54 protein-coding genes (1 of these 54 cut by a window edge) are annotated in these 49,962 nt (G+C 56.8%); 21 read left to right on the top strand and 33 right to left on the bottom strand.

Annotated elements, in window-relative coordinates; translation table 11 throughout:
- Positions 1-55: 55 nt before the first annotated feature.
- Both CMO10_RS06755 and CMO10_RS06750 read right to left on the bottom strand, forming a co-directional pair.
- The gene (locus CMO10_RS06755) at positions 56-994 is read right to left on the bottom strand and encodes a UDP-glucose 4-epimerase family protein (RefSeq protein WP_297019991.1); all 939 of its coding nucleotides are present in this window, start codon (positions 992-994) and stop codon (positions 56-58) included.
- A 153-nt stretch (positions 995-1,147) separates the two neighbouring features.
- Complete coding sequence (locus CMO10_RS06750) at positions 1,148-1,732, bottom strand: exopolysaccharide biosynthesis protein (protein WP_297019988.1); 585 nt, start codon at positions 1,730-1,732, stop codon at positions 1,148-1,150.
- Positions 1,733-1,858: 126 nt separating this feature from the next.
- Between CMO10_RS06750 and CMO10_RS06745 the strand changes: the two genes are divergently transcribed.
- The 3 genes from CMO10_RS06745 (at position 1,859) to CMO10_RS06735 (ending at position 2,780) form a co-directional block, all read left to right on the top strand.
- Positions 1,859-2,095 carry a DUF1413 domain-containing protein gene (locus CMO10_RS06745; protein WP_297019986.1) on the top strand — a complete coding sequence of 79 codons (237 nt, stop codon included), beginning with the start codon at positions 1,859-1,861 and terminating at the stop codon, positions 2,093-2,095.
- A gap of 76 nt (positions 2,096-2,171) precedes the next feature.
- The gene (locus CMO10_RS06740; RefSeq protein ID WP_297019984.1) at positions 2,172-2,450 is read left to right on the top strand and encodes a type II toxin-antitoxin system Phd/YefM family antitoxin; all 279 of its coding nucleotides are present in this window, start codon (positions 2,172-2,174) and stop codon (positions 2,448-2,450) included.
- A 6-nt stretch (positions 2,451-2,456) separates the two neighbouring features.
- On the top strand, positions 2,457-2,780 hold the full coding sequence (locus CMO10_RS06735; RefSeq protein ID WP_297019982.1) for a type II toxin-antitoxin system RelE/ParE family toxin: 324 nt from the start codon (positions 2,457-2,459) through the stop codon (positions 2,778-2,780).
- A gap of 15 nt (positions 2,781-2,795) precedes the next feature.
- Here the strand turns inward: CMO10_RS06735 and CMO10_RS06730 are convergent, their stop codons facing one another.
- On the bottom strand, positions 2,796-3,155 hold the full coding sequence (locus CMO10_RS06730) for a DUF952 domain-containing protein (protein WP_297019979.1): 360 nt from the start codon (positions 3,153-3,155) through the stop codon (positions 2,796-2,798).
- Between the two features lie 37 nt (positions 3,156-3,192).
- Positions 3,193-4,110 (bottom strand): LysR family transcriptional regulator, encoded by a 918-nt coding sequence (locus CMO10_RS06725; protein WP_297019976.1) that lies wholly within the window; start codon positions 4,108-4,110, stop codon positions 3,193-3,195.
- A gap of 73 nt (positions 4,111-4,183) precedes the next feature.
- Between CMO10_RS06725 and CMO10_RS06720 the strand changes: the two genes are divergently transcribed.
- The 3 genes from CMO10_RS06720 (at position 4,184) to CMO10_RS06710 (ending at position 6,328) form a co-directional block, all read left to right on the top strand.
- Positions 4,184-5,104, top strand: a complete 921-nt coding sequence (locus CMO10_RS06720) for a PhzF family phenazine biosynthesis protein (RefSeq protein ID WP_297019974.1) — start codon at positions 4,184-4,186, stop codon at positions 5,102-5,104.
- Positions 5,105-5,204: 100 nt separating this feature from the next.
- Positions 5,205-5,600 carry a hypothetical protein gene (locus tag CMO10_RS06715; RefSeq protein WP_297019971.1) on the top strand — a complete coding sequence of 132 codons (396 nt, stop codon included), beginning with the start codon at positions 5,205-5,207 and terminating at the stop codon, positions 5,598-5,600.
- Complete coding sequence (locus CMO10_RS06710) at positions 5,597-6,328, top strand: hypothetical protein (protein ID WP_297019968.1); 732 nt, start codon at positions 5,597-5,599, stop codon at positions 6,326-6,328. The genes CMO10_RS06715 and CMO10_RS06710 overlap by 4 nt, the downstream gene beginning before the upstream one ends.
- Here CMO10_RS06710 and CMO10_RS06705 read toward each other — a convergent pair.
- From CMO10_RS06705 to CMO10_RS06630, 16 genes are all read right to left on the bottom strand, one after another.
- Positions 6,325-6,813 carry a 3TM-type holin gene (locus CMO10_RS06705; protein WP_297019965.1) on the bottom strand — a complete coding sequence of 163 codons (489 nt, stop codon included), beginning with the start codon at positions 6,811-6,813 and terminating at the stop codon, positions 6,325-6,327. The two genes, CMO10_RS06710 and CMO10_RS06705, sit on opposite strands and share 4 nt — an antisense overlap.
- 11 nt (positions 6,814-6,824) lie before the next feature.
- The gene (locus CMO10_RS06700; RefSeq protein WP_297019963.1) at positions 6,825-7,286 is read right to left on the bottom strand and encodes a cell wall hydrolase; all 462 of its coding nucleotides are present in this window, start codon (positions 7,284-7,286) and stop codon (positions 6,825-6,827) included.
- Positions 7,283-7,606 (bottom strand): hypothetical protein, encoded by a 324-nt coding sequence (locus CMO10_RS06695; RefSeq protein ID WP_297019959.1) that lies wholly within the window; start codon positions 7,604-7,606, stop codon positions 7,283-7,285. Before CMO10_RS06695 ends, CMO10_RS06700 begins: the two co-directional genes overlap by 4 nt.
- 278 nt (positions 7,607-7,884) lie before the next feature.
- Entirely contained in the window at positions 7,885-8,190 is a 306-nt protein-coding gene (locus CMO10_RS06690; RefSeq protein ID WP_044829400.1) for a hypothetical protein, read from the bottom strand.
- A gap of 305 nt (positions 8,191-8,495) precedes the next feature.
- Entirely contained in the window at positions 8,496-9,989 is a 1,494-nt protein-coding gene (gene terL, locus CMO10_RS06685; RefSeq protein WP_297019955.1) for a phage terminase large subunit, read from the bottom strand.
- 21 nt (positions 9,990-10,010) lie between these two features.
- A complete protein-coding gene (locus CMO10_RS06680) occupies positions 10,011-10,331 on the bottom strand; it encodes a hypothetical protein (RefSeq protein ID WP_297019952.1) in 321 nt (106 codons plus the stop codon).
- 9 nt (positions 10,332-10,340) lie between these two features.
- Positions 10,341-11,447 carry a phage head spike fiber domain-containing protein gene (locus CMO10_RS06675; protein WP_297019950.1) on the bottom strand — a complete coding sequence of 369 codons (1,107 nt, stop codon included), beginning with the start codon at positions 11,445-11,447 and terminating at the stop codon, positions 10,341-10,343.
- 45 nt (positions 11,448-11,492) lie between these two features.
- A complete protein-coding gene (locus CMO10_RS06670) occupies positions 11,493-12,896 on the bottom strand; it encodes a hypothetical protein (RefSeq protein ID WP_297019947.1) in 1,404 nt (467 codons plus the stop codon).
- Positions 12,897-12,918: 22 nt separating this feature from the next.
- Positions 12,919-13,365 (bottom strand): hypothetical protein, encoded by a 447-nt coding sequence (locus CMO10_RS06665; RefSeq protein WP_297019944.1) that lies wholly within the window; start codon positions 13,363-13,365, stop codon positions 12,919-12,921.
- Entirely contained in the window at positions 13,365-15,293 is a 1,929-nt protein-coding gene (locus CMO10_RS06660) for a phage tail protein (RefSeq protein WP_297019941.1), read from the bottom strand. Before CMO10_RS06660 ends, CMO10_RS06665 begins: the two co-directional genes overlap by 1 nt.
- A gap of 131 nt (positions 15,294-15,424) precedes the next feature.
- On the bottom strand, positions 15,425-16,003 hold the full coding sequence (locus tag CMO10_RS06655) for a phage connector family protein (RefSeq protein ID WP_297019938.1): 579 nt from the start codon (positions 16,001-16,003) through the stop codon (positions 15,425-15,427).
- Between the two features lie 67 nt (positions 16,004-16,070).
- On the bottom strand, positions 16,071-16,598 hold the full coding sequence (locus tag CMO10_RS06650) for a phage tail protein (RefSeq protein ID WP_297019936.1): 528 nt from the start codon (positions 16,596-16,598) through the stop codon (positions 16,071-16,073).
- A gap of 86 nt (positions 16,599-16,684) precedes the next feature.
- Positions 16,685-17,341 (bottom strand): phage tail protein, encoded by a 657-nt coding sequence (locus tag CMO10_RS06645; protein WP_297019934.1) that lies wholly within the window; start codon positions 17,339-17,341, stop codon positions 16,685-16,687.
- A gap of 64 nt (positions 17,342-17,405) precedes the next feature.
- Entirely contained in the window at positions 17,406-18,017 is a 612-nt protein-coding gene (locus CMO10_RS06640; RefSeq protein WP_297019931.1) for a hypothetical protein, read from the bottom strand.
- A 99-nt stretch (positions 18,018-18,116) separates the two neighbouring features.
- Positions 18,117-18,392: a hypothetical protein gene (locus CMO10_RS06635; RefSeq protein ID WP_297019928.1), complete on the bottom strand. Its 276-nt coding sequence runs from the start codon at positions 18,390-18,392 to the stop codon at positions 18,117-18,119.
- A gap of 50 nt (positions 18,393-18,442) precedes the next feature.
- Positions 18,443-19,258: a phage capsid protein gene (locus CMO10_RS06630; RefSeq protein ID WP_297019926.1), complete on the bottom strand. Its 816-nt coding sequence runs from the start codon at positions 19,256-19,258 to the stop codon at positions 18,443-18,445.
- 226 nt (positions 19,259-19,484) lie between these two features.
- On the opposite strand from CMO10_RS06630, the gene CMO10_RS06625 reads away from it, so the two are divergent.
- Positions 19,485-19,613 (top strand): hypothetical protein, encoded by a 129-nt coding sequence (locus tag CMO10_RS06625; protein WP_297019923.1) that lies wholly within the window; start codon positions 19,485-19,487, stop codon positions 19,611-19,613.
- On the opposite strand, the gene CMO10_RS06620 is transcribed toward CMO10_RS06625, so the two are convergent.
- From CMO10_RS06620 to CMO10_RS06590, 7 genes are all read right to left on the bottom strand, one after another.
- A complete protein-coding gene (locus CMO10_RS06620) occupies positions 19,610-20,263 on the bottom strand; it encodes a capsid assembly protein (RefSeq protein ID WP_297019922.1) in 654 nt (217 codons plus the stop codon). The genes CMO10_RS06625 and CMO10_RS06620 overlap by 4 nt on opposite strands.
- Positions 20,264-20,387: 124 nt before the next feature.
- Positions 20,388-20,633, bottom strand: coding sequence for a Bbp19 family protein (locus tag CMO10_RS06615; RefSeq protein ID WP_297019919.1), 246 nt, complete (start codon positions 20,631-20,633; stop codon positions 20,388-20,390).
- Complete coding sequence (locus tag CMO10_RS06610) at positions 20,633-22,153, bottom strand: portal protein (RefSeq protein WP_297019917.1); 1,521 nt, start codon at positions 22,151-22,153, stop codon at positions 20,633-20,635. The genes CMO10_RS06615 and CMO10_RS06610 overlap by 1 nt, the downstream gene beginning before the upstream one ends.
- 2 nt (positions 22,154-22,155) lie before the next feature.
- Positions 22,156-22,392: a hypothetical protein gene (locus tag CMO10_RS06605; protein WP_297019914.1), complete on the bottom strand. Its 237-nt coding sequence runs from the start codon at positions 22,390-22,392 to the stop codon at positions 22,156-22,158.
- 240 nt (positions 22,393-22,632) lie between these two features.
- On the bottom strand, positions 22,633-23,157 hold the full coding sequence (locus tag CMO10_RS06600) for a hypothetical protein (protein WP_297019911.1): 525 nt from the start codon (positions 23,155-23,157) through the stop codon (positions 22,633-22,635).
- The gene (locus tag CMO10_RS06595; RefSeq protein ID WP_297019909.1) at positions 23,145-23,585 is read right to left on the bottom strand and encodes a hypothetical protein; all 441 of its coding nucleotides are present in this window, start codon (positions 23,583-23,585) and stop codon (positions 23,145-23,147) included. The genes CMO10_RS06600 and CMO10_RS06595 overlap by 13 nt, the downstream gene beginning before the upstream one ends.
- A gap of 328 nt (positions 23,586-23,913) precedes the next feature.
- Positions 23,914-24,843: a LysR family transcriptional regulator gene (locus CMO10_RS06590; RefSeq protein ID WP_297019906.1), complete on the bottom strand. Its 930-nt coding sequence runs from the start codon at positions 24,841-24,843 to the stop codon at positions 23,914-23,916.
- A gap of 122 nt (positions 24,844-24,965) precedes the next feature.
- On the opposite strand from CMO10_RS06590, the gene CMO10_RS06585 reads away from it, so the two are divergent.
- Entirely contained in the window at positions 24,966-25,742 is a 777-nt protein-coding gene (locus CMO10_RS06585) for an SDR family NAD(P)-dependent oxidoreductase (RefSeq protein WP_297019902.1), read from the top strand.
- Between the two features lie 16 nt (positions 25,743-25,758).
- On the opposite strand, the gene CMO10_RS06580 is transcribed toward CMO10_RS06585, so the two are convergent.
- Entirely contained in the window at positions 25,759-26,793 is a 1,035-nt protein-coding gene (locus tag CMO10_RS06580) for a LacI family DNA-binding transcriptional regulator (protein WP_297019899.1), read from the bottom strand.
- Positions 26,794-26,940: 147 nt separating this feature from the next.
- On the opposite strand from CMO10_RS06580, the gene CMO10_RS06575 reads away from it, so the two are divergent.
- The 8 genes from CMO10_RS06575 to CMO10_RS06540 all read left to right on the top strand — a co-directional run bounded on the left by CMO10_RS06575 (position 26,941) and on the right by CMO10_RS06540 (position 37,084).
- Positions 26,941-27,951, top strand: coding sequence for a TRAP transporter substrate-binding protein (locus tag CMO10_RS06575; protein ID WP_297019897.1), 1,011 nt, complete (start codon positions 26,941-26,943; stop codon positions 27,949-27,951).
- Positions 27,952-28,128: 177 nt separating this feature from the next.
- Complete coding sequence (locus CMO10_RS06570; protein WP_297019894.1) at positions 28,129-28,620, top strand: TRAP transporter small permease; 492 nt, start codon at positions 28,129-28,131, stop codon at positions 28,618-28,620.
- Positions 28,620-29,894, top strand: a complete 1,275-nt coding sequence (locus CMO10_RS06565; protein WP_297019891.1) for a TRAP transporter large permease — start codon at positions 28,620-28,622, stop codon at positions 29,892-29,894. The genes CMO10_RS06570 and CMO10_RS06565 overlap by 1 nt, the downstream gene beginning before the upstream one ends.
- Before the next feature lie 10 nt (positions 29,895-29,904).
- Positions 29,905-30,444, top strand: a complete 540-nt coding sequence (locus CMO10_RS06560; RefSeq protein ID WP_297019888.1) for a VOC family protein — start codon at positions 29,905-29,907, stop codon at positions 30,442-30,444.
- A 3-nt stretch (positions 30,445-30,447) separates the two neighbouring features.
- Positions 30,448-31,719 carry a ribulose-bisphosphate carboxylase large subunit family protein gene (locus tag CMO10_RS06555; protein WP_297019886.1) on the top strand — a complete coding sequence of 424 codons (1,272 nt, stop codon included), beginning with the start codon at positions 30,448-30,450 and terminating at the stop codon, positions 31,717-31,719.
- 2 nt (positions 31,720-31,721) lie between these two features.
- Positions 31,722-33,035 (top strand): four-carbon acid sugar kinase family protein, encoded by a 1,314-nt coding sequence (locus tag CMO10_RS06550; RefSeq protein ID WP_297019885.1) that lies wholly within the window; start codon positions 31,722-31,724, stop codon positions 33,033-33,035.
- A 62-nt stretch (positions 33,036-33,097) separates the two neighbouring features.
- Complete coding sequence (locus CMO10_RS06545) at positions 33,098-33,718, top strand: S24 family peptidase (protein WP_044829421.1); 621 nt, start codon at positions 33,098-33,100, stop codon at positions 33,716-33,718.
- A 135-nt stretch (positions 33,719-33,853) separates the two neighbouring features.
- Positions 33,854-37,084 carry a CHASE domain-containing protein gene (locus CMO10_RS06540; protein WP_297019882.1) on the top strand — a complete coding sequence of 1,077 codons (3,231 nt, stop codon included), beginning with the start codon at positions 33,854-33,856 and terminating at the stop codon, positions 37,082-37,084.
- A gap of 26 nt (positions 37,085-37,110) precedes the next feature.
- On the opposite strand, the gene CMO10_RS06535 is transcribed toward CMO10_RS06540, so the two are convergent.
- Entirely contained in the window at positions 37,111-37,920 is an 810-nt protein-coding gene (locus CMO10_RS06535) for an inositol monophosphatase family protein (protein WP_297019881.1), read from the bottom strand.
- A gap of 238 nt (positions 37,921-38,158) precedes the next feature.
- Here CMO10_RS06535 and CMO10_RS06530 point away from each other — a divergent pair, with 238 nt between their 5' ends.
- Complete coding sequence (locus tag CMO10_RS06530) at positions 38,159-39,034, top strand: branched-chain amino acid aminotransferase (protein WP_297019880.1); 876 nt, start codon at positions 38,159-38,161, stop codon at positions 39,032-39,034.
- 69 nt (positions 39,035-39,103) lie between these two features.
- Here the strand turns inward: CMO10_RS06530 and CMO10_RS06525 are convergent, their stop codons facing one another.
- The 3 genes from CMO10_RS06525 to CMO10_RS06515 form a co-directional block, all read right to left on the bottom strand.
- Positions 39,104-39,703, bottom strand: a complete 600-nt coding sequence (locus tag CMO10_RS06525) for a DUF4136 domain-containing protein (protein WP_297019879.1) — start codon at positions 39,701-39,703, stop codon at positions 39,104-39,106.
- A 137-nt stretch (positions 39,704-39,840) separates the two neighbouring features.
- Positions 39,841-40,572: an HD domain-containing protein gene (locus tag CMO10_RS06520; RefSeq protein ID WP_297019878.1), complete on the bottom strand. Its 732-nt coding sequence runs from the start codon at positions 40,570-40,572 to the stop codon at positions 39,841-39,843.
- Between the two features lie 54 nt (positions 40,573-40,626).
- Positions 40,627-41,217 carry a TetR/AcrR family transcriptional regulator gene (locus CMO10_RS06515; RefSeq protein WP_297019877.1) on the bottom strand — a complete coding sequence of 197 codons (591 nt, stop codon included), beginning with the start codon at positions 41,215-41,217 and terminating at the stop codon, positions 40,627-40,629.
- 193 nt (positions 41,218-41,410) lie between these two features.
- On the opposite strand from CMO10_RS06515, the gene CMO10_RS06510 reads away from it, so the two are divergent.
- Entirely contained in the window at positions 41,411-42,466 is a 1,056-nt protein-coding gene (locus CMO10_RS06510) for a hypothetical protein (protein WP_297019876.1), read from the top strand.
- Between the two features lie 61 nt (positions 42,467-42,527).
- On the opposite strand, the gene CMO10_RS06505 is transcribed toward CMO10_RS06510, so the two are convergent.
- Positions 42,528-44,120 carry a lysine--tRNA ligase gene (locus CMO10_RS06505; RefSeq protein WP_297019875.1) on the bottom strand — a complete coding sequence of 531 codons (1,593 nt, stop codon included), beginning with the start codon at positions 44,118-44,120 and terminating at the stop codon, positions 42,528-42,530.
- 433 nt (positions 44,121-44,553) lie between these two features.
- On the opposite strand from CMO10_RS06505, the gene CMO10_RS06500 reads away from it, so the two are divergent.
- From CMO10_RS06500 to CMO10_RS06490, 3 genes are all read left to right on the top strand, one after another.
- Positions 44,554-45,612, top strand: a complete 1,059-nt coding sequence (locus CMO10_RS06500) for a sensor histidine kinase (RefSeq protein WP_297019873.1) — start codon at positions 44,554-44,556, stop codon at positions 45,610-45,612.
- Positions 45,613-45,617: 5 nt separating this feature from the next.
- Positions 45,618-48,056 (top strand): two-component system response regulator, encoded by a 2,439-nt coding sequence (locus CMO10_RS06495; RefSeq protein WP_297019871.1) that lies wholly within the window; start codon positions 45,618-45,620, stop codon positions 48,054-48,056.
- 165 nt (positions 48,057-48,221) lie between these two features.
- Positions 48,222-49,962 carry the 5' portion of a methyl-accepting chemotaxis protein gene (locus CMO10_RS06490; RefSeq protein WP_297019869.1) on the top strand. The gene runs 335 nt beyond the window's last position, so the window shows 1,741 of its 2,076 coding nt (coding positions 1-1,741); it begins with the start codon at positions 48,222-48,224; its stop codon lies beyond the right edge, outside the window.

The raw sequence follows: 49,962 nt of genomic DNA, 5'->3' as shown, positions 1-49,962 counted from the left end.
TGTTGTGCCACGCAAAAACAGCCCGCCTCTTTCCCCGGCGGGCTGTTTCCTTTATTCACTTGGGTTCGAAACATCTCGAAAGGCCTTCGCGTACTGTCAAAGGCGGCTGCCACCCCAAAAGATCCTGGGCTTTGGAAATATCGACCTGAAGCGATCCCAGAACCCTTTGGGCGACAGCTTCTTTGCCGAGAAGTTTCGCCCCGAACATTAGCCAGGACTCTGGCACAGGCACCAACCGGGCTGATTTCCCCATAGTTGAAGCCAACTCACGCAACAGCGTCGTTGTCGAGACATCCGCGCCGTCGCTGGCCAGGAAAACCTGATTTTTCGCTTTGGGGTGATCCGCGCAGGTCATGATCAAATCAATCAGATTATCCAATGCGACCAGCGAACGTTGATTGTGAATGGCCCCGAACGGCAGCGGAAAACCCTTATCAAGCAGCGTGATCAGTTTGGCAAAGTTGCCTTTAACCGACGGCCCGTAAACCAGGGTCGGACGTATGACAACGAACTCCATCCCGGTTTCAGAAGCAATTTGCGCAAGCCCCTGCTCTGCCTCCCATTTGGAGATGCCGTAATCGTCTTGCGGGTCCGGAATGCTATCAGCTGAGAATGGATGCCCTTTTGGGGTCTCTTCCCCGTTTACTTTGATCGAGCTGATAAAGACAAAGCGCTTAACGCCCGCTTCTGCTGCCTGACGCGCCAGATTAAGGGTACCGTCAACATTGATGCGCCGGTATTCGGCCAGCGGATCCGGCGCGCTATCCTTCATGACATGGGCACGGGCTGCTGCATGGATGACGATTTGCTGTCCACTTAAGACGGCACGCCAGTCCGTATCACCGTCCAGCGCATCAACTTTAGCACTTCGCCCGGGAAGCCCTGCAACGGAACGGCGCACCGCTGCCGTCAAGTCAACATCCACGCAGTTCACCAGAACATTGGCCAGACGACTTCCCAAAAATCCGGTCGCACCGGTCAGCAATATCTTCATCAAAATCCAGTCACCAAAACAAAATCACCACAGCGCACAAAGGCGACAGCCCCCTGCCGAAAGCTAAAGCTTCCAAAACATGCAAGAAAGCACTTTTTAGCGATGGGCGAACCAAAAGACGGAAGTTTTGCCTGACCATTTGCCCTTTGAGCTTCAAATAATTTGGATCAGGAAAATCATCGTGCCCGCTGTCAGACCAAGAGCGGCCAGAATCAAAAGCCCGTCGCTGACCAGGATCGCCAGACCAAAGGCCGCAATCGCTGTCATCGGGGCCAGGGCCGCAAACGGGACCAGTTCAAACACCGGCACAGACAGCGAAAGCAGGAGGCACATGGCCGCCGCCACCCTTACCGCGACCGGGCTGATCAGGCTTTCAAGCCGCCCGTGAAACCAGCGATCCATGCGCTCGGCCACCGGATCAATCCGCTTGAGCCCCACATGCACCTTATCACCTTCGATTTCGCGCTGAGACAGGATATCCGGCAACCACAGCGACGTGCGTCCGATGATGATCTGCAGCGAAAACACGGCAATCATCACCGCCAAGAAAGTCGGCGCAAACGGAATACCGCCAATCGGTGAAATCCCGATCAGGGCCGGCACCAAAAGAAACGGCCCCTGACTGCGCTGGCCGAACTCGGCCACGATATCACCAACCGAAACATGCCGGTTGTCCGCCGCACAGCGATCAATCCGCGCAATGATATCCGTAACGGAGGAGCGTTTTTGTTCCGCCATCACCCGAACTTTCGGCAACTGAAAACTTTGATTTGCATGATCCCATAACGCGGGGCTGCCGCAGTTGTTTCCCGGAATTTGCGCCAGAACAATGCAGATCAATCGCCATCATGGTTGGATCACCTGATGACACAGCTTGATATCGATAAACTGAAAGCAAACCTTGCCGCAAAAGACCCCGGCCCCTTTCATTTCCAAGAGATTTACGGGGCCGATTGGGACGGGCTTTATATCGGCGACAAGGTCAAACTCGGCCACGCGTTCCTCAATGCCGTGCGCGCCGGGAAACTCCCCGGCGTGATCGATACCGGCACCAAGAAAGGCGGCGGGCGGTTATATCTTTGGAAACCGCGCGGACTGTAGAAACCAGCACCCCTATCGCCTTTACATCAAAAACATGCTAAATTCGCATCATAAAAGATGTTTTAAAGGTGCGATGATGGATATCACCAAGGACATTCGCCCGCTCACCGAATTCAAACGTGAAACGGCACAATTCACCAAACGGCTCAAGGAAACGGGAAAACCGGCTTTTCTGACAGTCAATGGCAAGGCAAGTCTTGTGGTCATGGATGCTGGCGCATGGCAGGAAATGCAAAACCGGCTTGAATATGCCGACAGCGTTACGGGCATCCGCAAAGGATTGAGCCAGATTGATCAGGGCGAAGGCGAAGACGTCAAAGCCTTCTTTGATACGCTTTCTGATCCGGCAGCATAGCCGGGCATGAAGCACTATCGGGTTATCCTTGCACCCAAAGCAGCCCAAGATATCCGCGATGCCTTTGAATGGTTGCGCATGGAAAATCCCGCTTATGCCCACTCCTGGCGGGATGGTCTGCGGGATGCCATCATGGCGCTTGAACCCCTGCCGCTAAAAAATCCGATCGCACCGGAAAGCAGGGAATTCGATGTCGATATCCGCCAGCTTTTATACGGGCGCGGCACACCGTGGCGGATTTTCTATTCCGTCAACGATCAGCAGGTTTCGATCCTGCATGTCCGACACGGGCGACAGGATTACTGGCGCCCGTCCGAAACGGAAAAGTGATCGCAGTACCGGATCTTAACGCAAATCTTCCGGCAGGATGTGCACCCCGTCCGGGTCAAGGCGGATGTCATCAACGCGGGTCACGTGTTCCACCGCCAGCGCATCGTAAAGATGCGGGAACAGCGTACCGCCACGGGCCGGCTCCCATTTGATCTTCCCCTCAATCGGGGTGATGGGAACATGGAGCAATTTCAAATGATCCCGCCCGGCGTAATGCAGGGCAAGGGTCGCTGCCAACGTATCCTGGGTCGAGAAATGGATAAAGCCATCGGCAATATCATGCGGCGCACCGTTATATTGTCCGACGCTGATCGCTTCCGCCCACTCATCCGCGCCAAGAACGCGGTAGATTGTTTTATCTGTTATATTTGTCATGGCCGGAATTTAGGCAGCCGAGCGCGAAACAGCAAGCCTATTTCATCTGGGTTTTCAACCACCCCAGAAGCGACCCATGGCGCTCCGTCTTGGCAAATTCCGGGCTGCAGACCAGCCAATAGGCCGATTTCATCGGCACCGGCTTGCCGACAGCCTTTAGGAACCCCTGCGCGATATCACCCTCGATCAGAAGCGTACGACCAAGCCCGATGCCCATGCCATTGATTGCGGCCTGCAACACCAGATCGGCACGATCAAACGCAAGTGCGTTGGCATCCTCGTTGATCTGCACGCCCGCCTGCCCGGCGTAATAGCCCCAACTGAAATCCGTGCCATCGCGTTCACCCACCGCATCCTTGAGCAAGGTGACATCGGGCGATCCAACAGCATCTTCAAACACGCGGTCCCCGGCACAATAACCGGGGCTCGCCACCGGCACGATCTCGGCCTTCTTAAGCAAGCTGGAATGCAGCCCCGGATACGGCCCGACGCCAAAGCGGATGGCGGCATCAATCGTGCCAGCACTGAAATCCACCGGCCGGTCATTGACATCCAAAGCAATCTCAAGCCCGGCCTGTTGCGCGCTCGCCAGATTGGGCAACACCCATTTCATCGCCAGGGCCGATGCCACCGAAAGCCGCACCGTGCCGCTCGTTCTGAATTTCTCCAGCCGGTCAAAGGCCGCGTCCCAGACATCTACCGACTCAATCGCCGCCGCACACAGCACCCGGCCATATTCGGTCGGCGTGATCTGGCGCGTGGTGCGCTCAAACAGCGCAAAACCAAGCGCCTCTTCAAGCTGCGTGATGCGGTGACTGACGGCGGATTGATGCACACCCAGCTTTTCGGCCGCCTTGCTAAAGCTGTTTTCGCTGGCGATGGCCGCCAGCACCGGTGCCAGATGGCTCGCCCGGGCAATCAGATATTCGCGAGAACTTTCATGAGATTTCTTCATCTATATATGAGTCCAGAATCCCTGCCGAAACGATTAAAATAGCTTCAACACAGATTTTAGCAGGAATAGAGTCATGAGTACATCTCAAGAAAATACCCAAACCGTCCCGGTCCAGATCGTCAATGCCTTTGTGAAAAACGGAACGGGCGGCAACCCGGCCGGTGTCGTGCTCGATGCCGACCAATATAGCGACGCGCAAAAGCTTTTGATCGCGCAGAAAGTCGGCCTGTCGGAAACCGCCTTTGTCTCGAAATCCGAGAGCTGCGGCATCAAGCTTGATTTCTTCACCCCGACCAAACGCATCGCCCATTGCGGCCACGCGACCATCGCGACCTTCTCCTACCTCGCCGAACTGGAACGCTTTGGCGATGGTGAAACATCCAAGGAAACCGTCGACGGCCCGCGCAAGATCATCCTTGATCACGGCATGGCCTATATGGAGCAACTCGCCCCAACCTACACCCCGGCCAGCAGTTGGCCCGATCACGGTGTCACGCTGTGCGATGTGCTGAAATCGCTTGCGATCACGTCCGATGACCTTGATGACCGCGCCCGTCCGGTGCTGGTCAACACGGGCAATAACTTCATCGTCATTGCGGTGAAAGATCAGGCGACGCTCGCCAACATCACACCCGATCAGGACGCCATCAACGCGATCAGCGAGAAGCTGGACCTGATCGGCTATTACATCTTCACCACCGAAACCGGTGACGCTGACGACGCAGGCATTGACGCCACCACCCGCATGTTCGCCCCGCGCTATGGCATTGCCGAGGAAGCCGCCACCGGCATGGCCGCCGGCCCGCTGGCCTGCGTGCTCCATGATCTGCTGGACATCAAAAAGGACACCTTCCTGATCGCCCAGGGTGAATTCATGACGGAACCGTCCCCCAGCCAGATCAAGGTCACCCTCGACCTTAAAGAAAACCGCATCACCGGCCTTCTGGCAGGCGGTCAGGGCAAGGTGATGAAGAACCTTGAGATTGCGCTGTAATCAGCACCCGAAACAAGCGTTTCTGCGGGCAAGCCAATCCCAAATGCCCGCAGAAACGTCCTCCCTGTGCTTCAAATGACTTTCATGGCAAACTTGAAGCATGGATGATGATTTCGAACTCCCGCCGGGCATCGGCCCGCACAATGACCGTGAACTGGAGCTAATGCTGGCCGGAACAAAGCCGATGGCGATGTTCTCGGACGCGGTTCATGTCAGCGACTATTTCCCTGACGCCGATTTCGCCCCGCATGTCAAATCAGGCCGGATCATCCGCGTTGAGGAAATCATCCCCCGCCCACCCTATGCCATGCGCTACCTGTTCTTCGCCCTGCCCGGCGAGGAATGGCGGATCGAGGAAGCGTTGGTGATGTGCCGCAATCTATGCGCCGGAACGGTCAAGGATCATGATGCAGATTCGGCGCGGATGGGGGAGTTGTTGGGGTATTCGGCAAAAGACGTTGCGGCGTTTCTTAGCCACTTAAGCAGCAACCAATGACAAGAGAACACCAAAAGCATCGCGAAAAAGAATTCGTACTAAAGGCGTCAAAACTGTTGGGCACAGAATGGAAGATCATTGAGCAGCGTGAGCAACCTGACTTTATCCTGAAAGAAAAGTCACAAGTATTCGGACTAGAAGTTCGCGAAATTTTCGTGGACGACAACCGACGAAACTCAGGTTCTAAACTTAAGAAAGCGGAAAACTATCGCAGCAAAGAGCTCGAAAAATTCGCTCATAACTTTCAGAAACAACTTGGGTTTGCATTACACGTAAGATTGGTTCGGCGCCCTCAACACGGCAACATATCCGTTGAAGAATTAAATCAGCTTGAGGAAGCATTAATCTCTGAAAATCTCCACCTTGAAGAAATTGGTTATCACAATCAGGTCGAACTGAAATGCGGTACTAAAGTCTGGTTAACCAAGGAAATTCATTCACGTTGGTATGTGGTAAACGATTTGGTCGGCCTTGTGCATCATGCCCCGGGAGACCTAATCCAATCTGCAATAGACATGAAAAGCAGCAAGCTTGATGTCTACAGGAACAATGCTGGATCGGATATTCGCCTCCTTCTCTCAGCGAACCGAACTAAGCATAGTGGCAAACTAATTCTAACTTCACCTATTGCTAAGCTTTTCGATCTCGGGGGTTTTTCTGAAGTATATTTTATGTCCTACCCGATGGAAGCCTACCGGCTTCAGGCTTCCCCAAAACCCAATAATTAACTCAACTTCTTATCCGCACTTCGTTTCACCACACTCACACCCAAAACCCCGAGTGCAATGCCCCAGATCGGACTGGTATTGACCAGGGCGGCGATGATGGACGGGGCTTGAAGTGGGGTTAGGATAATGGCGTAGGCAATTGCGCCCATGGTCATGATCCAGGTGAGGGCGACGGCGTAGCCGAAGCTGGGGCGCCAGCGCCGCACAAACGCATCTTCGCTGGCGACTTCGGCCCGGATGGTGCGGTTGACCGATTTAAGCGTTTCGGTATCGCGGGCCAGTTCGATTTCGGCCATGCGTTCGGTGTGACGGTTGGCAGCATGGATTTGCTCCGGGGTGACGTCGCCCTTGGTGACCGCTTTTTCGACCTGTTTGAGGCCCTCGGCCGCCGTTTTGGCGATCGGGTTGTCGATATGATCAAGCCCCGCCCCCACCGCCTTCATCAAAAGCGGCAGGCCGATCTGGGCAAGCAATGCTGGGATCATGAGGGACCTCCCTATCCAATATCTTTGTAAAATAGGTGGTTCCCAATCTCGGCCACCGGCACATGGCCGCGCGCCCAGAACGGGTCGACCGCATGGGTGTGATAGTGGGTGGCGCCATCGGTCGGGTCGGGAAGCTCCCCCGCCACCGCGCGCTTGGTGATGCGTTTGCACAGACGATAGGCCGGATCGCGCGGGCTGAGTGCCAGAAGCTTCTTGCGGTTGGGGTCGGCTTTGTTCCAGCACGAAAACTGTGCCGGTTTCAGGCAGACCGATTTCACGTCATTGCCCCACCAATAACGCCCACGTTGTTTGGCAAACGCCACCCGGTTGAGGATGACGGCTGCCACGGCCTCAATCCCGGCGAGTTCTTCGCCGCGTGCCTCGCCATAAAGGGTTCGGGCCAGCACTTCGACCTCGGACAGGGCATCGGGATCGGTGAGTGGCTGTGCTGTCAGGGTTTGCAATTCTGTCATAGGCTCAGATCCTTTTTGCCGGGGATTGGGGGCATGTCGAGCTTGGCCTCGATCCGGAGCAAATGGCCGGTCAGGCGTTTTTCGACATCCTTGAGATAGGGGATGGAGACATAGTTGCGCGCGACATCGAGCTTAAACGCCGCCAAGGCATCGCGCAGATCGCTGGCATCGGTTTCCGCGCGGGTGCGCAGCTGTTCAACACGACCCAGCAGCTCGGATCGCATGCGCCAATGCAGCCAGAACAGGCTGGCGACAGCAGGGATTTCAACAGCCGTGATCCACCAGATCACATCAACCGTCTGGGTCACAGGCAGGGTCATGGGGGCCTCGATTTGGAAAAAGTCAGAACAGGAAAATCAGCCATGGATGCCCGCCTGCGCGGGCATGACGAATAAAGGGGCACCAAAACCGTCATCCCCGCGAAGGCGGGGATCCATTCAGGACGAAAAACAGGGGTGTTTTGCTCAAGCTCATCACAGACAAAGAAAAACCCGCAAACCAACGGCTTGCGGGTCAGGTCGACCGCGCCTCCACCCGGGGCAACACCCCGCGGGCTGGAGAAGCGATCAAAGCATTCAGGAGGCGACCGGCATCAAATCTAGGCTGCCGGGCCCTTAAGCTTTTCTTCCAGGTCCTGCCAGGCCTCGCCAGAGGCGACAAGGCAGCTTGGACCGGACGGATAGGTAAACAGGATGGTCCAGGTCTGACCATCGGGCGCTTTGAGCACCTCGATCACGCCGCCATTGGACGTAACACCCACCGCAACCGGTTCTTCGGAATATTTCGCGCTCAGGCTATCGATCACCTTGGATCGATCCCCGCAGACCGGGGATGCCGAGGCTTGGGGAATGGTAACTGCAACGGCACCTGCCACCACAGCGATCAAGCTCAGTGTTTTCAACATGGTCAGGCCTCCTGACAGTCAGGTGCGCCCACATGGACGTCTTGTTTTCCTGTACTGCGAAATGGATCAACAAATGATCTTTGGCCGTTTCCCGGTCCGGCATCTGTGCGCCGGGACCTCTGCTTATCTGGCTTAAATACTCACTTTGGTATAGGAAGAAAAATTCCTTACTATTCTTTCATATAATAAACGTAGGGTTCAAAGCTGAATTTTCCATGAACATTTCACAAATGTGATAAAGGGCACCGCTAACCATTTGGCATTGTGGGAAAGTTTTTCTTCCCTCACGGATTGAAGACCCGTTCTCACGGATTGAATTGGCTCTCGGCCCGGAAAATCTCGCTTTTCCCCCGCCAGTCGGCCCGTTTGATCGGCATGTCGACCCGTGGCAGGCGCACCGGATCATGCAAGATGCAGCCCGCCACCGCATCAAGCCCGTCATCCAGCCCATTGCCATCGGGATGCCAATCGCGCATCTGGCCCACGAACGGTGTGCGGCGAACGCCCTCATGCACATGCAACAACCCCGCCCCCATCACTGCGCCAAAGGCATCCTCGATCCGGGTGGCTTTGTTGGTAGTTTCATAATGTTCTACGACGCTGGCCGCCCATCCGATTGATTTCAGTTCACGCCTGAGGATATTGGGCAGGAACCGGCCAATGCCATTGGTCTCGACCCGGACCGACGGCAAATGGTGGCGCGCCATAAAATCTGCGACCTGCGCACAAAGCTGGCTGGCCTCATCGCGCCAGGGCATATCGCCGTTTGTCGCCGGATCAGATGCCCGCAACCAGGCCATATCCTGCAGCCAGTACTCACCCTGATCACAGATATAAACGCACGCCACCACAGCGCCGTCGCCGCGAAGCGACCCGAAACTCGGATCGAAATGACAGGCGCTGGCAACCATGGTACGCCCGCCAATGCGAAGCGTCATGCGGCCATTGCCTTGGGTGATCTCGGCCGCGCCGTCATAGAACCGCAGTTTTGCGGGGTCGAGGATGCCTGCCACCGGCGCCATCATTTCAAGCATCATCTGGCTTTGAAACTTGCGCTCCGGGGTGCGAGCACGCATGGCCGTGATCGCCGCGATATCAAACCGCTCCGGCCAGTTCGATGTCCCGTCCTTATTGACGATGGGCAGCTCAAAGCGTGAAAAACCCGCGAGAAACGGCGCGACCTCGCCAACCTCGGCGCGGGCCTCCTTGGCGTAGATCGAGTAATAACTATGCGGCGTTCCGACATAAAGCTGCGCGCCGGTCGGACCCAGCACATAGGCAATCTCGGAAAGCTTTTCGCGCAGCTCGGATCGTTTATGGGCGGTGTCGCTGTTTTTGGGCACCTCAACATCATCGCAAATGACGATATCGGCGCGCGACCCGGTAATATTGCCACCAATCCCCACCGCCTGCATCGACGGATCACGCAATACTGCCGCCCGCGCCACCGTAAACCGCTCACTCCCCCAATCAGTAAGCTTTTCGGGCAAAAGCGATGCCATCAGCGGATGGCGCTCAACCACGCGCTTGACGTTGCGCACCATCTTTTTCGCCAGATCCAGATCGGCGGCCAGAACCAGAATACGCAAGTCCGCATCCCGATACAGCAACCAGCCACAAAACAACCCGACCAGCGTTGATTTGCCGGAATTACGAAACGCCATCAAAAGCATCTCGCGCTTGCCGTTCTCCCAGCACTCCTCCAGCCAATCGGCCATCTTGCGATGATGGGCAGGCAGACCAAGCCCCAACATCTGATCCCATATCCAGACGAATTCTGCGAAGCGGGCCAGAGCCATGAAACGCATCCTCCGCTTTGCTTATTTAGTTTCAGCCAGTGCCTGTCGGGCCGTGGTGATCAGATCCGATACCGGCGTCTCTTTCGGACTATCCGCGCTATCTTCCCCGCCCCCCTGCCCCTCAGACGCCCAGCGCAGCAGTTTGATCAAGCCCTCAAGATGCCCGAGTGCCGCCTTGCACGCCGCCTGATGCGCATTGAAATCCTTGGCCTCGCGCAGAAGTGCTGCCTGCTGTGCCGCCCGGCGATAGGCATTGCGCACGCGCTTGATATCACCGGGCAAATCACGGAGCAGTTCGGCCCGCAAGGTGACGATTGGATCGGTATTTTCCGTCTCACGCATCGCCTATCCCTAGATCGTTGAAAGCTCAGACAACCGCGCATTGGAAAGCTTTTCCGGCCAATAAGAAAGATTGCGCAAATGCCCGTTCATCGCCTTTTCCGTGCCGCCAAACGATCCCAACACGATGTTGGAAAAATTGCGCGGCATGGCAAAGCCATCGGGTGAGGACAGCACCACGCCATTAAGCCCCACCGCAACCCCGTCATCCTCCCACGCCAGCGCGATGCGATGGCGGCTATCCTTGGAAAGCTGGCCGTAAAGCGACTGGGTGACGATCGGCACACCGCCGACGCGGAGCGAAATGCGTAGCTGATCGGCGTCGCTGTCATAGCCAAGATCAAGATGATCATCATTGAGGCTTAATGCGTAAAGCTGCACGATCCGCCAGATACCCGCCCAGTCGCGCGCGGTATGCACATCAAACACCAATGTCCCCCGCCCTTGGACGAACCAGTCGCCGGGTTTAATGCGCACATCATCACAGGCGCGCGCGGCCGGGATGCCGTTGCTGATGATATCGCTGGTCGGCGCAGGCCCGGCTTCAAGCTGCGCATTCCAGATGAGGATCGAGGCCGGAAGCGCACTGATCGCCGTGCTGATTTTCGGATAGCGCGTGGTGCCGGATGCCGGTTCCGCGATCCACACCCGCTGCCAGTTTTCATCCACCGTAAAGCCATGTGCGGACGGCCCATCAATGCCGCCCAACGTGATATCGGCCGTGCCCGATACCGCCCGCATCCAGACGGCAAAGCTATAGGTTTCGCTGGCAACAAGCCCACCGACATTCTGATAAAGCCCGTCCGCACCAGCAGAACTGCCGGGCAGATCAAGCTGCATCGCGGTCAGGCTGCCATCCGGGGCAGCAACGGCGCTGCTGGTAACCGTCACCCCGCTGTTCTTTTCCCAAAGCGCATTGTCAAAGGCGGTTGAGTAGCGCAGCAAATTGGTCGCCGCCCCCTCGATCAGAAGGCCCAGACGCCTACCAAGCCCGTCATGATCATAGGCGGGTTCATCCACCGCGCGGATTTCAAGCAGGCCGTTTGGGCCACGCACAAGCTTGGTACTGGCGCGCGCGACGCTCATGCCGGCCGCAAGCGGCTGATAACGCAATCCCATTGGATGCATCTCCGTTTTATTTGGCAGTGGGTTGATAGTGGCGCGCTAGCCGCCAATGCGATGGATGTGACACCAGGTCAAAAGATCATGGTCGCCGATTTCGCGCGTTTCGCTGTCGCTGTGCCAAAGGCGCAGGCGTAATCCCGTCCCCGGCGTGGTGCCGATCCGGGCAATGCCATTCAGGCGCAAACTGTGTGACGCCCCGCTGCCCATCGCGGTGATGTCATTGCTTTGCAAATGGCTGGACCAGTCGGTGCCATCAAAGCGTTCAAGCGACAATGTCGTAGAAACCGACTGGTCGGTAATGGGAAAACGCACGGCGATATCAACATGATAGAAACCGGGCGGAAGCCCTGTCACGCCATGCACGCCACTGTCATAAAGCCCGTGGCTGTCCTCAATCACCTGATCCCATTCAATCAGAAACGCACCACCCGCCGGGATGGATTGGCTCGCCACCCGCGAAAGCTTGATCACTGGACCGCTTTCATGAATGGGCGCAGCAAACCAGCACGTGCCATCACAGATCAGATCGACCATATCGCCGCGTGTCGGAAGCGGATATACCGTCACCTCCGCCCCGCCATGGATCGGGCGAATAACATTGCCCGCTGCCGTCGTGATATCAACCATCGTGCCATCACCGTTAAAAACGCGATAGCGCACGCCATTGCGCGCAAGCGATGCCACCGGCAAGGTCAATTGCGCCCCGCTAGAAAGCCTGACCAGCGATCCGGTTTCGCGGATATCCATGATCCGACTGACGGGGGCATCAATCACCGGCATGCGGCGCTCATCCTCCCACGCCAGCAGATCACCGCTGCGAAAATCAAGATTGAGCATCGCCGATGCGTTTGATCGTTCAAACGACGCAGCTGCGATTTCAGACCGGCTTTCGGCGGCCTCGGCCCGGTTGGCGGCATCCTGTGCCTGACTTGCCTTGGTGCTGGCCTGCGCGATTTCATCACCGGTTGGACCATTGGCAAGCCCGCTGCCATCGCTATCCCAGATCAACGCCCGACCGGGCTCAATCACCGGCAATTCCGCCGACGCCGGTGCATCCTGATCCGGCCCAAAGCGCAGCGTACCGGAAAGAGCGCGGTCAACATCGCCAAGGGCCGCCGTCATGAAATCAAGATCACGCTCGAGCGCATCCCCGCGCGGGATCGACATGGCGTCAAAGGCACTCAGCCGGCGCAAATGCAATTGCCGGGCAAGGCTGATGGTGCTGCCATTTGCCGGCGGAGTTTCAAACCGCACCACGCCACCGCCACCCTGATCAGCGGGCGTCAGGGCAATGTGAAACCCGGTTTCGGTTTCACTGCCATCAATGCTGACCCGAACATCACCGGCATCAAACACATCAAAATCAAACGGAAACGTCTCGCGCGCACCGTCGCCGACAAAGGCGATGGCGGCCCGGATCTGATTGGCAAAAACGGCACCCATAGCTTCTTCCCCTTTTTAAACCTCAACCCCAACCATCACGCTTGGAAAACCAGGCATTCAGCCGCGCGACCGTGTCATCCTCAACTGATCGCAAAAGTGACTTTTCGCGCCAGGCGGCCTGTTGATTGATGCGCGTGCGTTTGCGGTTGGCGGCATCGGCGTCCAGATCGGCATCCTGACGCGCCGCCTTTTCAAACCCCGCCAGAACCGCACTGGCCGACCCGGATCCACCCGTCATCAGGCCCGATGCCCCTTGTCGGGCACGTACCGTTGCCTGACGACGACGAAGGTCTTCTTCGCGTTTGGCGGCATCCTCGCGCTGGCGTGCTTCAAGCTCTGCCAGTTCGGCCTGCCGTGCCGCTTCGCCTTGATTGATGCGCGCTTGGGCATCGCTTTGATTGGCGCTGATCCGTTGTCCGGTTTGCAGCACCGATGCCGCCATCGGTACGATTGATGTAAATCCACCCATCAGTCATTCACCCCCATTTCACTGGCCGCGCCGAGCAATAAAAAAGGCCGGGGCAATGCCCCGGCGATGCGCCACAATCCGCTTTTAACCGTCCCGCCACTGCCCCGCCGCCAACCAAGCGCGCGCAGCGTAATATCCCCGCTATAAAGCGCATCTTTTTTATCGGGTGATACAGTTACCGGTAGTGCGACATCGCGCAATCCCCGGCCGGTATCAACCCGCAGCTGCCCGGTTTCCTGCAAACGCAGGGTGACCGAAACCAGCCGCACGGCATTGCCGCCATGCGGGCGGCTGCCATCCGATGCGGCCGGCGGCAGGGCAAAAATTTCATGGATAAAGGGCAAGCCGACTTCGATCTCCGACACCGCCCCAATGTGATCGGGCACCGTGATCGTGCCCCCGGCAACCGGCACGTCTTCGGCAAGAACGCCATCGCCCCAGACGCTGACCTCAAGACCATCCAGCGCCTCAAGATTACCCCAATGACGACGCGGTTCTTCGCCATCCGCCACCGCTTGCCGGCGATAAAGATCAAAGCCGCATTCCGGGTCAAACACGCCCAGGAAATACCGCCCGTCGCGCTCCAGCACGACATAGACATCCCCGCCGGATACCGAAATCGACCTGAAGGCACAGCCCGCAACCGATTGCGCCGACCAGGCGGTGATGGCCTCAGACCGATACAGGGTCAGGGTCGCAAGCGATCCGTCCTTCATCACCACATGCAACAAACGCCGATCGGGATCAAAGGCCTGATCAATCGGATGATTGATCAGATGGCGCGACAGCAAGGCCAGATCGGCTGATCCATAGGCCTGCTCGACATCGGTAAACAGGAACTCGCGAATTTCGCGCCCGCTCCGCCCGGCAAAAAGCGTTGCACCATCGACATTGACCAGCGGCACGGTACGATCACTTTGGCTGCCGATCCGGGTCTGGCGCGTGACCTGCACATTGGCCGGGGTCAGTGGATCACCCGTCACCATCCATTCCGATCCGCTGGTGAAAACCTGCAAATGACGCCCGGCAAAAATACCGGTGATCGCATTGACCTGATCGGCCAGCAGGGCAAATTCAATCGCCTCGTCATCAAGGCCTTCGCCAAGCTCGAAATTAAACAGATCACCCGATTTTGACATCCACAACCGGTTGGGCAGATCGCGCGATCCGCCAATGATCAACCGGTCCTGATGGAACGTCACGCTGCGCGGCCACCCACGTACATCCGAAAAGGCCTGCTCGACAAAATCGACGGTCACGTTGGTATCGGGCAGTGACTGCTTGAGTGCGATGGTGGCGGTGCGCGCATCAGCAACCGCAGTGATTTCACCCTCGATCCCCTGAATTCGCCACAGGGTGCCGATATGCTCTGCTACAAACAAATCGACATTTGCGGTGATCGTGATCGTGCCGCTGGCACCTGATGGCGTCAGGGTCGCGGCGGGCTCGGCAAACTTGTAATAGGGCTGTCGGGTCCGAAGGTTGGTTTTGCGCCAGGCCCAAAGGGTTGTTTGCCAACTGCCATCGCTTGTCCGCGTCATCCGCACAGGCGGCGCATCGGGATGCACGACCAGAAGCGTATCGGCACTTTGCGTCCAGTTCAGAAGATCAAGCTGCTCGGCCCCGAAAGTGGTTTCAAACCAGACCGTCTCGACCCCATCCTCAAACACGCGCGCATGCTTATCGCCAAAGGCCAGCAAATAGGTCTGCTCGGTATTGAACTCGAACTGAATCAGACGCGCACGCCCCGGCAATTCATCAATCAATCGAATACCCGGACGCCGACGCACCCCGCCCGAGGGTTCAATAAACACATTACGCAGGCGCGCCGCCCCATTGGCATAGGCACTCAGATCCGACCGCCCCCACAATTCAGGCGCCAGCTCGCCGGTCGAAAAGGTGTTTTTCTCCAGAACACGGCGTGCCATGGCGGCTCCCTCGTTGAATTATGGTAATACACTTGCGGCTCGGGATCCCCGCCTTCGCGGGGATCTATGGCGGCATGCTCCGCGCCCGCACTACCCTCGCACCGCAGCCTCCAAACCCACGGCCCGCCGCCCTACCCCCGCGCCGCAATCAGCGAAAAATCATCAATCGCATGCGGGGTTGATTGCTGCGCATCGGCAAGCCGTGCTTCGCGCAACTGGTCCTCGGCACGCTTGAAAAGGTACTCCGCCCGCGTGCTGCTTTCGGTCAGCGGCAGGCAAAACTCGGCCGCCAGCCGTGCCATCAAAGCCAGATCAAACCAGGCCGGAAAGCTGCCTTCGGGCAAGCGCGCGACATAGGCAAGATACGCACTGTCGCCCGCGACCTTGATCGCCTGATCGCGCAACTCAAACGCGGCAATCTTGCCACCATCATCTTCAAGCGACAGCAAACGAATAAAGTCGCGCGGCAAAGCAAACAGATGGCTGCCATCCCTTGCCGAACTTGCCGCATCCCCATCCGCCAAACGAGACAACCAGCCCCCCCGCCCGGCAAACCGCCACGGATAGCCCGCCAGCATCCCGTCCCGCACGCTCGGATACAACATCCGGGCAATCTCGGCCTCGGCGACGTCTTCCTCAAAAGAAGAAATCGGCGCCGCCCCGATCATCACCAACGCCCGCGCACACAGCGCCACATCACTCAACGCCATCAGTTTCGCCCCCAAACAAAAACGGGGCCCGGAAAACCGGACCCCGCAAGATTGTCGCTCGCAGCAATCAGACCTTGATGATGTAATTCACCACCAGGAACGGCTGCATGTTGTTGTGAGCTTCGTCATCCCCTTGCGACGAACCCGTTTGAGTAAGCGGGGCAATTGCAGTGGAACCTTGACCACTACCCTCAACGCCGCCACTCAACGCAGTCATAACGAGCGTTCGATAGCCGTTCTCCCAATCATGCGTGTGAGACGGCATCTCAGCGACGGTCAGTTGATGATTTTCTTCGCCGCTAGCCTCACCGATAATGCGATCCGTCAGACCAGCGCTCTGACCGGAACCGATTGGAGTACGGCCGCGCATATCCGGAAGGGCAAAAGTTGTAGAACCATCCCCCTCACCCCAAACAGCCCCGATCACGCCAAATAAAGCGGCATAGGTTGTCCGAGAAACCTCCGCGCCGTCACACGGAAGGTAACCGCTCGGTGCAACACTCGAAGCAAATGGCAGGATCGTCCCGGTCGGTACTGCAATCGCAGCAAACTGGCTGATATCGGTTTCGGAACAGATCGTGATTGTTTCGCTCAATTTTAAAGCCTCTTCCTATTGAAAACAAAAATCCCCGGCAGAGTTCTCTACCGGGGAGGACAACTTTGAGAATGCCTTGGCATCTATCAGCTTGCTGTCGGGTAAAACGCCTTGATCGCATAGGTCATTGCAATGTTGCGCGGGCGGGTCTCGTCACCGGTTCGAGCGCCCGGGCTATTTGCACTATCGAAATTCAGAAGCCCTGCGGGCCGGAAGATACCGTATTCCGTAGAAGTCTGGTCCGAACCGCCGATACCCGAGGTTCCTGTCAAAGCACCATCTGCGAATGTGCGATTGAGAGCAGCATAGGTCGTGTCAGTCTGGCCCGTAATCCGCTGCATCTGGTCAAGCTGAGATGATCCAAAAGCCCTTCCATTATCGACATTACGACCGGCATCAAATCCACGGATAAATTCGCCACGTAGATCGGGCAAATTAAAGGTCGTGATTTCGTCGCCATGCCCCCACACAGTCCCAATAGCAGTAAACAGATCAGCATATTCGGTCCGCGAGATAGCCGAACCGTCACAGACCATCCAGCCGGTCGGCGGGGTCGGCATTGCAAAGGCGGAAACCGAACCGATTTCGCTGCCAGCGACGACGCCCCCACCGCCGGAACCACCACCAGAAATCAACGCATTGATCGCCTGCAGCAACTGGGTATCATCCATGCGATCAGGCTGGATATCTGCCGCCAGAACGACATTGAGAACTTCACTTTCGACCGGAGTAGTGCACTGCATATGTATTCTCCAACGTTGGCAAAAAAAGAACCCCGGCAAGGAAGCCCTGCCGGGGATAGCTCAATCAAACCCACTCGATGATCACGTAACCATCGACACCAAAGTTACCTGAGTAATCAGGTGCCGGGTCCGCAGTACTAGTACCGCCCGCACCGACAACGATCTGCAACGTCTCGCCCGGCAGCACGGCGAGTTCCTTTATTGCCAATCCGCCATTGCCGCCTGCACCACCGGTCAGGCCATCTTGGGAAGTCGTACCATTACCCCCCGGTGAACCTTGACCGACAAGGTTTACGTCACCGTTGGTAGCACCACCATGTGGCGCGGAAATTGCCGTTGTTTTGGCAGACCAACCGCCTGTGCCGCCCTCGGCAACGACAACGACCTGTTGATAGGTAACACTGGACGCCTGACCGTCTTCCGACTGTTCACTGACCCTGTTGCCGTTGAGGCCACCGCCGCCACCGGCACCAGATACGGTTACACGCAGTTTCGTGACACCTTCGGGCACGACAAATGATCCGTCTTCGGTGAAATACTGACGGGTCGGCAGGGAGGTCGTTGCAAGCTTCTGAATGGCCTGAAGCAGCTGGGTCTTGTCATCGCAATCGGGCCAGATGCCGGCCCCCTGAATAACGTTCAGAACTTCACATTCCACTGGGGTTGAACCCTGCATGGGCAGTCTCCTTGTTTGGTAAAAAGAAACCCCGGCAACGAATGTCACCGGGGCGAGGTTGAGGGAGGATGAAAAGGGTTGGGTTGGTGCGGTGGACGGTCAGTCGGTGTTTGAGGTACCGACAGCGGTCATGTCGCGAACATCGACACCGCCTGCACCCGAACTTGCGACAACAAACAGGCCGCCGGACATGGTGGCGTCGCGGTTGGTGTTGGCGACGATGAAATCGCCGACGCGCAACATGTCGCGGGCGTCGGCAAAATAGTCGACGGTATCGACGTCAGCGGCGACGTCCGGGGTGATGTAGTGCCACAGCGTAAAGCCGTTGGCATAGGCCAGAACACTGAGGTTTCTGGCTTTGAAACCTTCTGCCATTTTGGGCTCCTGTCATGTCAAAGGGTGAGGGTTGCAAGCGGCTAAATCGCCTATTCCTGCGCTTGGATGCAGGTGACACCGTCGCCATCAATGAGCGCGGCACCCTGGCTCATGGAGTTGTTCACAAAGTGCGCTGCGTGATCGCCATGCCAGGTGATGTCGGACTGAACGTCCGAACCAATCGCATGGCCAATGGCGGTGCGGTGATACCAGAAGCAGGACCGAATACCGCTCGCCACCGGTAGGCCGGAATGGGGCATCCAAAGGGTGCCGAGCCAACGTTTGGCCTGCGTTCCCTTCCACGGCAGATCGTCATCACCGATATAATCAGATCGCGAGAACTCATCGATCAGCAGCAGCTCCGACCACTGTTTCCAGCCGACAATCGCATAACGCTGACCGTCATCGGGCACATCGCGATCGCCAAGGCTTTCGAACGCCATCATCACCTTATCAAGGGTCATGCCTTCGGTATTATCGGGCACAACATCACTGGTCCCGACCAGTGCATTGATGATCAGCTCGTCGGTCTTGCGGCCGAGTGCATAGGCCCCGGCATTGGCCAGAACCATCTTTTCATCATGGTTGATCTTGAGCTCGTCGAGCGCATCGACCCAGTCGCCAGCATAATAATCACGCAGGTCACAACGCACCGCCTCGTGATCGACATTCATCACCGGCACCTTGCCATGGCGGGCCTTGGTGGTGGCCGTGCCCTTGCCGACCTTCTGGAAAACGGTGGTCGCGCCCTTGATGGAATTTTTCACCCGCACCGTGTTGCGAAGTTTCGACCCCATGCGTTGATAGGCCTGATGCACATCGGCCTGAAAATGGTCGATGAAGCTTTGATCAATCGTGGTTGTCATCGCCTTTTATCCCCTTGTTTCAGATATGATTTTGTCGCGCGCACAAGCAGCCGCCGGGGTTCAATTGCGCCATCTGCCACAATTGCCCCAAACCCGGTCATTTTCCGGTCATGGTTTGATGTTTTAAGAAAGCCGTCTCACGTTGGGACACGCACCGGATTTGCCCCGACCTGTTGCACCCGAAGGGCTCGCCTGTGCGTTACAAACAAGAAAAAGAGTGTCTGCCGTGAAGAAGTCGGTTTTGCTTGTTTTCAGCCTGATCGGGCTGGGGGTTGCGGGATATTTCCTTTTGCCGCTGACCCCGATCCCCGATTACGTCCACGCGGTCATGGACCGGGCAAACCAGTTGTTTTAGGACGCGCTGGAAAGCCGCGCAAAATCCGCCTGCACCTCGGCCACCAGGGTCGGATCGCGATCACGCCAATAGCGCGGATCATTCATCTTGCGCCGAATTTCGGACCGCAGATTTGTCTCCCCCGCCCCGCCGTCAGTTTTGCCAAGCGCGGCCTCATTGTTTTGCGCCATCATGCGATGCATGGCCCGCACGCCATCGGCACTTTGACAGAGCGTTTCAAAGGCGGCTTCCGGCAGATTGGCCTTGCCCCAGCTTTCGATTTTCGGCGCGAGCTTCTTCCAGCTTTCCGCCCCGCCGAACTCGGCCGCCAAGGCTGCGCGATCCGTGGCACGCCGGGCCGCCTGATCAAGGTCACCCAGAAGCGGTGAAAGAACCTCACCCGCCAGATCATAGACCAGCTGTGCCTGGGCGTTGCTGAAGCCGGCCTCATGCAGGCGCTGGTTCAGATCGACATCGATCTCACCAAAACCATCCGCAAGCGTGATCGCGTAGGCATCCGGCGTTTCGGGCACCAGATTGGCAGCGGCTTCGGGATCAAGCCTGCTTTCAGGTGCCTCGTTGCCGATATTTTCGGCTTCCTGCGTTTCCGGTGTTTCCGGAACGTCAGATGCCGCGACTTCCGGCGAAAGAAGGTCGGGTTCGGTTGTCATGCGAACACTCCGCTAAATGGGTCAAACTTTGTTTGGATATGCGGCTCGGGTTCCCCGCCTGCGCGGGGATGACGTTCGTTCCAAGCACCCGTTTTGGGTACCGTCATCCCCGCGAAGGCGGGGATCAATCTGCTGCAGAACGCTCCGCCAGCCGCTTGATCTGCAACACCAGCGCCCGCTGCCCTTCGCGCATCCAGATCGCCGCATTGCTGGCCTCCGGACCAAGCGCGGTGTGCAGAAAATGGCGTTCAAGATCGGCAAGAACCTGCGTTCCGGCATCGCAGTCAAAACAGGCCTGCCAGTGGTCGGTGTCGTCTTCGCTCAAGCTCTCGTTTTCAACTTCAAACCAGTCCCATCCGTTATCGCTCATCACACAGCCTCCGCGATTTCAGACGGCAAGCTTGGCCGCAACAGATGGTCGGGCACACCAAACTGATCGGCAAGCCAGCGGACCATCACGGGCAATTCAACCTCCGCCAATGCCTCTGGGCCAAGGGCGGCAATCCGTGATAGCCAATCAAGCGCCTGCCCCGCCTGTACGCGTTTTGGCAATTGTGCCAAGGGGGCCGCGTGACGCAGCACGACGACATCGCCATCAAGCGGGATGTCGGGAAGTTCGCCGGTTTGGGTCAGGATATAAAGCGCACGCCGGATCAGCGGATAGAGCAATTCCGCCTGCAACCGGCCATAGGTTGCACCCAGAAGCCGTGCGTTTTCGGACGCCCGTTCAAGCACCTCGGTCGCTGTCATACCCGGTTGATCGCTCTGGCCCAAGCGATCGGCCAGCAAACACCGCCGAATGCGATCGCGCAAATCAGACAGCACAAGATCCGACACATCAAACCGACCGGGTGCTTCAAGCGGCTTGAGCCCCGCCGATCCCACTGCTTTCGGGATGATGCTGCCCGGCACCAATCGGATGGTGGCCGGGTTGAGCACCCCGTCATCATCGGCCTGCCAGATGCCGGTGACGGCAATCGATGCGTTTTTAAGCACCAGTTCAACCACCTTGTTGGCGGTCTTGATATCGGGCAGAGCCTTCATCACGGGTGACCGGCCATAAATCTCGCCCGGAGCCTTCATCCAGCGAAAGGCGATATAGGGCGACACATCAAAGCGGTCGCGATAGATCAGATCATGGGTCGTGGCATCGCCGTCTTCGCGAAAGACACACAGCTCATAACCGGTTTTGCCGCTGCCTGCCGGAAGCACAGCCTCGATCACGGTGATGCGTTTTGGTGTGTCCTTGTCATCGCCATCATCGGCAAAGCCCTTGGCCCCCGGCCAGGTCGCCGTGATCTCATCGCGGGTGAGTGCCAGTTTGCGAAACACCGCATCCATCTTGCCATCCGATCGTTCTTCAAAGGCCAGATCACGCAAGGGCACGGCGGTAAAGCGCAATGCAGACGGGCTGTGCAAATCAGCCTTTTCAAGCTGCAAACACGCGGTGCCAGCCGTCACCAGATCCAAAAATGCCTGATGCATTTCGACCGCAAAGTTGGAGCGATCAAGATGCCCCTGCAAAATCCGAACGGCCCGACCAAGCTGCTCGGTCAGCACCTGCCGATCCGCATTGGCGACATTGCCGCCCGGTTCCAGCTCAAACCAGCCACCGCCGGGCGGGGTAATCTCGGCCATCAGGCTGGCGGCAAGCTGTTCGACTGCATCGGATGCGGTCGCGTCAAACACCCGATCCAGGCGCTTGCCCCCGCTTGTCTGATGGCTTGCCGCCGCATTGCGCTGTGGCAGGGCAAACTCATAACAATCCTGCCAGTGCGACAGCCAATTGCGCCGGCGTTCCATCGCCTTTTGAAAGCGGGCGCGCAGCTGGGTGATGTCGGCACCATCGGTTGCCTTGTCCGCAGTCACCGCCTTTTGCGATTTCGCCATGCCTATTCCCCCAACAGGTTCTTGCCACCGCCCGCCTTGGCGATGCGATCCGTCAAAAGTCCGCGATAACTTGTCCCGATCAGGCTGGTGCGCCCATAACGACGACGTTCAAGCGCCTCGGTCCGGGCCGTGCGCGCGGCGTCTTCGGCACTGTTATCGTCTTCGCTATTGGTAGTGGTTGGCGTTTGACCGGGCAGCGCAACACGTGCCGGTTTCGGCGTGGAAAACAGACTTCCCATCGGGGCCTCCGGTTGGTGAAGTTTGGTGATGGTTTCGACAGAGCACGTTGCAGGAGTTCCCCGCCTTCGCGGGGATGACGGTGCCCAAACTAGCTGCAAGGAACGAACGTCATTCCCGCGCAGGCGGGAAACTCGATCCACAAGCTCACAGCCAAACGCAAAAACGCCCGCAAGGGTCGGAACCCTGCGGGCGCATCTGTGGCGTTGATTTGTCTCTTATGGCACATCGAAAAGAACAAATCAAGAACATTTTTCAGAAAAAAACACATCCCCGATTTGATCGCGCTCCAACCCCTTTTGCAGATGGCGATAGAGCTGCCAGGGGGTGATGATCCAGATTGCCGAAATGCCAAGCAATCGTTTGACCAGTTCGACACAGCTCATCGGGCCAAACTGCACCTTGCGTGAAATGGAGGCCGGATAGCGCGCCCAGATACAGTGATAGCCAAGGCCGCGATAATAGGCCGCCGGATCAAAGATCGGCGAATAGCACCAGCTTTCACAACGCACCCGATGGCTTTGTGGATCAAGGCAGATCCACTCGCCTGCCCGCACCCCGGACACCAGCACAAAGCAATGGCGAAATCCCGGTTTGAGAACCCGCAACAGACGCTTTTCCGGCGCATCGGCAAACACCACCAGCACCGAAACCTCCCGTCCTGTCGAGGACTGGTTGGTCCAGTGATCGATCCATGGGTCGGCGGCCTCAGATACGGTTTCCCCGGCGGTTTCGCCCGGTGTGATCAGGCGTGTTACATCCCGCATGGCGACAGGTCCCCACCCAGTTCCACGGCAACATCATCATGATGAAAACTTTCATCACGCCCGCGTTTGACGATGCCGCGTGTGACCAGCACGTTTTCAAGGGCTTCCATGGCGTGACGCCACAAATCACCCTTGCTCTTTTCGCGCGGATCACGGGGATCGGGTTCGCGTTCGACAAGGCCGAAATATTCCAGAACCTGCAAATGGCGATCGCCGAGAATGCCGCCCTTTTTAAGGCGCATCACCGCGTTATAAACATCATCAGGGTCACATGGTCGGACCACCTCGCCCGCGTCGGCCACCACACGCGCGCCTTCGATCCGCGCGGTCTGACAACGCACGAACCAGAACCATGCCTGCCGGGCACTGGAAAAAGGGGTGATGTCGCGCGCAGAGAGTGGTTTGGGAAAAAGTCGTTGTTCGGTCACGTCGCCCTCCTGCTAGGTAATGCCTGCTCAATCCACCGGGCCTGCAACCGCACCTTTAGCGCGCCATCACCGCGCCAAATCCAGAAAATGGATACAGCAATCCCGACCGCGCATTTGGCAATGCACGCCGGTGCGATGAATGGTTTGTGATGTCCCCAAGGGCGTTTTCCGCCCGCGCCTATCAGCAGCTTTGACCGCCGCCTTGTCAGTCGGCCTTACGAAGGCCCGACTTACTTCCAGATGCAATTCCGGTGTTGATATGCAAGCTATAATCCCTTTTTGTTCTCATTGTAAAGGATTAATTTCCTATAACAAGGTACAGGCAGCCCTATGCGGCCTGCACTTCCGAGAGCGGAAAGGATGTTTTGGCCTGTGTTTTCAGCGCATCAACAACGGCGCGGACCGACGGCGCAAGCGACACGCCGGTCGTATAGCACAGATGAAATCCCGGATAATCTGTCGACCAGTCGGCAAGGACACGGATCAACTGTCCTGCTGAAATCTGTTGATGAATCAACTGCACCACCCCGTGCCATAACCCGACCCCGTCCAGGGCCGCCTGTATCATCAGATCGGGATCATCGGTGAGCAACGGGCCCGAGACATCGGGCGTCACAACCACCCCGTCCTTTTCAAAGGACCAACGATGGATGCTGCGCTCCGGCCCGCTTCTGCAGCCAATGCATTGATGGTTCAACAGGTCTTGTGGCGTCACCGGGGCAGGGTTTTCGGCGAAATATGACGGCGCACCAACGATTGCGGTTGTGAAATGCGAAACCAGAGGCACCGAAACCATATCCCGATCCACCGACGCGCCCAGCTTGATCGCCAGATCAAAGCCGTCGCGGACAAGGTCGCCGGGATAATCATCAACAACCACTTCAAGCTCAATCGCCGGATAGGCCTTGGCAAGATTGGCGACGATTGGCGCAATCAGCGTGCGGATCGCCAACCTTGGCGCAACCAGACGCACCTTGCCTGACGGCACATCCTTGGCATCTCCGACATCCTGAACCGCCGTCTCCAGCTGCGAGAATGCCGGTTCGACCTGCGCAAGCAAGCGAATCCCAGCTTCGGTCGGGGAGACAGAGCGGGTTGTACGATGTAGCAGCCTTACATCCAGCCGTCTTTCAAGCGCCCGGACTGAATGGCTGAGTGTCGATGGATCAAGGCCAAGCTCGGTCGCAGCCCGGCGAAAACTGCGTGCCTTGGCAACGGCGCAAAACGCTCTGAGTTCGGCAAAATCTCCGGCACGCATCGGCACCCTCATTCATGAATACGAACCATCTATGCAGTGGAGAAACCCATATTCTTCCCGCAACACACCTGCCTTACCCTACACCAAATCGTAAACCGCGACACAATAAATGGATAAAACACATGAATTCTGATGCAACCGCACGCCTGACCGGCAAAGTGGCCATCATCACGGGCGCAGGCACAGGCATCGGCGAAGCAGCAGCCCGTACCTTTGCCAAAAACGGCGCGAAAGTCGTGCTGACCGGGCGCCGCTCTGCCCCGCTTTACGCCAATGCCGAAATCATCGAAAGCCAAGGCGGGCAGGCAACGGTCATCACCGCTGACATGAGCAAGGCTGATGAGGTCGACCATCTGGTAGAGGAAACGGCCACCCGGTTCGGGACGATTGATTTCGTCTTTAACAATGCCGGTATTCAGGGGAATGGCGGTGCCATTACCGACATGACCGAAGAAAGCTTTGACGAGATCATTGCAACCAACCTGAAAGGCCCGTGGCTTTTGACCCGTGCGGCCTTGCCGGTGATGATCAAGGCAGGCAATGGCGGTGCGATCGTCAACACATCATCTTTCCTGTCCACCGCAGCAACCAAAGGCACATCGGCCTATTCCGCCAGCAAGGCCGGACTCGATGCGATGATCCGTGCAATTGCCCTAGAAGTCGGCAATGACGGCATTCGGGTTAACAACATCAATCCCGGCGTCATTGATACACCGATGCTGCGCGCCCATGGGGACGAAATCATCCCGCCCCTTGCCGCGCGCGCAGCCCTTGGCCGGATCGGCACCCCGCAAGACATCGCCGATGTGGCCGTTTGGCTTTGCAGCGATGAAGCCCGCTTTGTCACCGGTCAGTCGATCCTGGTTGATGGCGGCTTCACCATCCCCGGCCCGCGCTAGACCTTCAACCTGATCCTTATGGCAGGTTTTCCTTCACCACGACTTGCATGGTGAGCTTGGCAACGTCGTCATCGGCGTGACGCCCATTGCGGAGGTTTTCAAAAATCCGCAGGGTATTTTGCACGATCACACCGGGGCTTTGGGTGATGACGACATCCATGATGTCTTCAAGCAAGAAGCGCCGCGTATCAGGGGTCAGGCCATGACCGATAAAGATGATGTCACGTCCCCGGCCGCTTTCGCGCAGCGCACGCGCAACCCCGTCTGACGAACCGCCAACGTTATAAATCCCGACCAGATCGGGATATTCTTCGAGAAGCGATTTGGTGTGCAGGTAGTTTTCACTGCGATCATCATGACCTTCACGCGCTGCGACCACGCGGATGTCAGGAAAATCTTCCTCCATCAGGGACAGGAAGCCCATTTCGCGTTCTTCGTGCGCACGATAGGTGCGGCTGGCAGCAATCATCGCCACCCGACCGCGAGCAGGCCCCATGAACCGGCCGAGCAAATAGCCCGCCGTCCGCCCGACCGCCCGGTTATCCAGCCCGACATAGGCCGCATGCGGCACACCGGAAATGTCCGAAACCACGGTAATGATGTGTTTTCCCGCATCCTGAAGATCGGCCACAGTTTCACGCACCAGCGGATGATCAATCGCCATAAAGGCAATACCATCGGCCTTTTCGCCGTGCTGACGCAGTGCTTCAGACAGCAGTTGCGGATTGAAACTGTCGATGAAATAGACACGCGCGCGGATGTTATAACCCGTTGTCGCCTCGGCCGCGGTCTTGATGCGATCGCCGAGCAGCTTGAGATACGGGTTGGTGCCAGATGGCAGCAGAAACACCACACGCATCGGCTTGGGCCGGAAGACTTCGTGGGTATCGGTTTCGGGCAGGTAGCCAAGCTCGCTTGCGGCTTGAAGCACGCGTTTTGCCGTGCGTTCACGCACGCCGGGGCGCTTGTTCAGCACCCGGTCGACAGTTGCCGGAGACACCCCGGAAAGGTCGGCAATATCCTTGATGATCGGCCCGCTTGTCTTTGGCATTGCACCCTCAAAAACATCAAAACACATCATTTTATGATGTTTGATGAGGCAATATGTTTCACGTACTCTGGGATCATTCAAGGGAAAAGAACAACAAGACAGTCCTGAAATAGACTAAAACACACAGACCATCACGGGAGGAAACCAATGGTCATCCAGAGCAAGTTTCGCCATATCGCGACAACTTTCGTTGCTGCTGCATCCCTTTCTGTCATGGCGCATGCCGCCAGCGCACAGGAATATGAACTCAATTACGGTCACATGAATTCACCGACCTCTGTTGTCGGCATGCAGGCTGACTGGTTGGCCGAGGAAATCGCCAAAAACACCAACGGTGCCGTCAAGATCGACGTTTATCCGTCATCCCAGCTTGGCAAGATCCAGGAACTCGCCGAAGGCGTTTCCATGGGCTCCATCGCGCTGTCGCATAACACGGCTGGTGCGCTGAGCTCGCTTTATGAAGATTTCGGTGTGCTTGATACCCCGTATCTTTATCGCGATTACGACCACCTGATGAATGTGGTTGATATCAACTCGCCGGTCATGGAAGAGCTGAACCAGGGTCTGATCGACAATACCGGCATGCGCGTTCTGTATGCGTTTTATTTCGGCACCCGTCAGCTGACCGCTGATCGCGCGATCAAAACCCCGGCAGATCTTTCGGGTGTTAAAATCCGCGCCATTCCGTCGCCGGTTTACCTGACCGCGGTCGAAGGCCTTGGTGCCGCCCCGGTTCCGGTTGACTGGTCAGAAGTGCCGACCGCACTTGCCACCGGCATCGTTCAGGGCCAGGAAAACCCGGTCAACGTGGCCGTCGATCACAAGCTTTATGACGTTCAGTCGCACATGATGCTGACCGGCCATATTTCAGCCGCCGAAATCGTCGTGATCAACGAAGACCTGTGGCAGAGCTTCCCCGATGACATCAAGGAAGGCATTGCCAAGGCCGCCGAGACGGTGCGCATGAAAGCGTCCCAGACGATCCTTGATAAAGAGGCAGGCGATCTTGCCAAGCTCAAAGAAGCCGGCATGACCATCATCGGTCCGGATGACGGACTTGATGTTGCGGCCTTCCGTGCAGGCGTTGAAAAGCTTGTGCACGAACGCTTTGACGAAAAATTCGGCAAATATTACGAGCAGATCTCTGCTGTAAAATAAGCAGGATCGATCGTCTTCGGGCGGTATCAGGGAACGACACGTTCAGGGATGCCGCCCGTTTTTTCCAAGCCTTTGTTTTCAGGTATCGTGATGCCTTACAGGAACTCCCCGATATATAAGGGGCTGGACCGGATATGCCGGGTTCTGACCGCCTTTTCCATGGTGATGCTGGCTTTGATGTCAGTCCTGGTGGTTGGTCAGGTCATCTTGCGCAACTTCTTTGATCTTGGCCTGCCCTGGGCGGATGAGCTGTCGCGCATTGCCAATATAGCCCTGGTGTTTTTCGCGGTCCCGGCACTCATGCTCCATAACCGCCATATCGCGATTGATCTGCTGTTCAGTGCACTTGGCGCACGCGGCAAGGCGACCCTGCGGTTTGCCAATTACGCGCTGATTACCGCCTTTTCCGCGATCTTCCTGTTTGGTCTTTATAAATTTTTGATGCGTGCGGGCAAGTTCACCACGCCTTCGCTTTCCATGCCCAATTACGCGGTTTACGCGCCTGTCGTCATCGCCATCGTGCTGTTACTCGCCGTTGCGCTGTATCGCCTGATTTCGCGGACCGAGCCGGTCACGGAATATGACACTGATGACGGCGGCAACGCGATTGCCGACGCAATTGAACAAGAAATGGCAGCAAGCCAACGCCCGGAGGATTCCCGCAAATGATGAGCGCAACCCTCCTTATCCTGTTTCTGGCATTGATGATCATCCGCCTGCCGATTGCGGTCTGCCTTGGCCTGTCATCTGCGGTTGTCATGATCCTGTTTAACCTGCCGATGACGGTTCTGGCCCAGCGCACGGTCAATGCACTGGACTCAACACCGCTTCTGGCCGTCCCGCTGTTTATCTTTGCCGCCAACCTTTTAAGCCTGTCGGGTGTCACCAACCATTTGTTCGAGCTTGTCCGCATGATGGTCGGCTGGATCCGTGGCGGCACGGCACAGGTCAGTGTTCTGGTCAGCCTGATTTTCTCGGGCGTGTCCGGGGCGGCCCTGGCTGATATTGGTGCCCTTGGTGCGGTTCAGATCAAGATGATGCGCAAGCAGGGCTATTCGGCCGAGTTTGCATCGGGCATCACCATGGCAGCAGCCACCATCGGTCCGATCTTCCCGCCCAGCATTCCGATCATTATTTTTGCCTCTGTCGCCAATGTGTCGGCGGTGAAGCTTCTGATTGCCGGAATTGTTCCGGCGGTTCTGATCACTGCCCTTTTGATGCTGCAGGTCGGCGTGATGGCGCGCATCTACAAGCTGCCGCGCGATGAAGTGAAATTCAACATCGCTGCCTTCGCCCGCAAGTTCGTGATTTCCCTGCCGGCCCTTGCCGCCCCGGTCATTCTGATTGGCGGTCTGGTATCGGGCTATTTCGGCCCGACCGAAGTGGCCGGCGTCACCGTGGCCTATGCGCTTTTGATCGGCAAATTCATCTATCGCCAGCTTGATCTCAAACGCGTCCTGACCGCAGCACGCGACAGTGTCGATGCAACGGGGAGCGTTCTGTTTATCGTCTCCACCGCGGCCCTGTTTGCCTGGGTTCTGACCATGGATCGCCTGCCAGCCACGGCAAGTGAGTTCCTGCTTGGGCTTTCAAGTGATCCGCTGGTGCTGCTTCTGATCGTCAATGTGCTGTTGCTGGTGGTGGGGATGTTCCTTGAATCCATCGCGGCCATCCTGATCATCGCACCGATCATTGCGCCTGCGATGACAGCAGCCGGTGTTGATCCGCTGCAGCTTGGCATTGTCTTTGTGCTTAACCTGATGATCGGTCTTCTGACCCCGCCGGTTGGCATGAGCCTTTATATGGTCAGCATCATCGCCAAGATGCCGCTGCACCGGGTGATCCGCGGCGCCCTTCCCTTCCTGTTACCGCTGTTTTTGTCGCTGCTCGCAGTGACCTGCATACCGGCAATCTCTGTCTGGTTGCCCAACATTCTGGATTAAGTGAGGAACTATGAGCAGATTTCTTGGTGAAATTCGCCAGCTGGGCTACGTCGTGCCCGATATCGAAGCCGCCATGGAATATTGGTCGGAAACGATGGGTGTCGGCCCCTGGTACTACAACCCGAAAGTTCCGATCGAGGATTACCGTTATGACGGCCAGTCCTATGAGGTCCATAACTCTGTGGCCCTTGCCAATTCCGGCTATGTCCAGGTCGAACTGATCCAGACCCGCAACGATGCGCCGTCGATGTATCGTGACTTCCTTAAGGCTGGCAATACGGGCCTGCAGCATGTCGCCTATTGGACCGAAAAGTTCGATGACGATCTGGCACTGATGGAAAGCAAGGGCTTCAAGGTCAAGATGAGCGGCAAGGTCGGTGACAATGGGCGCTTTGTCTATTTCGACAAGGAAGACCATCCGGGCACCGTGATCGAACTTTCCGAAGTTGTCGGTCCGAAAGGCCGCCTGTTCAAATCCATCTATGAAGCCTCCATCGACTGGGATGGTGCTGATCCGATCCGTCCGTTCCCGTCGCTTTCGGAAATCTGAGCCATGGACCTGATCGAATCCCGTTACCTTATCGAGACCCCGATGGACCCGGAAAAGATCGCCGGTATCATGGCGGGCGAACAAAGCAGTGGCACCTTTGTGCGCGTTGCCGGGGAAACCGACGAGCTGCGCGAACGGTGTGCGGCCCGCATTCTGGGCATCCGTGAACTGACCCCGGTCAATCAGCCAAGCCTTACGAGTGCCTATCTCGAAGCGCGCGGGGTCAAGGGCCCCTATCGCCGGGCGGAAATCCGCATCGGCTTCCCGACGGGCAATATCGGGCGCAATCTGGCCACGCTGGCCTCCACGGTTTCGGGCAATCTTTATGATCTGGGCGAGATCACCGGCCTTAAGCTGATTGATGTCACCGTGCCAAAGGCCTATCGCGATCTTTATGATTATCCGGTGGCTGGCATCAAGGGCACCCGCGATCGCATGAATGTCCATGGGCGTCCGTTCTTTGGCACCATCATCAAGCCGAATGTGGGCTTACGCAGCCACGAGATCGCCGATCTTGTCGATCAGTTGTGCGAAGCCGGTGTTGATTTCATCAAGGATGACGAAATCTGCGCCAATCCGGAAAGCGCACCGCTCGCAGAACGCATTCCGGCCGTGATGGATCGGGTGCGGCGTTATCGCGACAAAACCGGTCGTGATGTGATGATTGCCTTTAACATCACCGATGAAACCGATGCCATGCGCCGCCATGCCGATCTGATCGAAAAGGAAGGCGGGTCGTGCGCCATGGTCAGCATGAACTGGGCCGGTCTTTCCGCCCTTCAGAGCTTGCGTAAATCCACCAACCTTGTCCTGCATGGGCATCGCAACGGTTTTGGTGCACTGTCGCGTCACCCGCTGATCGGGATGAGTTTCCCGGCCTATCAGACGCTCTATCGTCTGACCGGCATGGACCATATGCATGTGCATGGCATGGGCGGCAAATTCTGTGACGATGACAGCGAAGTCGCCGCATCGGCCGAGCTTTGCGCCAAACCGCTTGCCGAAGGCAATGGCGACGAGGACCGCGTTCTGCCGGTCTTCTCATCGGGCCAGTGGGCGGGCACGGTTCCGGCCACGTATGAGGCCGTCGGATCGGCTGATTTCATGTTCCTTGCCGGCGGCGGCATCCTTGCCCATCCGTCCGGACCTGCGGCCGGTATCACCAGCCTGCGTCAGGCATGGGAAGCCTGCGAAGCCGGTATCAGCCTTGAAAAACATGCCAAGGACAATACTGCCCTGGCCGAGGCGCTATCATTTTACGGGGCGCGAGGCTGACGATGACCAAATTCATTTTCTGTGCCGATGATTTCACCGGGGCATCCGATACCCTTGCAACAGTGGCCCGTTCCGGTCTGTCTGCACGGCTTTATCTGAGTGCCCCGCAATCCGAAGCAACAGAAAATGAAACCGGTCACGGGTCGCTTGGTCCCGACCTTGGCAGCCTTGATGCCTTCGGGGTTGCAACGTCACTTCGTGCTTTGGGGGTCGAAGACGGCGTTGCAACCATTTCTCCGCTGGCTGAACACCTCAAATCACCCGCCTGCAACCTGTATCATTTCAAGGTCTGCTCGACCTTTGACAGTTCACCCACCACCGGCAATATCGCCACCATTGCCGATCGCTATGCCAAGGCGGTTGGTGCGCCGTGGAAAGCGATCATTGGCGGGCAGCCGTCACTGAAACGCGTTTGCCTGCTGGGCAACCTGTTTGCCGGGGCCGGTGATGGCAAGATTTATCGCATTGATCGCCATCCGGTCATGGCCATGCACCCGGTAACGCCCATGGACGAGGCAGACCTGTGTCGCCATCTTGCCAAGCAGGGCTGGGGCAATGTCGGCCTGATTGATTTCACCATCATCCGCAAGGGCCGCGCGACCCTGGTCAATGAAATCCGCCGTCGCATCGCGAGCGGGGAAACCGAAACCCTGTTTGACGTGACAGAGGCAACCGACCTTCTGACCATTGGCGAAGCCCTTGGCGAGATTACGGCCGACATGCCCGTACTATGTGTCGGCGCAAGCAGTGTCGCACAGGCGATGTTCCCGTCCTTTGAGACGGCCAATGATCCCAAGCCGAAACCAAGCCGTCGCGACGGCCCGGTCTTTGCCTTTGCCGGCAGCCGATCATCGTTGACCTCCGATCAGGTGGCACACGCCAAGGCCTATGAAAAACGCAGTGTGCGCCCGACCGATCTGCTTGATCCGACGGCCACCGAAAAGCTGCGTGATGAATGCTTATCTGTCCTTGCATCAAACAAAAACTTGCTGGTCGCACTTTCTGATGATCGCGATCACGATATTGCCAGCCACGATCTGGCGCGTGCCAGTGCGGATTTCATCAGCCACATCAGCAACGAAATCGCCCTTGGGTTCCTTCTGATTGCCGGTGGGGACACCTCAAGCTTGGCGGTTCAGAAACTTGGTATCGAAAGCCTGTCTTTTGCGGCCGATTTCGATGCCGGTGCGCCGATCATTCGCGCCCATTCAACCAGTACCATTCTTGATGGAATGCCGATGCTGCTCAAAGGCGGGCAGATGGGCAAACCGACCCTGTTTGACAACATCGCAGCCCTGCCCGTCAAAGGCGCTTGAAGCCGGGCCATTTCAGGAATTAATTCCTTTCGCTTGGCGCTTGCGTCCTGCTAGGATGCGCCATGATCCGACATCAACAAATTTGGGCCGCCCTTGACCAGATTGCCGAGGACCACGGTTTGACACCGTCGGGACTGGCGCGGCTGGCGCAACTGGACCCGACCACGTTCAATCGGTCCAAGCGCACCACCGCCCAGGGCAAGGCACGCTGGCCCTCGACCGAAAGCATTTCCAAGGTGCTTTCCGTCACCGATGTCAGCTTCCGCGAATTTTCCGAACTGGTCGATGGCAATGGTGCCGGGCGTATTCCCGTCATCGGCTTTGCTCAGGCAGGCAATCGCGGCTTTTTTGATGATGCGGGATATCCCGTCGGCGGTTCGTGGGAAGACATCACGTTCCCGGCGCTTCATGACCCGACCGCCTATGGATTGCGGATTTCAGGAGAATCCATGGCGCCGGTTTTTCGTGATGGCGATCTGATCATTGTCAGCCCGGCATCAAACATCCGGCCCAAGGACCGCGTGGTCGTCAAAACCGTTGACGGCGAAGTCATGGCCAAGGAACTTGTCCGGCGCGGCGCGCTGGGCGTGGAGCTGAAATCCTTTAATCCGGATTTCGAAGACCGGTTTGTTCCAGCCGATCAGATTGACTGGGTGGCGCGCGTTTTGTGGTGCAGCCAATAACCTCTGCGCCAATTTGTCCTTAGTAACTGTCTTTGCAGACATATTCGATCATTGGCCTATTCAAATCCGTTTCCCGGCATATTACATTAAATCAGATCAAAAACGGCGATAGCCCGGTGGGAGAAGGAAACTCGTTTGACGCTGCAGCGCCATCACATTGTGCGTTATCTGGTAATTATCGTTGCCTATTTCGTCACGGGCTATGCCGGTATCCATCTGCCGTTTTTTGCCACCAACATCACACTGATCTGGCCGCCAGCGGGGATCATCCTTGCCGCACTGGTATATTGGGGTTGGCGCTATTTCCCGGCGGTTTATATCGGGGCGTTCCTGTTAAACGTCGTCATCGCCCAAACAATTGGCGCGATGATCTTTGTCGCCGTCGGCACGACACTGGCCGCGGTGATCCCGGCCCTTCTGATTTCGCGTTTTGCCGGGCCTTATCCCTTTTCCCGTTTGCGTGATATCGCGATCTATCTTCTGGCGGGTGGCGTTCTCGGACCGGCGCTTGCCGCAAGCTTTGGCGCATTGAATGTCAGCATCTTTGACATCGGCGACTTTAGCCGGTTCGAGTTGCTTTGGCAGGGCTGGTTCAAGGGCGATGTGATTGGCGCCCTTGTTGTCGGCCCGCTGGTCTTGCGCCTGCTCCACTGGCGCATCAAGCCCCGCCCGATCATGCATTACTGGGAGCTTGGCTTTATCGGTCTTGCCTGCATCGTTCTGGCATCTGCCGTGCAAACAACGCCCCTGACCGCCCGCCCGGAATTTCTGTTTATCTTTGTTTCTCTGCCTTGCGTGATCTGGGGCGCGATCCGCTATGGCTTGTTGGGGGCGGTTGTTACCAATGCCCTGATTGCCGGCGATGTCATAGCCTTTGCAGCGCTTGGCAACTCGACTTTTGCGGGGATCGAGTTGCAGTCGGGCATTCAAAACCTGTTTGGCTATCTGATCGCCAGTTCGATTGGTGCGCTGTTGCTTGCGGTTGGTCTGGAGCGGATCACGACGGTGACCATGCGTGCACGCGATGGCAGGCTATCGGGCGAAGTCCACCGTCTGCGTCGGGCACTGGCGGTTCTGATCGGCGTGATCGGTTTCGGGGTGTCGGGCGTTGCCGCCTGGTACACCTATGACCAGCTCGAAGAAGCTGATCGTCTGACCACAGAACAATACCGGCTGGCGTTTGAGGCGTCGCTTCGTGAAGAACTTGGCCGTGCCACCGATGCCCTGATTGCAGTCCGCACACTGTTTGATGTGCATGGCAGTGTTTCTGCCACCACCTATGACGCGATGGTCGCGCCCTGGATCAACCGCCGTCCGGGTGTTGCAGCCCTTGAATGGGCGCCCTATGTCGAACGGCGCGCCCGCATCCTGGTTGAGGAAACCGCCGAACTGCGCGGGGTCAGAAACTTTGGCATCCGCGAAGTGATTGATGGCGTTACCCGCCCGGCCGAGGAACGCGATAGTTACTACCCGGTCTTTTATGTCTTTCCGCGCTCGGGCAATGAAGAGCGCGTCGGCTTTGACCTTGCCAGCGAACCGGCGCGCAAACGTGCGCTTGAAACCGCGATTAAGACCAATAACGTAACCCTGACCCAGCCGCTTAATTCCGTGCAGTCAAACGCATCGCTTGTTGCCTCACTCGCGTTTCTGGCCGTGGAAAATCGCCGTGATCCGGATGGCCCGCCGCTGGGTATTGCGGTCGGGGTGCTTCGCATCACCGACATGATCACGCGTGCGGCCCGGGTGGCGCGCATTCCCCTTGATTACGCCCTGCATCTTGCCGATGCGAGAACGCCGGGTCGAGCCGGGTTGCTGTATTCATCAAATGATTCCCAAGGTGCACTCGATGAGATCGAGGCGGAGCTTGCAATTCCGTTCAACCCGAATATTTCGAATTTCACGTTTGGCTATCGTGACTGGACGATCCTTCTACATCATCAGCACGAGGACTATAACACGCTGGTCTATTGGCAGCCTTGGGCGATCTTTGTCTTTGGCAGCACGATCAGTGTCCTGCTTCTGATTTATTTGCGTTCGCTTAACCGCACTGAAAAACACATTGTCGATCTGGTTACGACCCGAACGGCCGAACTTGAAGATGCACGCGCGGCCGCCGAAAACGCCATGAACCAGGCCCAGCAGGCCGACCGTGCGAAATCGGAATTCATCGCCCATATGAGCCACGAATTCCGGTCGCCGATGACATCCATTCTGGGCTATACGCAGCTGGCATCGGACAGTCTGGACAAGGACGGTACCAGCAATACCGACACACTACGTAATTACCTCACGACCATTCGCGGGGCCGGGCGCCATGTTCTATCATTGATTGGGGATATCCTTGATATTTCCAAGATCGAGGCGGGCAAGCTTGTCCTTGAAGAAGCGCCGCTTGATCTGCACCACCTGTGTGAAGAGGTGGTGTCGATGATGCTGGTGCCCGCACGTGCGCAGGAAAATACGCTGGAACTTGATATTGATCCCGAGCTGCCGCGCCATGTCATTGGCGATACGGTGCGCCTCAAACAGCTCCTGACCAACCTTGTTTCCAACGCCATCAAGTTCACCAAATATGGCAAGGTACAGGTATCGGCGCTTCCGCTTCAGATTGACGAAGACAAGGTCTCCTTCCGCATTTCTGTCCGGGATGAAGGGATCGGCATTCCACGCAACAAGCTTGATGCGATCTTTGATGCCTTTACCCAGGTCGACACCACCACGACCCGCCGCTATGGCGGCACCGGCCTTGGTCTGACGATCTGTCAGCGCATGGTTCAGGAAATGGGCGGCATGGTGAAGGTCGAAAGTCAGGAAGGCAGCGGCAGTACATTCTGGTTCGACCTGACCCTGCCGCGCAGCACCGCAGAAGCCGTTGCCAAGCATGACGGTCAGGCCCTTCACGCCCAGGATCAGGAAACCCAGCCCGATCAGGCCGAACAGCTTGAACCCGGCACATGGAACCTGCTTCTGGTCGAGGATATCGAGATCAACCGCATCCTTGCCCAGAAGCTGCTTGAACAACAGGGCCACACGATTACCACCGCCGCAGACGGCCAGATCGCGCTTGATATCCTTGCCGCGACCGATTTCGATGCGGTTCTGATGGATCTGCATATGCCGGTTCTCGATGGCATCGAAGCCACACGGCGCATTCGCATGTTTGAAGATCCGGTCAAGGCGACCATTCCGGTCCTCGCCCTGACGGCCGATATCTCAAACGACAATCTCGAAACCTTCCAGGAGACCGGCTTTGATGCCTACTGCACCAAGCCCTTGGATATCGAGATGATTGACGCCGAACTGGCCCGCCTGACCCACCGCAAACTGGAAAATCGCAAGGGCGCAAACGACCCGAGCGACGCCTGATCCGAGCAACGCCTGATCGCGCGATCCTATTTTCTGATGCCGGTCATCGTCCGGAGTTCCTCGGCAACATTTGGCCCGGCGGTCAGGATCGGTGCGCCGTCTTCAAGAGCGTTGGGGACACCAAGATAATCATTGGCCCAACCGCCCGCTTCCTGCATCAGCAGGATACCGGCCATACAGTCCCAAGGATTAATGTGCGGCTCGTAATAGCCGATCAAACGTCCGGCAGCCGCATAGGCCATCGAAAGTGCGCCCGATCCGTTGCGCATGAAGATGCCCTTACGATCCAGCAGATCCTTGATAAACGGTGTGATGGCGTCACTCGTCGTGCGATGTGACATGCCAAGCCCCATCGGCCCGTCACCAACGGTTTTGGCATCACTAGCCTTGATCGGCTCACCATTCACAAACGCACCTTCGCCGCGCTTTGCGGTAAACAGCTCATCACCGACCGGCTGATAAATCAGGGCAAGCTCGATCTTGCCTTTGACGACAAGGCCGATGGAAATGCACCAGCTTGGCATCTGATTGACAAAGCACGCCGTGCCATCAATCGGGTCAATCACCCAAAGGCAGTCATTGTCGCCCTTTTCGATGCCCATTTCCTCGCCAAGGAAGCCATCCTCGGGAAAGCTATCGCCGATCTGATCGCGAATGATCGCCTCGACATTCTTATCGGCGATACTGACCATATCAAGCGGGTTTTCCTTGGCCTCAACCTCAAGATCGCCAGCGGTGCCGTCAAAATATTCCATGGCGCGTTCGCCGGCATGGCGGATCACATCACGGGCATGTTCAAACCGTGCGTCGAGATCAAGTTTGATGTCATCACCCATCATGTATTCCTTTCAAAGTGCCGATCAGCCTCAATGACCTGTCGACAGAAAACGTCTCGAAATCAATCATCTATAGAAAAACCTATCGCATAAGTTGTTGCAAGCTTTCATGACATTTCAAAGGCGGTTGGAGGCGCGATGTTTTCTTTGACCATCCTTGGGCAAAACTCCTATGCTATGCGCCGCTTGAATAGCCGCCCCACAGGCGCCTTCCCCGGATAGAATCAGGAGCATAAAAATGGGTCACGCCGCCACCGATAGCACTGTCACCACCTGGACCTGGCATCAGGGTCAATGGCACGAAGGCAACCCCAACATCATGGGCCCGCAAACCCACGGTGTCTGGATGGCCTCGACCGTGTTTGACGGCGCGCGCCGCATGAACGGCAAAATGCCTGACCTGTATCCGCATTGCGCACGTGTGATCCGCTCGGCCGAACTGATGGGCATGAAACCGGCCATCACCACCGATGAAATCGTCGCACTGGTCAAGGAAGGCGTGCAGAAGTTCGACCCGGAACTGGCCCTTTACATCAAGCCGATCGTGTTTGGCGGCGAAGGCTTCATCGCGCCGACCCCCGAAAGCGCACAGTTCGTGCTGTGCATCTCGGTTACCGAAATGCCCGAAGCCATCCAGACCGGCTTTAGCGCTTGTAAATCAAGCTTCCGCCGCCCGTCACCGGAAAGTGCCCCGACCGAGGCCAAGGCATCCTGCCTGTATCCCAATGTCGGCCGTGCTGTGACCGAGGCAACCGGGGCTGGCTTTGACACCGGTGTGATGCTTGATCCGATTGGCAATGTGGCCGAGTTTTCCTATGCCAACCTGTTCTTTGCCAAGGACGGCACGGTTTATACCCCGGCGATCAATGGCACGTTCCTCAATGGCCTGACCCGTCAGCGCGTGATCAAACTGCTCCGCGAAGATGGTGTCGATGTTGTCGAAAAGACCTGCAAATACGAAGAACTCGAAGCAGCTGACGAGATCTTTGGTACCGGCAACTATTACAAGGTCGCCCCGTGCATCAAACTCGATGACCGCAACCTGCAGCCGGGTCCGATCACCCGTCGCGCGCAGGACCTTTACATGACGTTTGTTGATGCCAGCAAAGACTGATTGCGCGTTCCATCACCGCAAATGCAAACGGGCCGGATATCCGGCCCGTTTTTTTTGTGTTCAAGCGATTTACTGCTGCGGCAACGGCTGAGGAACAGGATTTCCCGCAACATACGGGTACTTGGCAAAGATCGATGCCACCGCGGCCCGTACCGTTTCATTCGGGGCTTCGCGCACCGCACTGGTCACGCGTGAAATCGCGGTTCCTTCCCACACCATCTGACGGGTGCGGCGATCTACCAGATCGATATTCAGCGTACCTTCGGTGTAGCTATCGACATAGCCCGGCTCGACATAGCCCGGCCAGCCAACATACATCCCGCTGCGATAACCATAATACCCGCCCATATAGACCGGCGGTGAGGAGCGGGTCTTTTCCTGGGTCTTGAGATGGAAATTGATCAGAAGGTCCGGGTTATGGATATCAAGCTGATATCCGCGCGATACCATTGCCAGATTGATCGCATCCTCGATCCGCTGACCTGACAGGGTTTTATATTCTGCCTCGGCATCCTTGCCAGCACCATCGACAAAGGCAAATGTCGTGAACTGCCCGAAATCGGAGGCCGGATCGGCATCAGTATAGATGCGCGGACCGCTGGCACATGCAGTCAGAACCATTGCCATCGCCCCGACCAGTGCAAATTTTACTGTTCCAAGCCCGATCATTGCCCGTGTCCTTTATCGTTTGGCGCGGCCTGTGACGCCGCTGCTCTGATAATAGTATGACGTTTCATGGCGTTGATTTCATCATCAGAAAATGAACTGATCATGGCAAAACAACCAAAAGCTGCAGATTTTTGTGATCAGGTGCGATCCAGCGGGTTGCTTGCCAGTGCCTTGGCAAACCCAACACCGACCAACCCGGCGATATGGCATTGCGGTTTGCGTTCAGCCTGATCAGCCACCAGCTTTCCAAAATCCCGGACAAAGCCGGTGCGGGGATAATCGCGCAGGATTTTTGCCCGGACATCGCGGTGGATATTCATCACCTGCATGCCGACCACATCCACCCCGGCCCCCAGATGAAGCAGCAACCCCTCCGGGTCGCGCGGACCGGTGTGACAGACGGCGGAATGCAGGGCCATGGCTTCGTGGATGATATCGGCCTTATCGGCATCATAGCCCTGCTCACCAAGCCAGCGATGGGCGCACCCGGCAGCCTCGACCTCAAACGATCCCGGCCCGTCACAGGCAGGCGATGCCAGTGAAATATCATGCAGGATGCTTGCGATATAAAGCATCTCCGCATCAAAGCGCACGTTGTGATAATCGGCCAGCGCCACACCAAAGGCAAAGCTGCGCAAGCCGTGATACTGCACAAAATCAGGCTGCAGGTTGGCCGCCCATGCGGTTGCCTTTTGCGACATGGAACTATCAGGCACGCCCAGATGATCGAGCACAGAACGATCAGGTCGCCCGATCCCGACCGATTGACGCAGCGCATAGAACTTGTCGCGAATGCCAAGCCGGACAAAATTGAAAATCAACGCCGCCTTGGGATCACGCCCAAGGGCTGCGGTCAGTGCGCGGGGCATGGCAGGCACTTTCATGTTTTGGAAAAACGGGTGGCAGATCCAGAAAGGGTTGGCTTAGTTCCCGGCGATCAAGGCACTTGCTGTCTGGCGCAGATCATCGATCTCGTCATCAAGTATGGCGCGGTCATTCATCGAATGGGCCAGAACAATCGCACCCTGCCAGCGCAGGACAATCCGGCGACCTTCCATTGCGGCGCGGCCTGCATCAAGCCCGCCTTCGCGAAGCTGTTCCGCGACCCAGTCGATCAGGGCATCAAACACGCCCTGCCCGATTTTGCGCGCCGGATCGAAATCCGCGTCGCTCGGCATATCAAGCATCAAGCGCGCCAATGGGCAGCCATGACTGACGCGCCTTGGCGTCATGGCATCAAGGTAATCAAAGAAAACCGATAACCGATCCCCGACCGCACCCTTGGATTTGATACTGCCGAGAAGCGGGATGAACTCACCCTGCATGGTTTCAAGCGCTGCCTGCGCCAGATCATGCTTTTTGGGAAAACGGTAAAACACCCCGCCTGCGGGCAAACCGGCCTCGTTCGCAACCGATTGAATGGTGGCAGCGTGATAACCATCGCGCCAGATCACATTCATTGCCGCACGGGCAAGCTTTTGCCGCTTTTCTTCGGGTTTGAGCTTTGAGGCCATGACCATCACCATCAATTAAGTAAGTTAACTCACTTAATACTGATTATAACTATCTGTCAATCGCCTTTTCATCGTCTTATTCCGGCGTTACCCATGCACAGATGTTTGAAAGCCGAACGCGTGGCGTGTATCAATAAACGCATCGGACACGCGCCTAAACGGCACAAAACCAACAACATGATGCGGAGCAACCGTGAAAAACAATCAATTCACCCTTGCCGATATCCGAAATGCGGTATCGGCCGGCGTGCTCAGCGAAGAAGCCTTTGCACGGCTCGAAGGGTATCTGGCGGAGCAAAGCCAGGAGTCCCCTGAAACAGAAAAATTCACCCTGTTTCGCGGTATGAATGACATCTTCATTGCCCTTGGCATATGCGCCCTGACCATCGGCTGGTTTGTGCTGTGGGGATTGCTCGCCAATGGTCCGGCCTTCTGGATCGCACCGCCGCTTGCCATGATCGCCTATGTCGCGCTGGCGGAATATATCGCCGGAAAGCTCAAGGCATCCCTGCCCTCGATCGCCATCATGGCTGCCCTTGGCGCGACGCTGATGATCTATGCGGTTGCGCTTTACATGTCCTTTGCCGGACCGACCGGGCAGCTTTCAGACCTCGATACCGTGATTGATTTTGGCCAACGCTCGATGAACGTGCTGGTGTTTGTTGCCGTCATCGGCTTTGCCTTCCAGCTGGGCTTCTTCCTGCGCTATCGCCTGCCGGTATCGTTTGCCCTGATTGCCGCTGGGATCATTGGCGTCTTCTGGACGGCCCTTTTGGCGACATTCGGCCCGGCGGCGGAACCCTATATCCCCTATCTGATCACGGCGACCGGCATCCTGTTGCTCGCCCTTGCGATATTTATCGACAGTCGCGATCCCAACCGGGTCAATGGCTGGGCGGAATGTGCGTTCTGGCTCTATGTCTTTGGCGCACCGCTGACCATCCATTCAATTGCCGCAACGTTTGAGGCCGCCCCAATTGCCATGATCCCGGTGATCATTATTGCGATGTTGCTGTCCCTCATCCTGGATCGTAGGTCGCCGATCATCAGTGGCTTGATCTATGTCGGCTATCTGCTGCAATCGGGCTTCGAAGGCGCTGCCATCGATCCGTCCATGACCATCGTTCTGGTCTGCTTCATCGTTGGCGGACTTGTCATGGCGTTTGGTGTTGGCTGGCAACGCGCACGCCATGTTCTTCTGGCACCGTTTGAAAACCATCCGCTGCGGCGTTACCTGCCGCCAAGCTGACAAACAAAAAGGCCCGCATCACCGGATGCGGGCCTTTTGATTTCATCAGATCTTTTGCTGATTATGCCGACAGGTCTTCACCCGCCAGCGCGCGGTCGATCAGGGCAACGCTTTCATCAAGACCGTAAAGCGCGATGAAGGAGCCCATGCGCGGGCCCTGCTCCTGCCCAAGCAGCACTTCGTAAAGTGCTTTGAACCAGTCGCGCAGGTTTTCGTAATTGTGGTTTTTGCCCACGGTGAAAACTTCGGTCTGGATGTCGGACGGATCCGTACCCGGTGCGACTTTCGACAGCGCATCGCGCAGGTCTTTAAGGGCTGCCTGCTCTGCCTCGGTCGGGGCGCGGTACGATTTCGCCGGTTTGACGAAATCACGGTAATAGTTGATCGCATAGCTGACCAGCTTATCAAGATACGGCGCGGTTTCCGGCGTCGCACCGGTGGCATAGCGCGAAATGAACTTCCACAGCAGGTCACGGTCTTCGGTGTTACACACCGAAACCAGGTTCAGCAGGATGCCGAATGACAGCGGAATGTCGCGATCCGGTGCGGTACCGGCATGAATGTGCCAGGCCGGGTTCTGCAGGATCTTGGTCGGATCGGTTTCGGTTTTAAGCTTTTCAGCAAAGGTCAGATATTCATCCACGGTTTTCGGGATGACATCAAAATACAGACGCTTTGCGGTTTTCGGCTTCTGGAACATGAACAGCGACAGGCTGTCTTCCGGCGCATATTTCAGCCAGTCTTCCATCGAAAGACCATTGCCCTTTGATTTGGAAATCTTCTGGGCGTTCTCGTCAAGGAACAGCTCGTAGTTGAAGCCTTCCGGCGGGGTGCCGCCAAGCGCCTTGACGATCTTGTTGCCAAGTTCGACCGACGGAATAAGGTCCTTGCCAGCCATTTCATAATCAACACCCAGCGCGTACCAGCGCATCGCCCAGTCCGGCTTCCACTGCAGTTTGCAAGCCCCGCCCGTGACCAACGTTTCAACAAGATCACCGGTTTCCGGGTGCTCGTAAACGATGCTACCAGATTCCGGCTTAAGCTCGGTCACCTTGGCCATCAGGACCTTGTTGGTGCCCGGCTCAACCGGCATGAACGGGCTATAGGTCGCGCGGCGTTCTTCACCAAGGGTCGGCAGCATGATTTTCTGGACCGCATCATAGCGTTCCAGCAAACGCAAGAGCGCTTCGTCAAACATGCCCGAGCGGTAACATTCGGTCGAAGATTTGAACTCGTACTCAAAGCCGAACCCGTCAAGGAACTCACGCAGCTTGGCATTGTTGTGATGGGCAAAGCTTTCATGGGTGCCAAACGGATCAGGAACGGACGTCAGGGCCTTGCCAAGATGCTCGGCAACCATGTCCTTGTTCGGGATATTGTCCGGGACCTTGCGAAGGCCATCCATATCATCGGAGAAGCAAAACAGCTTGGTCGGGATATCGCACATGGTCTCGAACGCGCGACGGACATAGGTCGTGCGCGCAACTTCGCCAAAGGTGCCGATATGCGGCAGACCCGACGGACCATAACCGGTTTCAAAAAGGACATAGCCCTTTTCAGGCGCCTTCTGTTTATACCGCTTGACCAGCTTGCTGGCTTCCTGAAAAGCCCAGACGTTGCTGTTAAGTGCGGCATCTCGAAGATCGGCTGTCATTTTTGAAACCTTGTTTGTCAGTTGTATCGTTTAATTCTCGGGAAATATACGTTGGGCCAGAACCCTCACACGCGATCACTCTGATCGCATGTTTGCGCGAAGCTATACCCCACTTCGGGCCAAGATCAAGCACCTGTTGCGCATGGCAGCCAAATAATCGCGGAATTGGTGGGAAAAATACCGGTAGCAATGGCTGTCTTGTTCCCTGAAGAGCCGGGCTCGCAGCTACCCCTAAGTGTAGTTGAATTTAGCCAATCGCGGTCAAATATCCGACAGAGGGGTCGCACGCTTAAATCGTGATAATCTTTCTATGCAAAACCATAGAGTTGAACTGCAATGCAGAATTAGTTTAACTTAATACCTGCACGCACTTGCGAATGAAGGCCAAGGCAAACCCGACCGACGAACCAAGCACGAAGATTGGAGTGTATTGATGTCGTTTGGAGAGACCGGTGCCCAGATCACCGAACATGCCTTTCCGACGGGAAGTCCGGATCAACGGTTTGAGCGCGTTGTCGAATACGCGCCAAATGCCATGATCCTGATCGGCACGGACGGGACCATGGAAATGGTCAATGCCCAGACCGAAATCATTTTCGGTTATGCCCGTAGCGAGTTGCTCGGCCAACCGATCGAGATGCTGGTTCCGGAACGCTTTCGCGCAGGCCACCCCAATTTGCGCGGCTCCTACACCAATCATCCCAACCCGCGTCCTATGGGGGCGGGTCGTGATCTTTATGCGCTGCGCAAGGATGGCAGTGAGTTCCCTGTCGAGATCGGCCTCAATCCGATTTCAGACGGGGAAAACATGCAAATCCTTGCTGCGATCTCCGACATTTCCGAACGCAAACACCGCGAGGAGCAGATCGCGCGATCGCTGCGGGAAAAGGAAACCCTGCTGTCAGAGGTCCACCATCGGGTTAAAAACAACCTGCAGATCATCCACAGCCTTCTCGATATGCAGACATCCTCGGTGATTGATGTGCAGGCCCGCGAAGCGCTGATCGACAGCTGCAACCGCGTGCGGTCGATGGCGCAAATTCACCAGTCGCTTTATCAAAGCGAAGACATCGCCAAGGTCAATTTTGCAGATTTCTGTGAAAGCCTGATTTCTTCCCTGCTTGCGACCTTCAATGTCGACATCACCCGGGTTCGGGTCGAAAGCAATTTGGCTGATGTACAGCTTGCCATTGATCAGGCGGTTCCGTGCGGCTTGATTGCCAATGAGCTGATCACCAACGCGCTTAAGCACGGCTTCCCGGACGGTACAGAAGGCCAGATCGAAGTATCGACGAAAATGATCGATGCCGATGTGGTTGAGCTTCGGGTGTCCGATAACGGGCGCGGCATGCCCGATAACTTCAAGCTCGGCACCACAGAAGGCCTTGGCCTGCAACTGATCGAACTGCTTGTCGATCAGATTGGCGGCGACATTGATGTCCTGACCGATCAAGACACAACCTTCGTCATCTCATTCAGGATAGGGAGCTGAACGCGATGCCCCATCCTGTCCATGTCATGATTGTCGAGGACGAGCGCATTATTGCGCTACATCTGCGCAAGCAGCTCGAAAAACTGGGATACGAACGCACAAGCGCCCATACCCGCGGCGAGGATGCGCTGGCCGCAATCAACGAAGATCCGCCTGACATCATCCTGATGGATATCCGGATTGACGGTGATATTGACGGCATTGAAACGGCGGCGGGTATCCCGGAAAATCTGATGATCCCGGTCATATATCTTTCGGCCCATTCCGAAGACGCAACCTTGGCGCGCGCGCAAAAGACCCGCCCCTATGGCTATCTGATCAAACCGTTTTCCGATCGCGAATTGCATGCCACCATCCAGATGGCACTTGAACGGCGCACGGCCGAGCGTGCCCTGTCGGAAAGTCAGCACCGTCTATCTCTTGCCATGACCGCTGCACAGATGAGCTGCTGGGAAATTGATGTCGGCACGCGTCAGATGCACTGCACCGGTCTTGGCAATTTCGATCTTAATCAGGATGCCGAAACCGTCACCGAAAGCTGGGATGCGTTTCTTGAACGTGTTGCATCTGAAGACCGCGACATGGTGCATAAGGCCTTTGCCTATGCAGTTGCCCATGGCGAATTTTATGACGTCGTTTTCCGCAGTCTTGATCTCGATCAGAATTATCGCTGGCTTCGGGCACGCGGGAAATCGTTCGGCGATGAACGCACCGGATCACGGCGCATCATCGGCATGATGCAGGACATCACCGATCAACGCCTGACGCAGGACAAGCTGCGCGAAGCGATGACCGTGTTTGAAACCACCCAGGACGGCATTCTGATCCTTGATCCGGAACTCAACGTCACCAACGCCAACAAGGCCTATTACCGGATCACGGGCGATACAGAACAAAACACCCTGCAAAAGCCCCCCTACTTCTTCTCGCCCAACGAACATCCCGCCGAGTTCTTTCAGGAACTGTTCGCTGGCGTCGGCGCACGCCGTCACTGGCACCGCGATCTTGATACCCGCAATGCGAAGGGCAATCCGATCTCGCTGGCCCTGCAGGTGATCGCTGTTGAAAACGAAGAAAACGAACTGACCCACTTTGTGATGATCGTCTCGGACCGTACCGCCATCCGGCAGGCCGAACAGGAATTGCACTATCTTGCCCAGTATGACGGGCTCACCAGCCTGCCCAACCGCTTGCTTGCGACCGACCGCCTGAACCGCGCAATTGAACGGTGCGAGCCCAGCGGCACCATGGTTGCCTGCCTGTTTCTTGATATTGATAATTTCAAAACGATCAATGACACGCTCGGTCATGCTGCTGGTGATCAGGTCATTCTGATTGCCGCAACCCGGATCAAGGGCATTACCGAACGCACCGATACCATCTCGCGGCTGGGCGGTGACGAATTCCTGATCATTCGCGAAAACATCCCCAATGAAACGGCGGCCGCCAATCTGGCGCAGAAGATTATTCAGGAATTGCAACGCCCGTTCTATATCAGCGGCCATGAGATGAATATTTCGGCCAGTATCGGCATATCGCTTTATCCGATCCACGGTCATTCATCGCACGACCTGATCCGCCTTGCCGATACCGCGATGTACGCCGCCAAGGACCGCGGTCGGCGGACCTGTGCGCTCTATGAACCGGAAATGACGGCCAATGCCACCCATTACATGACCCGCTCCCTTGAATTACGGCGCGGTCTTGAAAACGAAGAACTCGTTTTGCATTACCAGCCGCAAATTGATGGTGCGAGTGGCGATATGGTCGGGGTCGAGGCGTTGCTGCGTTGGAACCATCCGACACAAGGTCTTGTCGGCCCGCATGAAATCATCCCAATTGCGGAAAAAAGCGGACTTATTCTGGAAATCGGCGACTGGGTTCTGGGTGAAGCCTGCCGTCAGGCGCGCCGCTGGCAGGATGAACATGGTCAAAAGCTTCGCATGGCGGTCAATGTTTCGGTGCGCCAGATGCAACAACCGGGCTTTGCCGATACGGTTGCCCATGAACTGGCCATGGCAGGCCTTCCGGCCGAGGACCTTGAAATCGAGGTCACCGAAAGCATGATCCAGGACGAAGTCAGCATGATCCAGACCCTGCATGATTTGCGCGCGGTCGGGGTATCGCTGGCGATTGATGATTTCGGCACGGGTTATTCCTGCCTGCGGTCGATCAAAAGCCTTCCGATCAGCCGCATCAAGATTGACCGCGCCTTTGTCAAAGGCCTGCCGGGCAACAGTGACGATGTTGCCCTGATCACCGCCATGCTCGCCATGGCCGATGCGCTGAGCCTTCAGATCACCGCCGAAGGGGTCGAAACCAAAAAGCAGTATGAATTCCTGCGCGCCGTGCCCGGCATCGAATTACAGGGCTTCCTGTTTGGCAAACCTATCCCCGCCGACGAAGTCTTTGCCCCGGTGATTGGCAAGTCTCGAGTATTTTAATTTTCACAATCGAAACCTTCTGAGGCGCTTTCCTTACAGGATATTCTACTTTAGAATAGCACTTTGACGTGCCGTGCCTGTTTGCCCCACCAAGCCATTGAGTTGGCTGGTGCTTTGTCAAAATGCGTTTTACTCCTCGAACGCATAGGTCAGAAGGACAGCCGAATGAACTTCTCCTCTCTGTCACTTGGCGCAAAACTTACATTTGTCAGCGCCTTGGCAATTGCCATCTGCCTCATTGCGGGCATCTCGCTTCAAACGCTTCAGACAAACCAGACCACCGAAGAACTCACCGTTGGTGAGGCGCGCGCGGTTGCAAACCATCACGCGGAACAGGCTGGTAGTGTTCTCAATAGCGGCATGAGGGTCGCCAAAAATCTTGCCGGCGCGTTTCGCGCCATCCGCGATCAAGGCGGCGTTGATCGCAAGGCCTATAACGAAATTCTCAATCGTACCCTGATCGACAATCCGACCCTTGCCGGGGCCTGGTCCGGGTTCGAGCCCAATGCCCTTGATGGCAAGGATGCCGACTATAAGGACGAAGGCGAACCGTTTGGCGATGGCAGCGGTCAGTACGTTACCTACTATTACAATTTTGGCGAAGGCATCACGCCCTATCACCTGACCGGCCTCGATAACCCCGAAATCAACGAGTATTACACCGCCCCGCGCGATACCAATCAGCCCTATGTCACCGACGCCATTACCTATGACATTCAGGGGCGCGATGTGGTCCTGACCTCGTTCGTCTATCCCGTCCAGAATCCCGCTGGCGATTTTCTGGGGGTTCTTGGCGTCGACCTTGAACTGAATGCGCTTTCGGAACGCTTTGCCGAATTGACCCCGTTCGGAACCGGAACAGTCAACCTGGTCTCGGCCCAGGGCACATGGGTTGCCCATGAGGACCCGGAAATCCGTGGTACGACGCTGAGTGCTGATAACACCGTGCAGGCGGCAATTCTTGACGCAATGAAAAGCGGCAATCCGACGCGGGTCGATGACGACGAGATGTTGCACATGATTGTCCCTGTCGAGATCGCCGGCTATCCCAACCAGTGGGGCGTTGTCGTCAATGTCCCGCATAATACGGTTTATGCGCCTGCAGAAAGCTTGCGCAACACCACGCTAATCGGCGGGATCATCCTGCTTGCCATCGTGATTGCCGTGGTTCTTCTGTCGACCAGAAGCCTTGTTTCCCGCCCGATGACCCGTGTCGCGGGCGTGATTGATCATCTGCAGAGTGGTAATTTCGACGTATCGATCCCCTATCTGAAACGAAACGACGAAATTGGTGCCATTGCCAAGGCGCTTGAGGCCTTCAAGGAGGCCTCGGCCGGCATGCAAAAGGCCGAACGTGAAAAGCTTGAAGCCGAGCAGAAGGCAAGCGAAGCACGCAATCGCGCCCGCCTGCAGATGGCCGACGAGTTTGAAAAGTCGGTTGGGTCCATCGTGGTCAATGTTTCCGATAGTTCGGAAAATATGGAAAGCGTATCGCGCCAGATGCGCCGGGCCGCAGATGAAAGCTCCGAACAGGCCGTTGTTGTCGCAGCCGCCGCCGACGAAGCCAGTGCCAATGTCCAGACAGTGGCATCCGCGACTGAGGAACTTTCCGCCTCCATTCAGGAAATCAGCTCCCAAGTGGCAAAATCGTCCGACATATCCTCCACAGCCGTCGAGGAAGCATCGCGCGCCAATGCGATGGTCACCGGCCTTGCCGAGGCCGCCGATCGTATTGGCGAAGTCGTCAGCCTGATTAACGACATCGCTGCCCAAACCAACCTGCTTGCGCTCAACGCCACAATCGAGGCTGCCCGCGCAGGCGAAGCAGGTAAAGGCTTTGCCGTTGTGGCACAGGAAGTCAAAAACCTTGCCACGCAGACAGCCAAGGCAACCGACGACATTGCCC

This window comes from Thalassospira sp., assembly GCF_002709775.1.
Lineage (GTDB): Bacteria > Pseudomonadota > Alphaproteobacteria > Rhodospirillales > Thalassospiraceae > Thalassospira.
The sequence above is the reverse complement of the archived record's forward strand: the minus strand, read 5'-3'. Positions and strand labels throughout refer to the sequence as shown.

What these genes read in the sequence shown, in the direction of transcription:
- CMO10_RS06660 (WP_297019941.1), bottom strand. Translation starts at nt 15,293, where the DNA reads ATGGCACGCCGTGTTCTGGAGAAAAACACCTTTTCGACCGGCGAGCTG.
- CMO10_RS06570 (WP_297019894.1), top strand. Translation starts at nt 28,129, where the DNA reads ATGTCAGTCCTGGTGGTTGGTCAGGTCATCTTGCGCAACTTCTTTGAT.
- CMO10_RS06755 (WP_297019991.1), bottom strand. Translation starts at nt 994, where the DNA reads ATGAAGATATTGCTGACCGGTGCGACCGGATTTTTGGGAAGTCGTCTG.
- CMO10_RS06710 (WP_297019968.1), top strand. Translation starts at nt 5,597, where the DNA reads ATGACAAGAGAACACCAAAAGCATCGCGAAAAAGAATTCGTACTAAAG.
- CMO10_RS06730 (WP_297019979.1), bottom strand. Translation starts at nt 3,155, where the DNA reads ATGACAAATATAACAGATAAAACAATCTACCGCGTTCTTGGCGCGGAT.
- CMO10_RS06555 (WP_297019886.1), top strand. Translation starts at nt 30,448, where the DNA reads ATGGACCTGATCGAATCCCGTTACCTTATCGAGACCCCGATGGACCCG.
- CMO10_RS06580 (WP_297019899.1), bottom strand. Translation starts at nt 26,793, where the DNA reads ATGCCAAAGACAAGCGGGCCGATCATCAAGGATATTGCCGACCTTTCC.
- CMO10_RS06630 (WP_297019926.1), bottom strand. Translation starts at nt 19,258, where the DNA reads ATGACAACCACGATTGATCAAAGCTTCATCGACCATTTTCAGGCCGAT.
- CMO10_RS06735 (WP_297019982.1), top strand. Translation starts at nt 2,457, where the DNA reads ATGAAGCACTATCGGGTTATCCTTGCACCCAAAGCAGCCCAAGATATC.
- terL (WP_297019955.1), bottom strand. Translation starts at nt 9,989, where the DNA reads ATGGCTCTGGCCCGCTTCGCAGAATTCGTCTGGATATGGGATCAGATG.
- CMO10_RS06495 (WP_297019871.1), top strand. Translation starts at nt 45,618, where the DNA reads ATGCCCCATCCTGTCCATGTCATGATTGTCGAGGACGAGCGCATTATT.
- CMO10_RS06705 (WP_297019965.1), bottom strand. Translation starts at nt 6,813, where the DNA reads ATGATCCCAGCATTGCTTGCCCAGATCGGCCTGCCGCTTTTGATGAAG.
- CMO10_RS06505 (WP_297019875.1), bottom strand. Translation starts at nt 44,120, where the DNA reads ATGACAGCCGATCTTCGAGATGCCGCACTTAACAGCAACGTCTGGGCT.
- CMO10_RS06610 (WP_297019917.1), bottom strand. Translation starts at nt 22,153, where the DNA reads ATGGCGAAATCGCAAAAGGCGGTGACTGCGGACAAGGCAACCGATGGT.
- CMO10_RS06550 (WP_297019885.1), top strand. Translation starts at nt 31,722, where the DNA reads ATGACCAAATTCATTTTCTGTGCCGATGATTTCACCGGGGCATCCGAT.
- CMO10_RS06515 (WP_297019877.1), bottom strand. Translation starts at nt 41,217, where the DNA reads ATGGCCTCAAAGCTCAAACCCGAAGAAAAGCGGCAAAAGCTTGCCCGT.
- CMO10_RS06670 (WP_297019947.1), bottom strand. Translation starts at nt 12,896, where the DNA reads ATGGGTGCCGTTTTTGCCAATCAGATCCGGGCCGCCATCGCCTTTGTC.
- CMO10_RS06520 (WP_297019878.1), bottom strand. Translation starts at nt 40,572, where the DNA reads ATGCCCCGCGCACTGACCGCAGCCCTTGGGCGTGATCCCAAGGCGGCG.
- CMO10_RS06605 (WP_297019914.1), bottom strand. Translation starts at nt 22,392, where the DNA reads ATGGGAAGTCTGTTTTCCACGCCGAAACCGGCACGTGTTGCGCTGCCC.
- CMO10_RS06675 (WP_297019950.1), bottom strand. Translation starts at nt 11,447, where the DNA reads ATGGGATTGCGTTATCAGCCGCTTGCGGCCGGCATGAGCGTCGCGCGC.
- CMO10_RS06720 (WP_297019974.1), top strand. Translation starts at nt 4,184, where the DNA reads ATGAGTACATCTCAAGAAAATACCCAAACCGTCCCGGTCCAGATCGTC.
- CMO10_RS06525 (WP_297019879.1), bottom strand. Translation starts at nt 39,703, where the DNA reads ATGATCGGGCTTGGAACAGTAAAATTTGCACTGGTCGGGGCGATGGCA.
- CMO10_RS06715 (WP_297019971.1), top strand. Translation starts at nt 5,205, where the DNA reads ATGGATGATGATTTCGAACTCCCGCCGGGCATCGGCCCGCACAATGAC.
- CMO10_RS06500 (WP_297019873.1), top strand. Translation starts at nt 44,554, where the DNA reads ATGTCGTTTGGAGAGACCGGTGCCCAGATCACCGAACATGCCTTTCCG.
- CMO10_RS06680 (WP_297019952.1), bottom strand. Translation starts at nt 10,331, where the DNA reads ATGCGTGAGACGGAAAATACCGATCCAATCGTCACCTTGCGGGCCGAA.
- CMO10_RS06665 (WP_297019944.1), bottom strand. Translation starts at nt 13,365, where the DNA reads ATGGGTGGATTTACATCAATCGTACCGATGGCGGCATCGGTGCTGCAA.
- CMO10_RS06690 (WP_044829400.1), bottom strand. Translation starts at nt 8,190, where the DNA reads ATGTTGAAAACACTGAGCTTGATCGCTGTGGTGGCAGGTGCCGTTGCA.
- CMO10_RS06530 (WP_297019880.1), top strand. Translation starts at nt 38,159, where the DNA reads ATGGGTCACGCCGCCACCGATAGCACTGTCACCACCTGGACCTGGCAT.
- CMO10_RS06700 (WP_297019963.1), bottom strand. Translation starts at nt 7,286, where the DNA reads ATGACAGAATTGCAAACCCTGACAGCACAGCCACTCACCGATCCCGAT.
- CMO10_RS06740 (WP_297019984.1), top strand. Translation starts at nt 2,172, where the DNA reads ATGGATATCACCAAGGACATTCGCCCGCTCACCGAATTCAAACGTGAA.
- CMO10_RS06535 (WP_297019881.1), bottom strand. Translation starts at nt 37,920, where the DNA reads ATGGGTGATGACATCAAACTTGATCTCGACGCACGGTTTGAACATGCC.
- CMO10_RS06745 (WP_297019986.1), top strand. Translation starts at nt 1,859, where the DNA reads ATGACACAGCTTGATATCGATAAACTGAAAGCAAACCTTGCCGCAAAA.
- CMO10_RS06725 (WP_297019976.1), bottom strand. Translation starts at nt 4,110, where the DNA reads ATGAAGAAATCTCATGAAAGTTCTCGCGAATATCTGATTGCCCGGGCG.
- CMO10_RS06640 (WP_297019931.1), bottom strand. Translation starts at nt 18,017, where the DNA reads ATGCAGGGTTCAACCCCAGTGGAATGTGAAGTTCTGAACGTTATTCAG.
- CMO10_RS06590 (WP_297019906.1), bottom strand. Translation starts at nt 24,843, where the DNA reads ATGCGTGCCGGAGATTTTGCCGAACTCAGAGCGTTTTGCGCCGTTGCC.
- CMO10_RS06620 (WP_297019922.1), bottom strand. Translation starts at nt 20,263, where the DNA reads ATGACAACCGAACCCGACCTTCTTTCGCCGGAAGTCGCGGCATCTGAC.
- CMO10_RS06635 (WP_297019928.1), bottom strand. Translation starts at nt 18,392, where the DNA reads ATGGCAGAAGGTTTCAAAGCCAGAAACCTCAGTGTTCTGGCCTATGCC.
- CMO10_RS06645 (WP_297019934.1), bottom strand. Translation starts at nt 17,341, where the DNA reads ATGCAGTGCACTACTCCGGTCGAAAGTGAAGTTCTCAATGTCGTTCTG.
- CMO10_RS06695 (WP_297019959.1), bottom strand. Translation starts at nt 7,606, where the DNA reads ATGACCCTGCCTGTGACCCAGACGGTTGATGTGATCTGGTGGATCACG.
- CMO10_RS06575 (WP_297019897.1), top strand. Translation starts at nt 26,941, where the DNA reads ATGGTCATCCAGAGCAAGTTTCGCCATATCGCGACAACTTTCGTTGCT.
- CMO10_RS06615 (WP_297019919.1), bottom strand. Translation starts at nt 20,633, where the DNA reads ATGAGCGATAACGGATGGGACTGGTTTGAAGTTGAAAACGAGAGCTTG.
- CMO10_RS06600 (WP_297019911.1), bottom strand. Translation starts at nt 23,157, where the DNA reads ATGCGGGATGTAACACGCCTGATCACACCGGGCGAAACCGCCGGGGAA.
- CMO10_RS06565 (WP_297019891.1), top strand. Translation starts at nt 28,620, where the DNA reads ATGAGCGCAACCCTCCTTATCCTGTTTCTGGCATTGATGATCATCCGC.
- CMO10_RS06545 (WP_044829421.1), top strand. Translation starts at nt 33,098, where the DNA reads ATGATCCGACATCAACAAATTTGGGCCGCCCTTGACCAGATTGCCGAG.
- CMO10_RS06655 (WP_297019938.1), bottom strand. Translation starts at nt 16,003, where the DNA reads ATGGCGTTGAGTGATGTGGCGCTGTGTGCGCGGGCGTTGGTGATGATC.
- CMO10_RS06585 (WP_297019902.1), top strand. Translation starts at nt 24,966, where the DNA reads ATGAATTCTGATGCAACCGCACGCCTGACCGGCAAAGTGGCCATCATC.
- CMO10_RS06750 (WP_297019988.1), bottom strand. Translation starts at nt 1,732, where the DNA reads ATGGCGGAACAAAAACGCTCCTCCGTTACGGATATCATTGCGCGGATT.
- CMO10_RS06560 (WP_297019888.1), top strand. Translation starts at nt 29,905, where the DNA reads ATGAGCAGATTTCTTGGTGAAATTCGCCAGCTGGGCTACGTCGTGCCC.